The sequence below is a fragment of the Amycolatopsis sp. lyj-108 genome, assembly GCF_046549005.1.
In the GTDB taxonomy this organism is placed as follows: Bacteria; Actinomycetota; Actinomycetes; order Mycobacteriales; family Pseudonocardiaceae; genus Amycolatopsis.
Map to the genome: position 1 here is coordinate 446,814 of NZ_JAJPWQ010000004.1, position 57,671 is coordinate 504,484.

Below are 57,671 nucleotides of genomic sequence, written 5' to 3' on the forward strand. Positions count from 1 at the left end.
TCTTCGGCAGCTCGGCGAACTCCAGCCGCCGGATTCGCTTGTACGGGGCCAAATGTTCCCGGCAGAAGGCCAGGATGGACAGCGCGGTGCCGGCCGTGGGCTCGTGTCCGTTCGTGAGGACGACGTACGCCTTCGGCACCGCGAGCCGGATCGGGTCGGGCGCGGGGACGACGGCCGCTTCGGCGACCGCTTCGTGTTCCAGCAGGACACTTTCCAGTTCGAACGGGGAGATCCGGTAGTCCGAAGCCTTGAAGACGTCGTCCGTCCGGCCCACGTAGGTGATGTAGCCGCGATCGTCGATCGAGCCGACGTCTCCGGTGTGGTAGAAGCCGTTCGCGAAGGCCGCGGCGGAGCGCTCCTCGTCATCCGCGTAGCCGGCCATCAGCCCGACGGGCCGCTTCTCGAGGTCGAGGCAGATCTCGCCCTCCTGTGCCCGCTCGCCGGTGACGGGGTCCACGAGCGCCACGGTGAATCCCGGCAGCGGACGGCCCATCGAGCCCGGCACGACCTCCTGCCCCGGGGTGTTGGCGATCTGGACGCTGCTCTCCGTCTGCCCGAAACCGTCGCGAATCGTGACGCCCCAAGCTTTTTCGATTTGGTCGATCACTTCGGGATTGAGCGGTTCGCCCGCGCCGACCACCTTGCTCGGCGGCGTCTTCAGCACACTCAGATCAGCTTGGATGAGCATCCGCCACACCGTCGGCGGGGCGCAGAAACTGGTGATACCGCACCGTTCCATCTGCGCCATCAGGGAAACCGCGTCGAACCGCGCGTAATTGTAGAGAAACACCGTCGCTTCGGCGTTCCAAGGCGCGAAAACGTTGCTCCACGCGTGTTTCGCCCAGCCAGGCGAGGAGATGTTGAGGTGGACGTCGCCCGGTTCGAGGCCGATCCAGTACATTGTGGACAGATGACCGACCGGATACGAGACCTGCGTGTGCTGCACCAGTTTCGGCTTCGCGGTGGTTCCCGAGGTGAAGTACAGCAGGAGCGGGTCTTCCGCCGCCGTCGGGCCGTCGGGCGTGAAGGTGTCCGCTTCCTCGTAGGCGTCCACGAAGGACTGCCAGCCCTCGACCGGTTCCCCGACGGCGATGCGGGTGTAGTCGCCCTCGACGTTCTCGAACTTGTGCGCGTCGACGGAACGGATCACCACGTGTTTCGCGGCGCCCCGCTCGACCCGGTCGGTGAGATCCGCCGGGCCGAGCAGGGTCGAAGCCGGGATGATGACCGCGCCCAGTTTGATCGCGGCGAGGATCGTCTGCCACAGCTCACCCTGGTTGCCGAGCATCAGGATCAGCCGGTCGCCCCTGGCCACGCCGAGCGAACGCAGCCAGTTCGCGACCTGGTCGGACCGCCGCGCCATCTCCGGATAGGTCCAGCGGTTCTCGATGCCGTCCTCTTCGACGATCCACAGCGCGTAGCGGTCTTGATTGGCCGGGTCGGCCGCGACGACGTCGAACCAGTCCAGCGCCCAGTTGAACTCGGCGGGCCTGGGCCAGGTGAAGTCTCGATAGGCGGTTTCGTAGTCCTCGCGATGGGCCTGCAGATAGTCCCGTGCCTCGCGGAACGTGCGGTATGCCTCCGAAGCGCTCACGATCGTCCTCCTGGTACTGGGTGGCCGCCGGTTCTTTCTACTCTCCCTTGAACTCGGGCGCGCGGCGCTCGAGGAAGGCCTGCACGGCCTCGCCGAGGTCCTTGCTGGGCAGGAACGCCGCGTTCCAGGCCGAGACGTAGCGCAGGCCGTCCGCGACCTGGCGTTCGGTGTTGGCCGACAGGACGTTCTTGGTGCCCTGCACGACCAGCGGCGGGTTCGCGGCGATCTCCCGCGCCAGCTTGCGAGCCTCGGCGAGCAGGGTGTCCTGGTCGGCGTAGACGTCGTTGACCAGGCCGATCTTCTCCGCACGGGCGGCGTCGACGTCCTTGCCGGTGAGGGCCAGTTCGCGCAGGTGCCCCTCGCCGATGATCGGCGCGAGCCGCTGCAGGCTGCCGAGGTCGGCCACGATCGCGACCTTGACCTCGCGCACGCTGAACTTCGCGTCCGCGCTCGCCAGGCGGATGTCCGCGGCCGCGATCACGTCGACACCACCGCCGATGCACCAGCCGGAAATGGCCGCGATGACCGGTTTGCGACATTCGGCGATGGAGGAAACGCTCGCCTGAAGGGTCTTGACCTCGTCGAGGAACTTCGTCCGCGGGCCCGCGAGCGCGTCGCCGCCGAGCATTTCGCCCCAGCTGGGCATCATCGCGGGAAGGTCGAGCCCGTAGGAGAAATGCTTGCCACTGCCGGTCAGCACGACCGCCCTGACCTGCGGGTCGGCGTCCAGCGCGCGGAAGACGATCGGCAGCTCGCGCCAGAAATCGGGGCCCATCGCGTTGCCCTTGGACGGACCGAGCAGCGTCACTTCGGCGACGTGCCCGTCGATCTCCACCTTGAGCGAAACGAGATCGGGAAGACTGTCAGCTGTAGCGGTCATGAGGTCATCTTGACTCATGTGATTGACAGGGTGCCAACGGCCACTGTGCCCGGCCGCCCCTGAGATGCTTTCCTGGTACTACCGGTGAGTACCGACAATCGACGAAGGACGGTGGGACATGAGCCCGGCCAGCAGCGCCACCGCGGTCGCCGACCTGCCCGCGCCCAGCACCGCGCGCGGACGCGAACGCTCCTCCCGGCCGATCGAACTGTCGGGATCCTTCACCCATGAGGGTCACCGGCTCGCCTACACCGAGTTCGGCTCCGGCGACCGGGTCGTCGTGCTCACCCACGGCATCATGCTGACGAGGCGGATGCACGCGCCGCTCGCCCGCAAGCTGGCGCGAGCCGGGTTCCGGGCGGTGACGCTCGATCTGCTCGGTCACGGCGACTCGGACCGGCCCACCGACTCGTGGCTGTACTCGATGCCCGCGTTCGCGGAGCAGACCGTCGCGCTGCTCGACCACCTGGAGATCGACGCCGCCGTCATCGGCGGGACGTCGCTGGGCGCCAACGTCGCGCTCGAAGTGGGCGTCGCCGCGCCGGACCGCGCGCTCGGGCTGATCGTCGAGATGCCCGTGCTGGACAACGCGATCGTCGCGGGACTGATCACGTTCGCGCCGCTGCTCATGGCGGCCCGGTTCCTGCCGGTGACCGTGCAGGGGGTGGCGCTGGCGGCGAAACTCGTGCCGCACGGCAACCAGTGGGTCGACGTCGTCACCGACACGCTGTCCCAGGAGCCCGCGTCGATGGCCGCGCTCCTGCACGGCGTGTTGTTCGGCCGGATCGCGCCGCCCAAGTCCATCCGGCGGAAGATCGAGACCCCGGCCCTGGTCATCGGGCACGAACGCGATCCGATCCACCCGTTCGGCGACGCCGACACGCTGGCCGCGGACATGCCGGCGGCCGAGTTCGTCCAGGCCCGCAGCCCGGTCGAACTGCGCTTCGACCCGACCCGCCTGACCGAGGCCATCGCCGGCTTCTCGGCGCGCTGCCATGACCGCTGATCCGGCGCCGACCCGGGACACGGGCGTGGAGGAGCTGCGAACCGCACGTCTGCTCCTGAGCCGTCCCACCCCCGAAGACCTGGACGCGATCTTCGCCCTCCACACCGATCCGGAGGCTTGCGCGCACAACCCCTCGGACATGCTGGAGACGCGTAAAGACGCGGAACTGCTGCTACTCCGCTGGTCGCACCAGTGGAACCGGTACGGCTTCGGGTACTGGACGGTCCGGTCGCACGGGTCACCGGAGGCGCTGGGGTTCTGCGGGGTGAAGATCGTCGGCTTCCGGCGCCAGGCGGTCCTGAACCTCTTCTACCGGTTCTTCCCCTCCTCCTGGGGTGCCGGATACGCCAGTGAGGCCGCCGCCGCGGCGGTGGACTGGGTCCGCGTCCACCGGCCGGACGACCTCGTGATCGCCCGTGTCCGGCCGGAGAACGTCGCGTCGCAACGGGTGGCGCAGCGGGCCGGTCTGGTCCGGGCGGCCCACCTCGACTCGTCCGGCGACGACGGGACCGACTGGTTCTACGTCTCGAAGGATGATCACGAGGGTTGAGCCAGCCCCGCCACCGGGCCGAACACGATCACCGCGGGCGGCCGCACCCCGCTCGTGGCGGCGTCGCCGACCACCTTGTCCAAAGTGGAGCGAAGTACCCGCTGCGTGCGCATGGTGCCGTCCTCGACGATCGCCACCGGCGTGTCGCCCGGCCGCCCCGCCAGTAGCGCCTTGGCGAACAGCGGAAGCCGCTCGACGCCCATCATCAGCACGATCGTGCCGCGCATCCGCGCGAGCAGATCCCAGTCCACCAGCGACTTCTCGTCGTCCGGCGCGACGTGACCGGACACCACCACGACCTCGTGCGCGACACCGCGGTGGGTCACCGGGACATCCGCCGCGGCGGGGACGGAGAACGCGCTCGTGATGCCGGGGACCATCGTCACCGGGATACCCGCTTCGGCGCAGGCGAGGACCTCTTCGAAGCCGCGGCCGAAGAGGTAAGGGTCGCCGCCCTTGAGCCGCACGACGAACTTGCCCGCCTTGGCCCGGTCGATCAGCGTGGAGTTGATCACGTCCTGGCTGGCGGCGCGGCCGTACGGGATCTTCGCGGCGTCGACGATCTCGACGTGGGGCGCGAGTTCGTCGAGCAGTTCGCGCGGCGCCAGCCGGTCGGCGACGACGACGTCGGCCCTGGCGAGGAGACGGCGGCCGCGGACGGTGATCAGCTCCGGGTCGCCGGGGCCACCGCCCACGAGGGCGACGCCGGGCAGCTCGTCGTGGGCGTCCGGCACGCGGCCATCGGCGACGGCGCCGGCGCGGAGGCCGTCGAGGATGCTGTCCCGCACGGTGGCCGACCGCAGCGGCTCACCACCGGAAAGAACGCCGACCAGCAGGCCGCCGTGCCTGCCCGAAGCCGGGGTGACCGCGCTGCCGAGGTCTCCGTCGTCGGCGCGGACGCAGAACACCCGCGCGCGTTCGGCCTCGGCGCAGACGGCGGCGTTGACCTCGGGGTCGTTCGTGCACGCCAGCGCGTACCAGGCGTCGGCGAGGTCGCCCTCGGTGTAGCGGCGTTCATGCCAGACGATCTCCCCGGCGTCGGCCATGGCGCTCACCGACGGCGTGGTGTGCGGGGAGACCAGTTCGACCCGCGCGCCGGCGCCGATCAACCGCGGCAGGCGGCGCTGGGCGACCGTCCCGCCACCGATCATCACGACACGACGGCCGGCCAGGTCGAGGCCGGAGAGGTAATGCGGGTCATCCATGCGGGGCAGTGTAAGGATTCAGTGGCCCGGACCGCGATCCGAGTGAGAACCGCCTCAGCCCTGGAGCAGCTCGAGCAGCTCGGCGTTGCCGAACATCCTGGCCGCGTCGATCGCCGACGGCTCCCCCGCCGTCGCGTCCGCGCCACCCTTGAGGAGGGCCTTCACGACCTCGGGTTCGTTCTTGAAGACCGCGCCCGCCAGCGGGCTCTGGCCGCGGTCGTTCTCGCGGTTCGGATCGGCGCCGCGGTCGATCAGGGCGGCGACGGTGTCCGCGTGACCGTGGTAGGCGGCGAGCATGATCAGCGTGTCGCCCCGGTCGTTGGTCAGGTTCGCCGAGACGCCCGCGTCGATGTACGCGGCGAGCTCCGCGGTCGCGCCCGAACGGGCGAAGCCGAAGACCTTCGCCCACAGCTCCAGCAGTTCGGGATCGAATTCCTCGGCCTGTCCGGGGTTCTCCGTCATGGGCCCGATTCTCCCACAGCGGCCGCGGTCCGGGCGGTGTGTCGCACCGCCCGGACCGGCGGTGTCAGCGCCCCGCGTGGGGGTAGGGCAGCAACGCCATCTCGCGGGCGTTCTTGATCGCCGTGGCGACCTGCTTCTGCTGCTGCGGGGTCAGCCCGGTGACGCGGCGGGCGCGGATCTTGCCGCGGTCGGAGATGAACTTCCGCAGCAGATCGACGTCCTTCCAGTCGACCTCGGTGATCTTGTTGGCGCGCAACAGGTTCGTCTTGCGTTTGAAGGGACGCTCGCGGCTCGGCTTGCCCATCGCGCTCACCAGCTCGACTTCGTGACGCCGGGCAGTTCGCCGTTGTGCGCCATCTGCCGCATCCGGACCCGCGAGAGCCCGAATTTCCGCAGGTAGCCACGCGGGCGGCCGTCGGCGGTGTCACGATTGCGGATCCGGGTCGCGCTGGCGTCGCGCGGCATCGCCTGCAGGGCCGACACGGCCGCCGCCTTCTGCTCGGGCGAGGCGGAGGGCGAGGCGATGATGGCCTTCAGCTCGCGACGGCGTTCGACGTAGCGCGCGGCGATCACCTTGCGCTGGTCGTTCTTGGCGATCTTCGACTTCTTGGCCATCAGCGCTCCTCCTTGAACTCGACGTGCTTGCGCGCGACCGGGTCGTATTTGCGCAGCACCATGCGGTCCGGGTCGTTCCGGCGGTTCTTCTTGGTGACGTAGGTGTAGCCGGTGCCGGCGGTCGAGCGGAGCTTGATGATCGGCCGGATGTCGGTGCTCTTGGCCATCAGAGCTTCACCCCTTTCGCGCGGAGCTCGGCGACGACGGCCTCGATCCCCCGCTTGTCGATGGTCTTCATGCCCTTCACCGAGACCCGCAGCCGGACCCAGCGCCCTTCGCTCGGCACGAAGTACCGCTTGGCCTGCAGGTTCGGCTCCCAGCGCCGGGACGTGCGCCGATGCGAATGCGACACCTGCTTCCCGTAACCCGGTTTGCGGCCGGTGACCTGGCACACGGCGGACATATACCCTCCCAAGTTGATATCGGTTGTCGTTTTCATTTACTCTACACAGCCGAACCAGAACGCCCTCGACGCCCCGGAGCTTCAGTGACCGACAACCCCCGCGTGCCCCTCGTCCTGATCAGTGGCCTCGCACCGGGACCGAACGCCGACCTCGCCGAGCGGCTGCGCCTCGCCGAACCCGGCACCGCCGTCGTGCACCACGACCTGAGGCAGATTCACTCCGGAGTGGTCAAGCGGCGGATCCGGCTCGGCGACCGCGACCAGCTGACCGTCCTCGAACTCGCACACGGCTGCGTCTCGTGCACGTTGCGCGAAGACCTGCTGCCGCTGCTGCGCAAGCTGTCGCAGATGCCGCAGGTGCGGCGGATCGTGGTCCGGCTCGACGAGGCCATGGAGCCCGAGCCGGTCAGCTGGGCGCTGCACCACGTCCTCGTCGGCGAACGGCCGGTGATCGAGGACGTCGATCTCCGAGCCGTGCTGACCGTCGTCGACTGCACGGGCTGGCTGGCCGACAGCACCGGCGACGACACGCTGGCCGAACGGAACCTGCGGGCCAGCCCCGAGGACGAGCGCACCGTCGCCCAGGTCGCGCTCTCCCAGGTCGAGTTCGCCGACCTGCTGATTCTCGCCGGAGCGGCGACGGACGCCTGGTCCGCGGCGAAGGCCTCGGCCGTGCTCGACCGGGTCGCGCCGTCGATCCCGCGCGTCGAGCTGTCCACTGTGGACGGGAAGACCGTGCTCGACGCCGTCCCCTCCGGCGCCCGGCGCGGCGAGGTCACCGACATGCACGGACCGCTGCTGCGCGGCGAGCCGCCGTTGCACACCGACTGCGGGATCGGGCTGCTCACCTTCACCTCGCAGCGCCCGTTCCACCCGGAGCGCCTCCACGACGCGATCGACGTCCTGCTCGACGGCGTCGTCCGCACCCGGGGACGGCTCTGGGTGGCGAGCCAGCCGGACATGGCGCTGTGGATCGAGTCCGCGGGCGGCGGTCTCGGTGTCGGGCACGCCGGGGCGTGGCTCGCCGCCCCCGGCGGACCGGACTGGGCGGACGTCTCCCCCGAGCGGCGCACCCTCGCCTCCCTGCGCTGGGACCCGCTGTTCGGCGACCGCGCGCAGGAACTGGTCGTCGTCACCGATCAGGCCACCCCCGAGGAGATCGAGTCCGCCCTGAACGGGGCGTTGCTGACCGAAGAGGAACTCGCCGCCGGGGAGCAGGAATGGCTCCGCTACCCCGATCCGTTCGGTGAGTGGCACGAAGAACCGTGTGAGGACACGGAGACCGACCCTGAGAAACACGACGTGAACGTGTCGAACCGAAAGGACGAAACGCAGTGAAACCGGGAATCCACCCCGACTACCACCCTGTGGTGTTCAAGGACCTCTCGACCGGGGACGCCTTCCTGACGCGGTCCACCGCCACCTCGGAGCAGACCATCGAGTGGAGCGACGGCAACACCTATCCGGTGGTGAACGTCGAGATCAGCTCGTGGTCGCATCCGTTCTGGACCGGCAACCAGCGGATCATGGACAGCGCGGGCCAGGTGGAGAAGTTCCACCGCCGCTACGGACGGCGCGGAGGGTCGAAGTAATGGCCGTCCCGAAGCGGAAGATGTCGCGCAGCAACACCCGGTCCCGGCGTTCGCAGTGGAAGGCGGCCGTGCCCGATCTGGTGCCGATCAAGGTGAACGGCGAGACGAAACTCGTGCCCCGCAAGCTGATGAAACACTTCCATCAAGGTGGGGAATGACGACGCCGGTCACGGTGCTGTCCGGATTCCTCGGTGCGGGCAAGACGACCGTGCTCAACCACGTCCTCGCCAACCGCGACGGGCTGCGGGTGGCGGTGATCGTCAACGACATGAGCGAGGTCAACATCGACGCCGCGCTGGTGCGGGACGGGAACAGCCTGTCCCGCACCGAGGAACGGCTCGTCGAGATGACCAACGGGTGCATCTGCTGCACCCTGCGCGACGACCTGCTGGAAGAGGTCTCGCGGCTGTGTGAGGACGGCCGGTTCGACTACCTGCTCATCGAATCGAGCGGGATCTCCGAGCCGATGCCGGTGGCGGCGACGTTCTCGTTCGCGCGTGAGGACGGCGCCACCCTGCTGGACTCCGCGCGGCTCGACACGATGGTGACCGTGGTCGACGCGGTGAACTTCGAGCGGGAGCTGGCAACGGGCGACGCGCTGACCGAACGCGGGCTGGACCAGTACGACGGGGACGAGCGGACGGTCAGCGACCTGCTGATGGACCAGATCGAATTCGCGGACGTCCTCCTGTTGAACAAGGCGGATCTGGTCCCGGCAGGCTCCCTCGACCGGCTGACGGCGGTGCTGCGGCGGCTCAACCCGGCCGCCGAGGTCGTCGTCTCGACACACGGCCGGGTCCCCCTCGACCGGCTGCTCGGCACCGGGCGCTACGACGTCGAGCGGGCGCAGGAAGCACCCGGCTGGGTGGCCGAACTCAACGGCGATCACGTTCCGGAGACGGAGGAGTACGGGATCTCGAGCGTGGTCTTCCGTGCCGAGGTCGCTTTCGATCCGGAACGGCTGTGGGACTTCGTCGGCAGGCTCGATTCCGGGGAGTTCGGGACGGTCCTGCGGTCGAAGGGGTTCTTCTCGCTGGCGTCACGACCAGGGGTGACCGGACTGTGGTCGCAGGCCGGGTCGGTCGCCCGGTTCGAACCGCAGGGTGTCGAGGACGCGCCGCGGCAGGAGCTCGTGTTCATCGGGGTGGGGCTGGAGGAGGACGCCCTGCTGGACTCGCTCCGGTCCTGCCTGTCCGTCGGTGCGGCCGGAGCGGATCCGTTTCCGGAGTGGGAAGCGGTGCACGTCCACTGAGATAGCCGGTTCAAGTGTCCACTCGGGATATTTCGCGGCACGCGAGTCACGCCTTACCGAAGTACATGAAGGCCCCCTTCCTTGCGCTAGACGCAAGGAAGGGGGCCTTCATGTACTTCGCGACCGGCCGCCGAGATCACAACCGTCCCACTGTCACCAGAGATCACAGCTGGGGGTAGCGAAAGCCTCCTTCACTACCGTCAGAGTAGGCAAGGAGGCCCTCGCTACCAGGAGAACGCGTACGCAGGAGCGATACCGGCCCCACGCCACGACACGGTCGGGGATGGACAACACGCGTGTGCGCGTGGACGACTCGCGACAGAGGCGGGCACGGCCCACCCGCGGACGGCACGCTCAGTGGTCGTCGTAGTGGTCCCCGTGCGCGGCGTGCCGGTGGCCGTCGTGCAGGTAGTCGACGTGGTCGCCGTGGGGCACCGCGACGTGGCCACAGCCCTCACCGTGAGCGTGGTCGTGACCCTGGTGCGGGATGTGGTCGCCGGTCTCGCACTCGTCGAAATGCCCGTCGTGAGCACGGTGCAGGTGACCGTCGTGCACGTAGTCGACGTGGTCGCCGTGCGGTACGGCGACGTGGCCACAACCCTCACCGTGTGCGTGCGTATGGCCGGCGTGTTCGGTGTGGGCGGCGGTCATGATCGGGTCCTTCCTGATCGAAAATGCCTGGTCAGGCGGACCGTAGCACCGGTCTACCGGCCCAGCAGCGCTCTCACCCGACCGAGTGTCCGCACCTGGTCGGCCCAGCGCGGGCCCGCCAGTCCGACGACGACGTGGGCCACTCCCGCCTCACGGTATGCCGACAGCCGTTCGGCGACGGCCTCGGCGGAACCGGTCAGCGGCAGGGAGATCGCCTGGTCGAGCGGCATCCCGTAGGCGTCGCCGATCCCCTTCGCCAGGTCCTCCACCGGCGGCAGGTCGGCGCCACCGCCCAGCGCGCCGGTGGCGCCGACCGCGATCACCGGATCCGCGACGCCGAGATCGATCGGCCGTCGCCGTCCGGCGGCGACGGCTTCCGGCGACAGGAGGGAGGGGAACCACCCGGTGCCGTGTTCGGCGACCCGCTGGAGCACGAGCCTGCCCCGGTTGCCGACCCAGATCGGCGGGACCGCCGCCGGCGGCGCCAATTCGACGACGGCGTCGCCGATCCGCACCTCTTTGCCTGCCAGCAGCTCCGGCAGCAGGCGGAGTGCCTGGTCGGTGCGCGGGCCGCGGTCGGCGAACGGCATCCCGGCCGCCGCGAACTGGGCCTCTCCCCCGCCAGAGCCGATGCCGAGGATGAGCCGTTCACCCGACACCTGCTGCAGCGAGGCGATCTGTTTGGCCGCCCACGCCAACGGCCGCATCGCCGGGACGAACACACTCAGCCCGATCCGGATCCGGGTCGTGACCGCGGCGGCGACCGCCAGCCCGACCGTGCCGTCCAGCGAAGGACGTCCGGTCATCAGGTGATCGCCGAGGAACACACTGTCGAGGCCCGCGTCCTCGGCCTGCCGGGCGGAGACACGGAGATCGTCGGCCGGGAGGATCACACCCAGTTTCATGAGCCCATCGTGCGACCTCCACTTGACTGGAGGTCAAGTGCTCTTCACGGTCAGGCGATGTGGCGGCGGTGCCCGGCCCAGAACGGCTCGCGGAGCGCCCGCTTGTCGACCTTGCCGATCGCCGTCAGCGGCAGCGCGTCGGTGAAGTCCACATCGGACGGTACGAAATGCTCCCGCCCGAAGAACTCCCTGGCGTGTGCCCGGACTTCTTCGGCCGACAGCGCTTCTGAAGCGACCGGCACCACCACGGCGTGGACCCGCTCGCCCTCGCCTCCGTCGCCCGGCACACCGAACACGGCCACGGAACGGATCAGTGGATGCCGCGCGAGCACGTTCTCGACCACGGTCGAGTACACCTTGGTGCCGTGCTCGCCGGTGATGATGACGTCGTTCGCCCGGTCCAGCAGGTAGAGGTATCCCTCGTCGTCGAACCGCCCGAGGTCACCGGTCCGCAGCCAGCCGTCCCCGATCGGCGCCGACCCGTGGTAGCCGACCATCATGGACAGTCCACGCACCAGGACCTCGCCGTCGTCGATCCTGGCCTCCATACCCGGCACGATCCGGCCCACGGACTCGAGCCGCTCCGGCCGCCCGCCGAGTTCCGCCGCGGAGATGCTCGCGATCATCGGCGCCTCGGTGAGCCCGTATCCCTGTCCGACGACGGGCCCGAACACCTCGAGAGCCTGAGCCAGCCGTCTCGGCGGAAGAGGGGCGGCACCCAGCGAAAGCTGCCGCACACTGCTGACGTCGGTCGACGTCATGGCCGGATGGTCGAGCACCGCGGCCAGGCGCGCGGGTGTGAGGGACAACGTGGTGATCCGGTGTTCCGCGATCGCGTCCAGCACCGTGCCCGCGTCGAAACCTCGCAGCAGCACGACACTTTCCCGCCGCAGGATCGCGCAGAGCACGGTGGCGTTGCCGGTCATATGCGTCATCGGCGCGATCAGCAGCGTACGTCCCGGCCCCGCCGGATCCGGCGCGAAGATATGGGCCATCCCGTCGTAGATCCCGCTGTGCCGGATGAGTTTCGGCGCCCCGGTGGTACCTCCGGTGGGAAAGATGGCGGTGACCGACTCCGGCAGCTCCGCCGGATCGGTACCGTCGCGGTCCACCAGGTCGTCGAGCGTGGTCACCCGCGCGTCACCGGCGGGCCAGTCCGACGGCTGCTCGGTCACCAGGGTCGTGACCCCGGCCGCCTCGACCGCGGCGAGGCGATCCGGCGAACTCGCCGACGCCGCGACGAGTAGCACCGTCGAACCCCGCAGCTGTGCGGCGATCTGCAGGAGGACGGTCTCCGGCCGGTTGCCGGCGTCGATGGCGACGACCCCGCGCTCCGGAAGGCCCGCGTACATCCGGCGTAGCAGGTCGAGCGCCTGCCCGTAGCCGGTCTCCACGCCGTCCTGGACGAACAGCACCTCATCGCCCCCGGAACGCAGCGCGTCCAGCACCCGGGTCAAGAACAGACTCTCCACCGGCCGGACCCTAACCCAGGGTCAAGACCCCGAGCAGCAGCCACCGGCGGGAGCGGCACCCTCGTAAGCGTCGTGCCAGTTCCACCACTCGTACGGCGGCGTCTGCGGATAGCCCTCCGGCGAGTCCTCCCACTCCTCCTGCCGCCCCAGCGCAGTGAGGTCGAGGTAGCTCCACGTGCCACCCATCGCTTCGTCGCCGCGGGCGTCGACGAAGTACGTGCGGAACACCTGGTCACCTTCGCGGATGAAGGCGTTCGTGCCGTGCCATTCGCCGACCCCGAAGTCGACGTCGAAGTCGCTGGTGATCGTGTACCACGGCATCGTCCAGCCCATCCGCGCCTTCAGCCGCGTGATGTCCGGCTGCGTGCCCCGCGAGGCGAAGGCCAAGGTGGTGTCGCGGGCGTTCAGATGCGCGACGTGCGCGACCTGATCGGCGATCAGTGAGCAGCCTTTGCAGGCGTGGTCGGGAAAACCCTCCACCCCGGGATCGAAGAAGGCCCGGTAGACGATCAGCTGGCGACGTCCTTCGAACAGGTCGAGCAGGTTCACCGTCCCTGACGGACCGTCGAACTCGTACGGCTTCTCGATCGCGACCCACGGCATGCGCCGCCGCTCGGCCGCCAGTGCGTCACGGGCGCGGGTCAGCTCCTTTTCCTTCACCAGCAGGCGAAGCCGCGCCTCTTCCCATTCCGCCTGCGAGACGATGTTCATCCCGCCAGCTCCGCGGGCAGGACGCTTCGCCGGTTCGGCTGCCCCTCGCCGGTCGTGATCAGCTCACGCAGGCTGGTGCCGACGTAGAAGGTCCATGCCTTGTGGCAGACGTCGAAGCATTCGTAGTCCGGGACCAGCCCGTGGTGGGTGAAGCGCGCTTCGGTCTTGCCGTCCTTCTCGGCGATCTCGAACGTGATCGTGGTGCCGACCCACTCCGTCTCGTCGCGGGTGAAGTCGAAGTGGTTCTCGAGGACCAGCCAGGACACCTTGCGGCCCGGTACGGACTCCGTGATCCGCATCCGGCAGCGGTGGAGCTCCTCGTAGTGGTACTCGAACTCGTCGCCGGCGTGCACGACCTCCTCCGACCACCACCCGCGGACGTCGTTGAAGGCGTCGAAGACCTGGTGCGGCGTCTGGTCCACGGTGAAACTCGTCGTAAAGCTCATGATGTTCCCTCCAATTGGTCTTTGAGTGCCGCGAGCGGCCCGTCCCAATCGCGGGCGAGCGCGGCGAGGAATTGCTGGGCGACCTGCATCGGCGCCGAATGCAGCCGATAGCGGACGCGGCGCCGCTCCCCCTGCTCCGGGATCACCAGCCCGGCATCGGTGAGCAGTGCGAGGTGCTTGGCGATGGCCTGCCGCGTGATCGGCAGCCGGTCGGCGAGGTCGGTCGCCGTGGCCGGGCCGCCCGAGGCGAGGACGGCGAGAATGCTCCGCCTGCTCGGGTCGGCCAGTGCGACGAAGACCTGTTCGGCGATCGCTTCGGTGTCAGGCGGCATCGAGGTATTCGATCAGTTCACCCAGTTCGGCCGCCCACCCCTTCGTGTTCCCTTCGAACGCGACACGGTGAGCGTCGTCCGGCAGCTGGGAAAAGCCGGACTCGACGACGGTGAGCCGCGTACCGGCACCGGCCGGTTCGAGGGTGAACTCGACGTAGGTGCGGCGAGGGTCGTCGTCGGGGAGACCGTAGATGTTCCAGGTGAAGCCGAAGACCTCCGGCTCTTCGACGCGCTCGACGCGCATCTCCGCTTTGTGCCCCTCGTCCCATTTCATCTCGGCCTCACCACCGGGCCGCAGATCGATGCTCGCCTGGTTCCCGAACCAGGTGCCCAGCCCCTCGGCCGTGGTCAGCGCGGCCCAGACCTTCGCGGGCGGATGGGCGATTTCGACGGTGCGTTCGATCCGGTCGGGGAATCCCACGACGGCCTCCTCAAGTAGCAATCAATCGGTTGCTATAACTTTGTATAGCAACCGACCGATTGCGTCAAGGGCGGATCAGGAAGCCGTGTACAGCGCGCCGAGGAACTCCAGCAGCAGCCGCGCGCGTAACGGCCCGGGCGCGGTGGCCAGCAAGGCGTTGATCTCCGCCATCCGGGTGGGCAGGCCCGCGTCGCCGCCGAGACCCGCGGCCGCCAGCAGCCCGGCGAACTGTTCCGGCGTCAACGTCGCGGGGTCCAGCGCGGCGACGAACTCGGCCACCCGCGGGTCGACGACGACCGGCCCGGCCTCGCGGGCGGCCACGACCGCGGCGCCCAGGTCGGCCAGGAAGTCCTTCTCGCTCCCCCGGTTCGCGGCCGTCACGGTCAGGTGCAGGTTCGCGGGCGACGACTCGTGGGCGAACTGCGGCTGGACGTACCAGCCGCGCTCCCGCATCTCGTCCGCGACGGTGAACAGGTCGAATCCGGCGCCGTCCGCCATGGTGAACGCGAGCAGGGTCGACACCGGATCTCCGAGGACACGCAATCCATCGAGCGCCTCGATCCCGGTGCGGATCTCCACGGCCGCGTCGCGTGCCGCCGAAGCCAGCTTCGCGTAACCCTCGTCGCCGACGTGGCGCACGACCGCCCACGCCGCGGCCAGCGGACCACCGGACCGTGTGCTCTGCAGCGTGGTGTTCAGCATCGTGTAGCCGGGCCAGTCGGCGCTGGCGAAGTACTGCGTCCGGCGAAGTCCGGCGTTGGCGTGCAAGAGAACCGACACGCCTTTCGGGCAGTAGGCGTATTTGTGCAGGTCCACCGAGACACTGGTGACGCCGGGGACGTCGAAGCCGAACGGGCCGAGCTCCAGGTACGGCAGCACCCAGCCGCCGATGCAGGCGTCGACATGGAACCGGACGCCGTCGAGCAGTGCGGCGATCTCCGGGATCGGGTCCAGGACGCCGTGGGCGTACGACGGAGCGCTCGCGACGACGAGGACTGTGCTGTCGTCGGCGGCGGCGGCCATCGCTTCGGGAACGGCGCGGAAGGTCACCGGGTCGACCGGCACCGAAAGCACGCGGACACCGAAGAAATGCGCCGCCTTGTGAAACGCGGCATGCGCGGTCGTGGGCAGCACGATGCTCGGCGAAGACACGTCCGGACGCGCGTCGCGGGCGGCCAGGACCGCGAGCATGCACGACTCCGTGCCGCCCGAGGTCACCGAGCCGACCGTCTCCGCCGTACCGCCCAGCAGACGCGCGGCGGAGCCGACGAGATCGTTCTCCATCCGCAGCAGGCTGGGGAAAGCGGTCGGGTCCAGCCCGTTGGCCGACGAGGCCAGCGCGTGCGCCGCCGCGCCGAGTTCGTCCACTTCGGACAGACCGCTGTCGTAGACATACGCGAGCGTCCGGCCTCCGTGCGTCGGCAGGTCGCCCGCGCGCAGTTCCCGAAGCTCCTTCAGGACGTCTTCGGCGGTCACGACCGGCGCTCCAGCACCGACCTGCGCAGCAGCGGGATGCCCAGCACGATCAGCACGGCCGGGAGGATCGACGCGCCGAGCAGGATCGCCGTGAGCGCGCTGTCCGGCTGCGCGGCCTTGGCGTCGAGGCTGGACTGGTATCCGCCGAACTGCAGCACGAGCCCCCACAGGCCCGGTCCGAGCGCGAGCCCCAGCGTCTCCGACGCCGTCCAGACTCCGGCCGCGACCCCGGCTCTGGTCTCGCCGGTCCGCTCCTCCTCGTCGCTGATCAGATCCGGCAGGATCGCCAGCGGGAACACCGAAATCCCCGCGTAGCCGACACCGCAGAAGGCGACGAACACCATCGTGACGGCGAACGGGAACACCTCGGCGCCGAGGAGCCCGAGCAGGCCGATGCCGAACGCGGCGGTGGCGATCCGGAACCCGGCCAGCTTCCCGAGGCTCGCCCCGAGCCGCGGCCACAGCGGCATGGTGAGCAGCGCCGGGCCGACGAAACCGACGAACAGGACCGTCGCATAGCCCGAGCTGCCGAGGATCCGCTCCGCGAAGTACGGGATCGCGGCCAGTACCGTGCCGATGCCGAGCGCCTGGATGAAGTACACCCCGAGCAGCCAGCGGAACGGCCGCCACTGCGCGAGCGTCCGGAGCAGTTCACGGGGGCTCACCGTGTTCGGCCGCAGCGCGCCGACGGGGGCGCCCTTCAGCCCGAAGTACACGCCGAGTGTCGCGAGCAGGATGACCACGGCGATGAACAAGCCCATCACGCGGTAGCCGGCGACACCGCCGATGAGCTCGGTGATCGCGGGCGCGCCACCGCCGGAGACCAGGATGGCGACCGCGAGGAAGCCGATCCGGACGCTGGTCAGCTTCGTGCGCTCTTCGGCCGAGTCCGTCAGCTCGGCGGGCAGCGCGTTGAACGGCACCTGGAAGAACGCGTACGCGGTGGCGCACAACAGGAACACGACGATCACGTAGATCGCGTCGGGTACCGGGCCACCGAGGCCCGGGTGCGCGAACAGGGCCGCGAAGAGAATCGAGACGCCGATGCCGCCGTAGAGCAGGAACCGGCGCCGGCTGCCGGTGCGGACCATGTCCGCGTCCGACAGCCTTCCCGCGATCGGGTTGAAGAGAACGTCCCACGCCTTGGGAACGAACACGATCAGACCGGCCACGCCCGCCGCGACGCCCATCGTGTCGGTGAGGTACTTCAGGAGGAGCAGGCCGGGAACCGTGCCGAAGGCGCCGGTGACGAACGAGCCGAGCGAGTAGCGGTACCTCGTCCGTGCTGGCAGGGCTGCCATGATCCTCCTCGAGGCGATTCTCCCGATGAAGGCCTCAGTATTGGATCTTGGCCACCACCGGGTAGTGGTCGGAGGGAATCGTGCCACCGTCGTAATGCACGAGCTGTACCGGGCCGACAGCGGCGAGTGGACGGCCGCCCGCGCGCACAGCGCCGACGTAGTCCAGCGAGTCGCGGTAGGTCGCCGGAACGGACTTCGCCGCGTTCGGGTTCGTGGCCGCGTCGAAGGTGTACGAGCCTTCGCCCGTTGTGCGGAGGATGCCGCCGAGGAAGGCTTCGCCCTGCTGGACCTGCGTCCGGCCGAGCGAATCCTTGCGCGTCTGCCCGGCCCAGTACTCGATGTTCAGGTCGCCGGCGACGACGACCGGCTCGGCCGCGGGCGCGTATTTCGTGACCAGATCCCGGATCTCGCCGAGCTGTGCCATCCGGATGTCGTGCGCCTTCGGCAGCGTCTCCGGCCCTTCGTCGGCCTGCATGTGGGTGCCCGCGATCCAGAGCGGCTTCCCGTTGACGACCAGCCGGGCGAGCGCGGCGCCCTTGTTGGACAGGTAATCGGCGGTGCCGGAGTACGAATTGCGGAAGACCAGCTGGTGCTGTTCGGTCACCGGCGCCTTGCTGAGCACGGTGACCCCGCCGTTGACCACGACGGGGGAATTCGAGCAGTTCCCGTTCACCGTGGTCCAGCCCGGCGAGGTGCCGCAGTACTGGCCGACAAGAGGGGTCTGGTGCGGCCAGACGTCCTTCAGCCGGTTCCGCAGTTCCTCCGCCTGGGCGCTGAAAGCCTCGTCCAGGACGACGACGTCGGCGTCGTTCGCGCGGATGACGTCCTCCGCCGCGCGAGCCCTGGCCTGTTTGTCCGAAGTGTTCGGGCTGGCGATCCAGGGCAGTTGCCAGATGTTGAACGCCATGACCTTCACCGAGACCGCGGCCTGCGCGGGTACGGCGGTTCCGGCGAACATCGCGGCGGCGATGGCGAGTACGGCGAGCTTCCGCACGAAAGATCCTTCCGGGGTCAGGAGACGACGAACGTCCGCGAGGTTCCGCTGAACGCGGAGATCGCCCCGTTCCAGCCGTTCTTCCAGTTGCCGAAGTGGACCACGCGATATTTGCCGATCGGGGCGTGCGCGGGGATCTTCCAGTGGACGACGGCTTTCGATTCGGCGACGAACGTCCGCGCCCAGTGGTATTTCGTGTCCCAGTCGCCGTCGTCGGCGTGCCTGATCCACTTGCCGTCGACCAGCCGCTGGATCTCCAGGAACGTGCCACCGCGCCGCAGGTCGTTCTTCGGATGCCCGGTGACGAACTCGACCGCGACCTGTTCGCCGCGCGCGTAGGTGCTCTTCGCGTCGGCCAGGACGTCGCCGAAGCCCTTGAACGCGGGCGCGCTGTCGAACACGACCCCGGGCTGGAAGTTGATCAGCTTGCCGCGCAGATCCCGCGGCGTCGGCCCGTGCGCAACCGTCGTCCCGGTCTTCATCGCGGCCGCGAGCTTGGCGAATTCCTGCTGGTATGCCGGAAGCGTGTAGCGGCCGTACAGGGTCGACGCGCCTTCGTACTGCTGCGAGTCGTACTCCTCGGGCGTGGTGACGTACTGGCTGTACGCGTTCGCGTAACCCTGGACGAGCACGTTCTCCAGCGGGACACCGAGTTCGGCGGCGACGGTCCGGCGCAGGCGCAGCCCGGCGACGATGGTCAGCTCGGCGGGCACGGCGACGAGGTGCAGCTGTCCGATCCGGACGATCTGCAGCGGCAGGACCTCCGGCGTCCACGGATACGGCTTCATCGCGCCGAACGGCACCGCGATCACCTTCGGCGCGTGCGCGTCGGCGAGCGCCTGCGGGATCGGCGCGTCGATACCGCCGAGCCAGTCGATGAACGGGTTCTTCACGCCTTCCGGCAGGGGCAGGCCGGGGCCGTCCTCACGGCTTCCCGCCAGCATCGACACGCCGATCGCGGCCGTGCAGGTGCGCTGGGGCCGCCCGTTCGGCGTGTACTTCGCATCGACGGCGACGTCGGACATGTCCACGTAGCACATCCGGTGGTCGACACCCCCGGTCACGGCTTCGGCGGCCGCGTCGAAGGCGCTCTTGGCCGCGCGGAACTGGAGGTCGCCGATGGTGCGGGTGTTCTCGAACTCGGTTTCGGGCGTGCCGGGTTCGAGGTTCAGGTTCGGGCTCATGTCGCCGGTGTTGGTCTGCGGGAACGCGGCGACGAACCGTGGGTTCCCGTCGAGATAGCGCACGCCGGCGTGGTCGTGCTCCCATTCGTAGGCGGCGTAACCCTTGTTGTCGCCGCTGATCAGGTGGTTGCCGTTGCTCATCGACGTACCGTGCGTGGCGAACCAGCTGATCGCGCCGACGTCGACCCCGTTCTGGCTGAACCGCAGCACCGTGACGGCCGGGTCGATCGCCTGCGGGAAGTGGTCCTTGTCCGCCTTCGGGTTCAGGTCGAAGGCCTTGCGCGAGCGGTTGACGCTCGCCTTGGTGAGCTCGGCGCGTCCGAGCCGGATCGTCCCGGGCGCGAGGTTCGCGTGCGCCCGGCTGATCGCCTCGAAGATCCCGTCGACGTGCGCGTCGTACACCTGCTGTTGGAAGCCGAGGATCGCCAAATCGTAAGCGGCGTAATGGGAATCCCCGCCGCACGCGGAATGGGTGTGCGTGGCGTTGAGGAGCACGTTCTGCTCGGTGTACAGGTCGCCGTACGCGGCCTGGAGCTTGCGCAGCACGCCCTGGTGGACGGACTGGAACAGCGCGCCGAGGTCGGCGGTGACGAAGGCGATCCGCTTGGCGCCGTCGTCGACGACGAAAGCCCGCGCCCGGGTGCGGAGGTGGATGCCCGCGGTCTGCTGCTGCGGCATCGAGTAGCCCATCATGCCGTTCTCGGCCGCCGGGCCGGTGACGTCGGAGAGACCGACTCCGACACGGAAACCCTGCCGCGGCGCGGCTTCGGCGCTCCGTGTGCCGAGCACACTCGCCGCGACCGGCAACGCCGCCGCGCCCGCCAGAATCCGCCTCCGGCTCACCGTCATGAGTCGCACCTCCCGGCCACGAACATGAACCGACTTCACGTTCGTGGCGGGGACGCTACGTGATGGGCCTCACTGTCGCAACCCACGAACGGCCGGGGCTGAAGGGGCCTATCCCCGCATCACACGCGCCGTCCACGCAGTCACGCGAAAGTGCCGGCTCGACCCAGCTGGTCGTCGGTGGTGAGAGGACGGTTAGGGCCCAACCCGGTCTTAGGTATCTACGTGGGTTCCGGCTGCGGTTGATCCTCAGCCCAGTACATGAAGGACCCCTTCACAGCGCCAGGCGCAAGGAAGGGGTCCTTCATGTACCTCGGGCGGGCAACGACACTGGCGCCGAGCCGGTCAAGCCTCGTGAGACCGAAAGCCGCTACCTACGAAAGGGACTCCGCGACCTTCGTGAGCGTGGCGGCATCACCCCGCAGCAGCAGCGTGGTCACCACGGTCTCCTCCCAGGCGGCGAGTTCGTCGCGGATCTTCTCCGCCGGCCCGATCAGCGAGGTGTCCTCGACGAGCGACGTCGGGATCGCGGCGGTCGCCTCGTCCTTGCGGCCTGCCAGGTACAGCTCCTGGACCTTGTCCGCGACGTCCTCGTACCCCATCCTGGCGAAGACGTCGTGGTGGAAGTTGACCGATTTCGCGCCCATGCCACCGATGTACAGCGCGAGCGACGGTTTGATCCAGCTCGCGGCCTCCTCGACGTCGTCGTGGACGAGCACCGGGACGGACGCGGCGACCTCGAAATCGTCGAAACCGTGCCGGGCACCGGGGCGCGAGAAGCCTTCCTGCAGCGCCGCCCGGTAGAAGCCGTCGCTCTTGGGTGAGAAGAACAGCGGGAGCCAGCCGTCACAGATCTCCGCCGACAGCGCCACGTTCTTCGGCCCCTCGGCCGCGAGGAAGATCGGGATCTCCTTGCGGAACGGGTGCACTGTGGACTTGAGCGGTTTACCGAGCCCGGTCCCGCCTTGCAGCGGCAACTGGAAGTGCTGCCCGTCGTGGGTCACCGGCGCCTCGCGCGCGACGACCTTCCGCACGATGTCGACGTACTCGCGGGTGCGGGCCAGCGGCTTCGGATACGGCTGCCCGTACCAGCCTTCGACCACCTGCGGCCCGGACGCGCCGAGCCCGAGCACGAACCGGCCGCCGGACAGGTGGTCCAGGGTCAGCGCGTGCATGGCCGTCGCGGTCGGGGTGCGCGCCGACATCTGGACGATGTTGGTGCCGAGCTTGATCCGGCTGGTCGACGCGCCCCACCAGGCGAGCGGGGTGAACGCGTCGGAGCCGTAGCCCTCGGCGGTCCACACGGAATCGAAGCCGAGCTCTTCGGCCCGCAAGACCGCGTCCAGCGCGCCCTCTGGCGGGCCGGAGGACCAGTAACCGAGGTGGTAACCCAGCTTCATCGAGGCTCCTAGTCAGTGTCCGTACTTGCGGGAAGTCCTGTCGTGAGTGGCGATTCGGGTTCTACCCCGAAGCGCCACTCACGACCACCTAAACGTTCGGTGAGTAGTGCTCGGGTTTGCCCCGCTCCGAAAGCGGCGGAAGGTTCCTCGCGGGAGTCTCGACCAACGGCGCGTCCGGGGCCAGTTCGCCACGCTCCCGGCGCCAGCCCGCCCTGGCACGCGGGTGGTAGCGGCGGTCTCGCGGGACCAGTTTGAACGCCGCGTTGATCAGCTTCCCGACCCGGCGATGCCGCCGCTCGTCGCGTTCGGTCCAGGTGTAGCCGAGCCGTTCGCGGATCGGCGGGTCGTACAGCCCGACCGTCAGCCAGACGAAGTTCCGCGCCACCTGCCCGCGGACGAGGTTCCAGGCGAAGTCCGGCAGCCAGGGCAGGAAATGCGGTTTGGCGATGTCCTGGATCTCGAGGACGTCGCGCGTCGCCTTGTTGTCCTCCAGGACGTCTTCGCACATGCGCTTCCAGTACAGCTGGAAGTCCTCCCACGACTCCGGCACCGGGCGCATGCTCATGCCGTACATCTCGTACCACTGGACGTGCTCGTCGAACAGCTTCCGCTTCTCGGCCTCGCCGATCCCGCCGCAGAAGTTGTCGGCGATGAGGATCGCGCTCACGAAGAACGTCGAATGCGCCCAGTAGAAGGTGTCCGGGTCGAGCGCGTGATAGCGCCGCCCGTGTTTGTCGACGCCCTTGATCCGATCGTGGTAGCCGCGCACCTCCAGCGCGGTCTGCTGGGCGCGCGGGCCGTCGTAGATCACTCCCCCGATCGGGTACAGCGAGCGGAACAGCCGTTGCCAGCGCTCCTCGAAGAACCGCGAATGCTCCTCGACGCCCGCGCCCAGCTCGGGATGCATGTTCTGCATGGATCCGGCCCAGAGCGCGATGAGCAGCCCACGCCAGTCGCCGAAGTACTTCCAGGTCAGCGAATCCGGTCCGAGCGGCCGCGGTGGTGTCATCCCCGGTCTCCTCACTGAGCTGGTTATATTGACCACAACTGTTGTCAGGTTAAAGTTGACAACGGCCGTAGTCAACAAGAGGAGCCGATCATGGCCGGCCGGAGCTGGGCAGGCACGACCCTGGACGACCGCAAGGCCACGCGACGGGAGCAACTCGTCGACGCGGGCCTCGACCTGCTCGGCACCCAAGGCAGCGCCGGGGTGAGCGTCCGCGCGGTGTGCCGCCACGCCAAGCTGACGGAGCGGTACTTCTACGAGAGCTTCACCGACCGCGAAGAACTGGTCGTCACGGTGTACGAGCACATCGGCGAGCAGGCACGGCAGGCGCTCGTCGACGCCGTCAGCGACACGGCCGAACCCGCCGAACGGGCGAAAGCCGCCGTCCGCGCCTTCGTCGAATTGATGCTCGACGATCCGCGCAAAGGCCGCGTGCTCCTGCTCGCGCCGATCACCGATCCCGCGCTGACCACACGCGGGATCGCGCTCCTCCCCTCCTTCGCCGAACTGGTCAGCGGGCAGCTGTCCCACGGTGACGCGGCCGACCGGCAGATGACGTCGATCGGGCTGGTCGGCGCGCTGAGCAACGTGTTCATCGCCTACCTCGACGGTTCGCTCAAGGTGAGCCGTGAGCGCCTGATCGACCACTGCGTCCGCCTCGTGCTCGGCGCCGACCGTCAGCCCTGACCGCGTTCGGCGACCAGCTGCAGGGCGATGTCGATGATCATGTCCTCCTGACCGCCCACGTATTTCGCGGCGCCGACGCGGTAGAGGATTTCGTGCGCCGGGACGTCGTAGCGCTCGGCGGCGCGCTCCGCGTGCAGGAGGAAACTCGAGTACACCCCGGCGAATCCCTGCACGATCGACGAGCGGTCCATCACCGGGAGCCGCGTGATGTAGGGCCTCACGACGTTTTCGGCCGCGTCCATCAGCACGTCCTTGTCGACGCCCGTGCGGATCCCGAGCCGCTCGAAGGTCGCCGCGAGGACCTCGGTCGGCGAGTTGCCCGCGCCCGCGCCGAGCGCCACGAGCGAACCGTCGATCTGCCGCGCACCCGCCCGGTAGGCGAGGACCGAGTTCGCGACGCCGAAGCTCAGGTTCTGGTGTCCGTGATAGCCGACCTGGGCCTCGTCCCCGAATTCCGCCACCAGCGCGGCGACGCGTTCACCCGCGTCCTCCAGGATCAGCGCACCGGCGGAGTCGACGACATAGACACACTGGCACCCGGCGTCGACCATGATCCGGCCCTGTTTCGCCAGCGCCTCGGGGGTGGACATATGGGACAGCATCAGGAAACCGACCGTCTCCAGCCCGAGGTCGCGCGCCGCGCCGAAATGCTGGACGGACACGTCGGCCTCGGTGCAATGGGTCGCGATCCGGACCGCGCCCGCGCCGAGGTCTGCGGCCACCCGCAGATCGCCGACCGTGCCGAGGCCGGGCAGCAGCAGCACCGCGATCTTCGCGTGCCGTGCCTCGTTGACCGCCGCGGCGATCAGCTTCCGTTCGTCCACAAGGGAAAAGCCGTAGTTGAACGTCGAGCCGCCGAGGCCGTCGCCGTGGCTGACCTCGATCAGCGAGACCCCGGCGTCGTCCAAGGCCCGGACGGTGTCGCGCACGTTCTTCTCGGTGAACTGATGCGCCATCGCGTGGCTGCCGTCGCGCAGACTCGTGTCGACCAGCCGGACCTCTCGGCTCACGTCGTCCCAGCTCATGCCGCCACCTCCTGAGTGGCCAGAAGGTCGCCGACACGGGCGGCCGCGGCCGTCATGATGTCGAGGTTCCCGGCGTACTTCGGCAGGAAGTCCCCGTTCCCCGCGACTTCGAGGAACACCGCGACCCGCGCCTGCCCGCTCCAGCCCGGCCGCGGAGGGTCGTATTGGGGATCCGCCTTGAGCGTGTAACCCGGCACGTAACCCTGGACGGTCTCGACCATGCGGTGGATGGATTCGCTCACCGCGTCGAAGTCCGCGTCCGGGTCGATCGCGCAGAACACCGTGTCACGCATGATCATCGGTGGTTCGACCGGATTGATGATGATGATCGCCTTGCCGCGGCTCGCTCCCCCGACGAGTTCGATCCCGCGCGCCGTCGTCGCGGTGAACTCGTCGATGTTCGCCCGGGTGCCCGGCCCGGCCGAACGCGACGAGACGGACGCGACGATCTCGGCGTAGGGCACCGGCGTCACCCGCGACACCGCCTGCACGATCGGGATCGTGGCCTGGCCGCCGCAGGTGATGAGGTTGACGTTCGGCACGTCCAGCCGTTCGGGCAGGCCCACGGCCGGGCAGGTGAACGGACCGACCGCGGCCGGGGTGAGGTCGATCGCGCGGATCCCGGCGGTGGCGTAGCGCGGCGCGTTGGCCAGATGCGCCTTCGCCGAAGTCGCTTCGAAGACCAGGTCCGGCAGTTCGTCGCGCGACAGCAGCCAGTCGACGCCGCCGGCGGAGGTCTCCAGCCCCAGCTCGGCGGCCTTGGCCAGCCCGTCCGAGTCCGGGTCCACGCCGACCATGTACCGCACCTCGACGTGTTCGCTGCGCCTGAGCTTCGCGAGCAGGTCGGTGCCGATGTTCCCGGGACCGACGATCGCGGCCACCGCTTTCCGTTGCGCCATGTCGGGTGACGCTCCCCGAGCGGATAGGGCACACTCAACCCATGCGTGCCGCTGGGCGGAACGACGACCCGGAACGAACCGGAGCGGACGGCCTCGTCGCCGCCCGGATCTCCGCGCTGCTGTCGGCCTTCCGTCCCGGCGACGACGCGCTCGGCGTTTCCGAACTGGCGCGGCGGACCGGACTGGCGAAGTCGACCGTCCACCGGCTCACCGGCCATCTGGTCGCGACCGGTCTGCTCGAACGCGAGGAAGCGACACTGCGACTCGGGCTGAAACTGTTCGAGATAGGCCAGCTCGCGGTGCGGCGCCGTGGACTGGTCGAGGCGGCGCGGCCGTATCTGGCCGATCTCCGCGAGGCGACCAGGAACACCGTGCACCTGGCGGTCTTGGAAGGCACCGAGGTCGTCTATCTCGACATCCTGCGGGGGCCCGACGCGCCGTCACTGCCGTCCCGGATCGGCGGCCGGTTTCCCGCGCACGCCACCGGCGTCGGCAAGGCGATCCTCGCGTTCTCCCCGGAATCCGTGGTGACACAGGTGATCGACGCCGGGTTGCCGCGCGTCAGCGTGCGGACGATCACCGCCGCCGGCCTGCTTCGCCGTCAGCTCGCCAAGATCCATGGCGAAGGAATCGCGTTCGAACGCGAGGAGTCCGGGGTCGGTGTCGTCTGCGCGGCGAGCCCGTTGCTCGACGCGCAAGGGGTGGCGGTGGCGGCGTTGTCGATCTCCGGCTGGGCGAATCGCATGCACACCAACCGGGTCGCGCCCGCGGTGCGGACCGCCGCTTTGGCGTTGTCGCGCACGCTCTGACGTCTACGCGACAAGGCCTCGCCGGACCAGTTCCGGCCGCACGCCTTCACCGAACCAGTACGCCTCCTCCAGATGCGGGTAACCGGAGAGGACGAACTCCTCGATGCCGTGCGCGTGGTACTCCTCGATGAGGTCGGCGACCTCCCTGTGACTGCCGACGAGGGCGGTGCCCGCGCCGCCGCGCACCAGACCGATCCCGGCCCACAGGTTCGGGTGGATCTCCAGACCGCGGACGCCGCCGCCGGTCTTCCCGCCGTGCAGTGCCGCCATCCGCTGCTGGCCGACTGATTCGCTGGCGGACAACTGTTTCTGCGTGTGGGCGATCCGTTCGGGATCGATCGCCTCCAGCAGTTTTCCCGCCTCCGCCCAGGCTTCCGCCGCCGTGTCACGGGAAAGGGTGTGCAGCCGGATGCCGAACCGGAGCTTCCGTCCCTGTTCCTCGGCGAGTTCACGGACCTTGGCGATCTTTTCGGCGACCTGCGCGGGCGGCTCACCCCACGTCAGGTAGACGTCGGCGTGCTTCGCCGCGACCGGAAGCGCGGCCGCGGAGGAGCCGCCGAAGTAGATCGGCGGCACCGGATCGGGTGCCGCCCGGGTGGTCGCGCCTTCGACCTTGAGATGCTCGCCCACGTAGTCGAACGGCTTGCCGCTCCACACGCCGCGCACGATCTCGAGGAACTCGCCGGTGCGCGCGTACCGCTGGTCGTGATCGTGCCAGTCACCGAAACGGCGCTGTTCGACCGCGTCGCCGCCGGTGACGACGTTGAGCAGCACGCGTCCGCGCGAGATCCGCTGGAACGTTCCGGCCATCTGCGCGGCCAGCGTCGGCGAGACCGTCCCTGGCCGGAACGCGACGAGGAACTTGAGGGTGCTCGTCTCGCGGATGAGCGCGGCCGTGGTCAGCCACGCGTCCTCGCACCAGGTCCCGGTCGGCGTCAGCACGCCTTCGAAACCGTTGGCCTCGGCGGCGCGGGCCACCTGGGCGAGGTAGTCGAGGCTCGGCTCGCGGGCGGCGGACGCCCCGGCGGCGCGGCTGGCGTGGAAGTGCTCCACGATCGTCCGGCCGTCACCGGTGGTGGGCAGGAACCAATGCAGCTTGAGCGTCACGGTTCCGAGCTTCGGCTCCCCGCACCGGACTGGTCAAACACCGAGCCCCGCGTCCCGCGATCTGGACGCCCTCCCCCGCAATTCGTCACCTACTTGCGGAGACGGGATGCGGTCAGCCGCCGAACATCAGCCGCCATTCCTCCAGCGACTTCGGTCGGTACACGAAGTTCGTGTCCTTCACCCGCGACAGGTTCGCCGACGGCTCCACCGAGTACTGATGTCCCGGATAGACGACCGGATCGCCGTCCAGCCCGGCCAGCCATTGCAGGCTCCGGTAGATCGCCTCCGCGTCACCGCCGGGGAAATCGGTCCGGCCACAGCCTTCGAGGAACAGCGTGTCGCCGGAGACGAGCCGCCCGTCGACCAGGAAGCACTGGCTGCCGGGCGTGTGTCCCGGCGTGTGCAGCAGCCGGATCGGCACCGCGCCGACCTCCAGCACGTCGTCGTGTTCGTGCGAGCGCAGATCGGTTTCCGAGACGCCGGTGATCCGGCGGACCCACTCGGCTTCGGCGGTGTTGACGTGGATCGGTACCTGGACGCGCTCCAGCAGCTCCGCGATCCCCGGTAGCGAGAAGCCCATCATCTCGCCGCCGACGTGGTCGGGGTGGTGATGCGTCGCGAGCACGCCGGTCAGCCGCATGCCGTCGGCTTCCAGCAGGTCGAGCAGATCGCCGACCGCGTACGCCGGGTCGACGATGACGGCCTCGTTCGTCTCCCGGTCACCGATCAGATAGGCGAAGTTGACCATCTGCGTCGCGACCGGGTCCCCCACCGCGAAGTCGCGGCCCGCGAGCAATTGCCGGAAGTACAGCCTGTCAGCCATGCGGACACCTTACGGCGCTACTCCCCCGTGGTTCCGTCGGCCAGCTCCCGCAGGATGTCCAGATGCCCGACGTGCCGCGCCGTTTCCTGGACGACGTGGGCGAGCACCCAGCGGACGGTGAACTCCCCCGACCGGCGCGCCCGGTCGTCCGGCGAAGCCCCGGCCAGCGACGACTCCGAAAGCGCCCACTCGGCGCGGTACGCCTCGACGACCGAACGCGGGTCGTCGTCCTCGGTCAGGTCCCAGCTCGGATCCGGTGAGCCTTCCCACAACGAAGGCAGCTCGGCGCCGCCCGCTTCGATCGAGAGCCACCAGCGCTCCACGGCGGTCAGATGTTTGAGCAGTCCCAGCGCGCTCATCCGCGGGGACGCCGTCAGCGGGGTCGCGGCCGCCTGCTCCCTGGTCAGCCCGGCGACCTTGTTCACCGCGGTGGCGCGGAGGAAGCGCAGGAAGTCCCACTGGATCCCGGCTTCGTCCTCGGCGATCCCCGCCGGCCAGGCGCGCTCCACCGGCTCGGCCGCACTCGAACCCGTGTTCGACATGCGGTCACTGTACACAAACGGCGAACTCGCGTGCTTGAAGGCGTAACTCATGAGTTACGCCTTCAAGCACGCGAGATCGCCCTTTGATCACGTGAGTTACGCGCCTGATCACGTGAGATCTCCGGGTGGACACCGCAGGACTAGGCTCGGGTTGCATGTGGTGGGGTTTGATTTGCGCGTTCTTCGCGGCCTGTGCGTACGGCGTCGCTTCGGTGATGCAGGCGATCGCCGCGAAAGCGACCTCGGGCACCGAGGACCGCGTCGATCCCCGGCTGCTCGTGCGGGTGTTGCGGCAGTGGAAGTTCGTCGCGGGTCTGGCGCTGGACGTGATCGGGTTCGTCGCCCAGCTCGCCGCCCTGCGCGTGCTGCCCTTGTTCGTGGTCCAGGCGGCGCTGGCGGGAAGCCTCGCCGTGACCGCGGTCGCGGCGAGGACGCTCGGTGTCCGATTGGGACGTCGCGAGTGGACGGCGGTCGCGGTCGTCTGCGCGGGGCTCGCGTTGCTCGGGATGTCGGCGGAGAGCGAAGGCTCGTCGGCGACCGGGCTGGGTTTCCGGCTCGTGCTGATCGGCGCGGTGGTCGTACTCGGCACGGCCGGGATGCTCGCGGGCCGCGCGCCGCGGCGGATCCGGACGCCGGCGCTGGGCCTGATCGCGGGCCTGTGCTTCGGCGTGGTCGCCCTGTCCGGCCGCGTGCTCACCAGCCTCGCCCCGCTGGATCTGCTGACCGACCCCGCCGTCTACACCTTGGCCGTGGCTGGCGCGCTGGCGATGTTGTTCTACGCCACCGCGTTGCAACGCGGCAGTGTCACCACTTCGACCGCGATGATGGTGATCGGCGAGACCGTTTTCCCTTCCCTGATCGGGGTTCTCGTCCTCGGCGACACCACGCGACCGGGGTTCGCGGCCGTGGCGGCGGTCGGGTTCGTGCTCGCGGTGTCTGCGGCGCTGGCGCTGGCCCGCTTCGGCGAGCCCGCGCCGATCGAGCCGGTCAGCGCGCAGCTCGGCTGACCCCGCGCCGGGAAACCAGGAGCCAGGCGAGGTACAGCCCGCCGATCGCCCCGGTCACCAGACCGACGGGCAGGCCGGCGAGGAACTGCTGGGTGATCAGATCGCTCGAAACCAGCAGGAGCATGCCCATCAGCGCGGCCGCGGCGAGCCCGGGTCCCGAAGACCGCGTCAGCCGCTTCGCCAGCTGAGGCGCGGCGAGCGCCAGGAACGCGATCGGACCGGCGGCGGCCGTGGCGATCGAACACAGCCCCACACTGACCGCGAGGAGCACGACCCGGCTCCGCTGCACCGGCACGCCCAGCCCCTTGGCCGAGTCGTCACCCATCTCCAGCAGGGAAAGCCTTCTGCCGTAGACCAAGGCGGGCGGGAGCAGGACGGCGATGGCGATCGCGACCGGGACGACGTGCTCCCAGCCGCGTCCGTTGAGCCCACCGACCAGCCATGCCTGGGCAGCCAGGCCGTCCTGCCAAGCGGCCCTGGTGATCAGGTACGAGTTGAACGCGATGAGCATCGCGTTCACGCCGATGCCGACGAGGATCAGCCGGAAGGTGTGCACGCCGCCTTTCAGGGCGAGCAACGCGATCAAGGCCGCGGTGACGACGCCGCCGACCAGCGCGCCCAGCGACACCTGGAGCATGCCGCCGTGCACGACGATGATCGTCAGCAACGCGCCCGCGGCGGCGCCTTCGGTGAAGCCGATGAAATCGGGGCTGCCCAAGGGGTTCCCGGACAGGCTCTGCAGGATCGCGCCACTGACCGCGAGTGCGCCGCCGACCAGCAACGCGGTCAGCAGCCGCGGCAGCCTCAGGGTGGTCACGATGAACTCGGTGCTCCGGTCGCCGAAGCCGAACAGCGTCTGGATGACCTCGCCGACGGACAGCGGGTAGTCGCCGGTGGTCATGCTGACCGCGCCGACGAAGAACACGGCGACGGCCAGCAGGGTGACGACGATCGCCGCCCGCGGGGTGACGCGCAGGGACAGTCCGCCGCCCGGGGTGCGCAGGACGCGGGTGCTCATCGGTGGGCGCTCCTTGATCGCGGTCACAGGCGGGCCAGCTTCCTGCGGCGGCAGAGCGCGATGAACACCGGCGCGCCGAGGAACGCGACGACGATGCCCGCCTGCAGTTCCTCCGGCGGATTCAGCACGCGGCCGACCACGTCGGCGCCGATCAGCGCGATCGGCGCCAGCAGCATCGAGTACGGCAGGACCCAGCGCTGGTCCGGGCCGACCAGCATGCGCGCGGCGTGCGGCACGGCGAGCCCGAGGAACAGGACCGGCCCGACGGCCGCGGTTCCCGCGCCGCAGAGCAGGGTCACCACGATCGCGCCCAGCACGCGGGTGCGGCCGATGTGGGCGCCGAGCGCCTTCCCGGTCTGGTCGCCGAGCGCGAGGATGTTGAGCGGCCGGGCGAGCAGCAGCGCGATGACCGCACCGACCGCCACGAACGGCGAGATCTGCCAGAACACGTCCCATTTGCGGCCGCTGAGCGAACCGACGTTCCAGAAGCGGAACTGGTTGAACGTCTCGGGCATCAGCAGCAGGATCCCGACGATGTAGGCCTGGAGCACCGCCATGACGGCGGACCCGGCGAGCACGAGCCGGTCCGGGGTGGCGCTGCGGCCCGCCGAGCCGAGGACGTACACCACGACCGACGCGATCGCCGCCCCGGCGAAGGCGAACCAGATGTAGCCGAGCACGCCGGTGACCCCGACGAACGCGATCCCCGACACGACCGCGGCCGACGCGCCGGTGTTGACGCCGAGCAGGCCGGGGTCGGCGAGCGGATTCCGGGTGAGCGCCTGCATCACCGCGCCCGCCAGGCCGAGCGCCACGCCGACGACCACGCCCAGCAGGGTCCGCGGGATGCGGAGGTCGTGGATGATCACCGCTTCGGTCGAGCCGTCGTTATGCCACAGCACCGACCAGGTGGAGGTGAACGGGATGCTCTTCGACCCCACCCAGATACTGAGCAGGAACACGAGCGCCAGCAAGGCGAGCCCGACCACCAGACCGCCCGCGCGGAACGTCCGTGCCGCCGCGCTGGGCGGGGACGCCGCGGCGGGCGCGCGTTCGGTGACGACCACGGAGCCTCCCTTCGAGTGAGGCGAGGCTAACCGAACGCCGGAGTTCACCTCAACGAGCTACCTACTTAGACTAGCCTTACCTACCCCCGACCCACGGAGGCGCCGGTGTCCGCAACGGCCACCACCAGCCGGAGCGTCCTGCGCCAGGCCATCTCCGGGCAGCGACGTCGAGTCACGCTCGCTTCCGTGCTCGCCGCCGGACATCAGGGCGGTGAAGCACTCGTCCCGGTGATCATCGGGGTGGTGATCGACCAGGCGGTCGCCGGCGGTTCCGTGGGCACGCTCGTGTTCTGGCTCGCCGTGCTCGGCGTGGTCTTCGCGGGACTGTCCTACAGCTACCGGTTCGCCGCGAGAGCGGCCGAAGGCGCCTCGCTGCGGGCGGCGCACGATCTCCGCATCGCGATCAGCCGCCGCGTCCTGCATCCCGGTGGTGGCGCCGAAAACGGCAAGCTGGCGGGTGAACTGGTCAACATCGGCACCAGCGACGCGCAGCGGGTCGGCGTGGTGAACGCGGCGCTGCCGTTCGGGATCGCCGCGCTCGCCGGGGTGCTGGTCAGCGCCGTCGCCCTGCTGCGCATCTCGCTTCCGCTGGGTCTCCTCGTGCTACTGGGCACGCCGCCGCTGCTGTACCTCGCGCATCTCATCGGCAAGCCGCTGGAACGCCGCAGCGAGGCCGAACAGGAGCGGTCCGCGCACGCTTCGGGGGTCGCCACGGATCTGGTCTCCGGTCTGCGGGTGCTCAAGGGCATCGGCGCCGAACCCGCCGCCGTCGCGCGTTATCGGGACACCAGCCAGAACTCGCTCAAGGCCACCTTGCGCGCCGCGAGGGCGAAGGCCTGGCACGACGGCGCGGTGCTGGCGCTGACCGGCGTCTTCATCGCGGTCGTCGCGCTCGTCGGCGGGCATCTCGCCTCGTCGGGATCGATCAGCGTCGGCGACCTCGTCGCCGCGGTGGGGCTGGCCCAGTTCCTGCTCACCCCGTTCCTGATCTTCTCGTGGGTCAACGGCGAACTGGCGCAGGGCCGCGCGTCGGCGTCCCGGGTCGCCGACCTGCTGACCACGCCGGTGGCGGTCGAACCGGGTGACGGCGAACTCCCCGCCCCCGCCGGCGGGAACGTCAAGTTCACCCAGGTGTCGTACCGCAGCCTTCGCGGGGTCGACCTCGACATCCCGGCCGGGCAGCTGATCGGCGTCGTCGCCGCCGATCCGGCCGCCGCGACCGATCTTCTCGACTGCCTCGGCCGCGCGGGCGATCCCGCCGAGGGCCAGGTCCACGTCGACGGCGTCGATCTGTCCACTGTGGACCCTTACCGGGTGCGGGAGATCGTCCTGGTCGCCGCGCACGACGCGGACCTGTTCGAAGGAACCCTGGCGGAGAACGTGCACGCCGGTGGCCGCGACTCCGGCGACGCGCTGGCCGCGTCGGCCGCGGACGAGGTCGCGGCGGCGCTGCCGGACGGCACCGCGACCGCGGTCACCGAACGCGGGCGTTCCCTCTCCGGCGGGCAGCGGCAACGGGTCGCGCTCGCCCGCGCACTCGCCGCGGACGCGCCGGTGCTCGTCGTCCACGACCCGACGACGGCGGTGGACACGGTGACCGAGGCGAAGATCGCCACCGGGCTCGCCCGGCTACGACAAGGACGGACCACGATCCTGGTGACCACGAGCCCCGCCCTGCTCGCCGTGACGGACCGCGTCGTCGTCCTCGACGGCGGCCGGATCACCGGCGAGGGTGGCCACGCCGAACTCGCCCGCGACCGCGCCGACTACCGCGCGGCGGTGCTGTCATGACGCGCGAACTGCTCCCCACCGCCGACGGCAAGCGGATCCGCGCGGTCCTCGGCGAACTGCTCCGCACCTCGAAGGCCCGTGCCGCCGGCGCGCTGGCGATGCTCGTCTGCGCGACCGCGATCGGACTGCTCACCGCACGCCTGCTCGGCCACATCGTCGACCTGGTCATCGAGAAACGGCCCGCGACCGAACTGACCACCCCCGTGGTGGCACTGGTGCTGGTCGCCGTCGGGCAGGCGATCGCGACGGCGCTGGGTGTCTCGCTGACCGCGAAGCTCGGCGAAACACTGCTGGCGGAACTGCGCGAACGGTTCGTCGACCGGGCGCTCGGTCTCCCGCTGGAGCAGGTCGAACGCGCGGGCTCCGGCGACCTGACCGCCCGCGTCACCAACGACGTCACGGTGGTCGCGAGGGCGGTCCGTGAGGCCCTGCCCGAACTGGGCCGCTCGGTGCTCACCATCGTGCTGACCCTCGGCGCGCTCGCCGTCCTCGACTGGCGGTTCCTGCTGGCCGCGTTGCTGGCGACGCCGATCCAGCTGCACACCGTGCGCTGGTACGTCCGCAACGCCGTGCCGTTGTACGCGAAGCAGCGGATCGCGACCGGTTCGCAGCAACAGCAACTGCTCGACACGATCGGCGGCGCGAAGACCGTCCGCGCGTTCCGGCTCGCCGACGCCCACGTGGAGCGGGTCCGGCAGCGGTCCGAGGGCGCGATGGACCTGATGCTGCGCGGTGTCCGGCTGATGACGAAGTTCTTCGCCCGGCTCAACCTGGCCGAGTTCGTCGGCCTCTCGGCCGTGCTCGCGGCCGGTTTCCTGCTGGTGGGCGCCGACGCGGTGACCGTCGGCGCGGCGACGGCGGCGGCGTTGTACTTCCACAGCCTGTTCGGTCCGATCAACAGCGCGCTGGCGCTGGTGGACGACGCGCAAGCGGCCGCCGCGAGCCTCGCCCGGCTGGTCGGTGTCGCCGACCTGCCAGCCCCGCGCGAACCCGAGCTGCCCGCGAAACCCGTTGACGCGTCGGTGAAGGCGGCCGGGCTCTGTCATTCCTATGTGGACGGACACCCGGTGCTGCGGGACGTCGACCTCAGCCTCTCCCCCGGTGAACGGGTCGCGCTGGTCGGCGCGAGCGGAGCCGGGAAGACGACGCTGGCCAAGCTGATCGCCGGGATCCACACCCCGGACTCCGGGAAGATCGCCGTCGGCGGGGTTCCGCTCGACGAGCTCGGGCCGTCCGCCACCCGGCAGGCCGTCGCGCTGATCAGCCAGGAGGTGCACGTCTTCGCCGGTTCGCTGGCGGACGACCTCCGGCTCGCCCGTCCCGGCGCGACCGACGCGGAGTTGCTGGCCGCCTTGGAAAAAGTCGGCGCGCGCGGCTGGGCGGAGGCACTGGACGAAGGTCTCGCGACCGTCGTCGGCGAAGGCGGGCACCAGCTGACCGTCACCCAATCCCAGCAGCTGGCGCTGGCCAGGCTGGTCCTCGCGGACCCGCCGATCGCGATCCTCGACGAGGCCACCGCCGAAGCCGGGAGCGCGGGCGCGAAAACCCTCGAAGCCGCCGCGGCCGCCGCGCTGGAGGGCCGGACCGGTCTCGTCGTCGCGCACCGGCTGACGCAGGCCGCTGCGTCGGACCGCGTCGTCGTGCTCGAAGCGGGCGTGATCGTCGAAAGCGGGACACACGACGAACTCGTGGCATCCGGCGGTCAGTACGCAACGCTTTGGGCGGCATGGTCGGACAACCGTTCACGGACGTGACCCGGGACGCACCGTCACCGGTTGCAATCGAGCGGTCCGCGTCTTAGGTTAGCCAAACCTGATTCTCGATTAATCCGGCATTGCGCCGGACCGCCGATCACGAAGGACGGATGATGGCCCGAATCCCCACCCTCTCCGCCGTGCGCGGGCGCCTGAAGACCGCCGGCCTGCTGGCGTCCACCCTGGTGCTGGCCGCCTCGCTCACCGCGTGCGGAGGAGGCGGCGAGTCGGCCACCCCGGCCGCGCAGAACTCCGCCGGCTCCGCGGTGGACGCGAACGCGTTCCCGACGACGATCGAGCACAAGTACGGCAGCACCACCATCACGCAGGAGCCCAAGCGTGTCGTCACGGTCGGCCTGACCGAGCAGGACGCGCTGCTCGCCCTCGGCGTGGTCCCGGTCGGTGTCACCGACTGGCTCGGCAAGTTCCCCGGCACCATCGGCCCGTGGGCGACCGACAAGCTCGGCGGCGCCGCGCTGCCCGAGGTCCTCAAGGACGTGGACGGGCCGCAGTACGAGAAGATCGCCGCGCTGAAGCCGGATCTGATCATCGCGCTGTACTCCGGGCTCACCAAGGAGCAGTACGACAAGCTGAGCCAGATCGGCGTCCCGGTCGTCGCGCAGCCCAAGGAGTACAACGACTACGGCATCCCCTGGAACGAGGCGACAAAGAAGGTCGGCCAGGCCGTCGGGCGCGCCACCAAGGCGAACGAACTGGTCAAGGGCGTCGAAGACAAGTTCGCCCAGGTCCGCAAGGAACACCCGGAGTTCGCGGGCAAGTCGGCCCTGATGGCGTCGACCTACGAGGGCTACTTCGTCTACGGCAGCCAGGACGGTCGCTCGCACATCCTCGAATCGCTCGGTTTCAAGCTGCCCGCCGACCTCGACGCCGCCATCGGCGACAAGTTCGGCAAGAGCCTCAGCGCCGAGCGGACCGACCTGCTCGACCGCGACGCGCTCGTGTGGCTCATCGACACCCCGGCCAAGGCGCAGGAGATCCTCGGCAAGGACGCGCTCTACAGTGGTCTGAAGGTGTCGAAGGAAAAGCGTGAGGTCTTCATCGAGAATGAAGGCACCTATGGCAGCGCGGTCTCCTTCGTGACCGTGCTGAGCCTGCCGTACGTGATCGACCGGATCGTCCCGCAGCTCGCCGCCGCGGTCGACGGCGACCCGAAGACCGAGGTCAAACCGGCCAACTGAGCCGTTTCCTCTTGAGTACATGAAGGCCCCCTTCCTTGCGCCTGGCGCAAGGAAGGGGGCCTTCATGTACTTCCGGGGTCCTTCTGGGCGCGTCCTGTAAGTCTGTTCGATGGGGACGTTGAGTGTCCCTATATCCACACACCCCTCACTCGCTGTCAGGGCGATCGCTGACCGTGTGGATTTTGGTGCGTTGGATGACCGGAAATCCCCTCCGGACCAGTCCACCCGGCCCCAGTCCACAGCATCGGAGGTAGGCCTTCGTCGGCTGGAATCGCCCGTGCCGCCAGGGACCGCCTGGGCGCCGTGCCTGGCAGGAGGTGTTGCGAAAGTGGCTTTCGCAACCCAGCCGGTTACGCGTGAAGGCACCCGCCGCACCGACGCCCGATCAGTGCGGGAATCCCCAGGAGTTGTGCAGCGGAACGGTGATCTGCTTCAGCCAGGTCTTCGTGGTGAAGTCCCTGGCCTTGATGACCACCGAGCCAGGTGAGACCTCGACCTGCAGCCCTTGGTTGAACGCGCCGCCAAGGGATACTTCCCCGCCCTTGCCGTCGTCCGTCCAGCCGGTCTGCACGGCGGCTGTGTTGACGACGGTGAACCCTTCGAGATTCCCGGTGCCCGGCACCACCCGGCGGACCACCCAGTCCGACAGGTTCAGATCCCAGTGCGTGTGCCCGGAGAAGAGGAACACGTCCCGGTGGCGGCCGAGGATCGAAAGCAGCCTGTCGGGCTGGAGGTAGTCGGACCGGTAGAGCTTGTTGTGCGTACCGGAAACGGTGTTGGGCAGCGGATGATGGGTCAGCACCATCACCGGGCTGCGCCGGTTCGACCAGTACCGGAGGCGCTGTTCGAGCCAGGTGAACTGCCGGTCGCTCATCCAGACCTCGTCCCACAGTTTGGGGTCGTGGTACTTCGCGTACTGCTCGGTTCCGAGGCAGAGCACCGGAACGCCGCCGAACGACGTCTCGGAGTAGACGGTGTTGCGGCCCGCGAACCGGTAGAAGCTGCGGAAAAGCGAGTCCTCGGTCGTCCCGTTGGGCCAGGTCTCCTGCGCGAGGGTGTCGGGATCCCGCCACTTCGGGACGTAGAACTCGTGGTTGCCGATGGCCCACGCGACCTCGCGCGGATGCGGGTGCTTGTCGAAGGTCGAGCGAAGCTGGGCGTACTCGAAGTCGTAGCCGCGCGGGGTGAGGTCCCCCGCGATACCGAGTCCCGCGCTGCCGGGGTTGATCGCGTGCAGGTCGTCGAGTGCCTTGCCGAAGTCGGCGAGATCCCCCTGGATGTCGCTGAGGATGTTGAAGCGGACGACCGGCCAGTGCGGTCCCCACTTCGCTTGTCCCTGGGGTTGCGCCTCCGCCTCACCCGGCAGCATCGCTGCCCCTGCCGCCGCACCACCGGCCGCCACCATGAACGCTCTTCGATCCATAACCCGAACGTTACTCACGTTTTATGGACGAATTCGGTCGCGATTCTGAACAACGCAAGTCCGTGAAGGCCTCCTTGAGGGACTCTGGATCCCTCAAGGAGGCCTTCACGGAACGAAGCGGGTCAGGACTCCATGGCCTTGACGAGCGAAGCGGGACGGAGGTCGGTCCAGTTGGTCTCGACGTACTCGAGGCACTCCGGACGCGAGGCCGGGCCGAACTTCGTGGTCCAGCCCGCCGGGACCTCGACGAACTCGGGCCACAGGCTGTGCTGGCCCTCGTCGTTGACCAGCACGAGGTACGTGCCGTCGGGGTTCTCGAACGGGTTCGTCATTCCTTGTTCTCCTTCTGTACAGCCGGTGAATCAGCCCGGCGGGTGAGCGCGTCGAGCGCGAGGAACCAGCCCTCCGCCAGTTCCCGCACCGACTCTTCGGTCAGCACGGCCTCCGGCCATGACCAGTGTGCGGCCAGTTCGGGGCCGCCGGGGCGGTCCTCGGTCAGGACGTTGATCGTCAGCGCGTGCGAGACGGGCATCCCGTCGTCCGCGCCGAGTTCGGCGGCTTCGGCCTCCGCCGCGTACGACCAGTCGGTCGCCTCGGGGACGCCGATCCGGCCCAGGTAGTTGAACTCGATCTGCGGCTTCGCGAACTTGGCGAGTTCAGGACCGGTGCGCGGGTCGAGGTACCGGAGCAGGCCGTGCCCGATGCCGCCGTCCGGCAGCCCGTCGAGGTGCGCCCGGACCCGCTCGAGTGCGATACCGGCGGCGGCTCCGCCCGCGAACGCGTCGTCCAGGTCGAGGTCGCCGAGATCGAGGCATACCGGGACGACGGTGGTGAACCAGCCAACCGTCCGCGAAAGATCCGCACCACTGGCGAGTTCCTCCTCGCGGCCGTGTCCCTCGACGTCGACCAGCACCGCCTGCCCCCCGTCGCCGCGCCACCGGGTGACGGCCATGGCGAGGCCGGTGAGCAGGACGTCGTTGATGGTCGCACGGGACAGGAGCGGGGCCGTCCGCTCGGCGGGCAGGGTCAGCGACACCTTCTTCACGGTTCCCTGCACGTCCCGCGCGGGGTCGAGCGGCCGGTCCAGCGGGAGCGGATCCCCGCCGCCCAGCACGGACTTCCACCGGCCCAGTTCGCCCTCACGGTCCTGTGTGGACAGTACTTGCGACCACCGCCGGAACGACGTGTCCACTGGAGCCAGTTCGGTCGCCTGCCCGAGAGCGACCGCGTCCCACGCGGAAGCGAGATCCGGCAACAGGATCCGCCATGAGACACCGTCGACCGCCAGGTGATGGATCATCAGCAGCAACCGGCCAGGTCCCGACGATCCCGCGTCGAACCACGTCGCGCTCACCATCACGCCGGCGTCGGGGTCGAGCCTCGCGCGAGTCGGCTCCGCGTGCCGCCCGATGAGTGCGAATAGATCACCTTCGACCTCGACGCGTTCGACGCGGACGTCGACGGATTCGGTCACGCGGAGCGCCCAGCCGTCCACCGACCGGTCGAGCCGCGCGCGCAGCATGTCGTGCCGTGCGACGACGGCGCCGAGCACGGCCTTCAGCTGCTCACCGGTCATTCCGGACGGCGTCTGGAGCAACGCCGCCTGGTGATAACCGTCGATCGGCCCGCCCAGTTCGCGCAGCGCGTGCATGATCGGCGTCGGCACGATGACGTCGTCGGCCGTCAGGCTCTCGGCGACCTCGGCCAGCGCCGCGACGGTCCGGCGCGCGAACACCTCGTGCGGCGTGATCTTCAACCCGGCCGCCCGAGCCCGGCTGACCAGCCGCATCGCGACGATGCTGTCCCCGCCGAGAGCGAAGAAGTCGTCGTCGGCGCCGAGTTCCGGCACGTCGAGCACTTCCGCGAAGAGCCCGCACAACGTCTTCTCCAGCGGGGTCTCCGGCGCCCGGCCACCGGCCAGCTCCGAGTAGTCCGGCGCCGGAAGCGCCTTGCGGTCCAGTTTCCCGTTGGACAACACGGGAAGCGCGTCGAGCGCGACGAACGCCGCCGGGACCATGTACTCCGGCAACGTCTCGGCCGCGAACCGCCGCAGGTCCGCGAGATCCACAGTGGACACCACGTAGGCCACCAGCTGCTTGACCCGCGGGCGATCCTCACGCACGAGGACGACGGCCTGTGCGACGTCGTCGTGCCGTTCGAGCACGGCTTCGATTTCGCCGGGTTCCACCCGGAAGCCGCGGATCTTCGCCTGGTCGTCGGCGCGGCCGCCGAAGTCCAGCCGCCCGTCCGCGGTCCACCGGGCGAGGTCGCCGGTGCGGTACATCCGGGCGCCCGCCGGACCGAACGGATCCGCCACGAACCGCTCCGAAGTCAGCGCCGCCCGCCCGAGATAGCCCCGGGCCAGACCGGAGCCGGCGAGGTACAGCTCGCCGGTGACCCCGGGCGGCACCGGCCGCAGCGCCGCGTCCAGCACGTAGGCGCGGGTGTTCGCGACCGGACGGCCGACCAGCGGCTTCTCGCTGTCACCGATCCGCGCGACCAACGCGTCCACTGTGGACTCTGTCGGTCCGTAGAGGTTGAAGGCCTCGGTGCCGTCCAAAGTGGCCAGACGGCGCCACAGGCTCTCGGGCACCGCCTCGCCGCCGACACCGATCACGGCCAGCGGGCACCGATCGCCGTCGAGCAGTCCGGCTTCCGCCATCTGCGCGAAGAACGACGGCGTGACCTCGATGAAGTCGAAGCCGTCCCGGGTGATCATCGCGGCCAGGAGTTCCGGGTCGCGCCGGGTCTCCTCGTCGACGATGTGCACGGCGTGCCCGTCGAGCAGCCACAGCTGCGGTTGCCAGGAGGCGTCGAAGGAGAACGACCACGCGTGCCCGACCCGCAGGTGCGGTTTGCCGGTGGCCTCGACCGCGGGCCGGTGCAGCGTCGCGCGATGGCTGTGGAACAGGTTCACCACACCGCGATGCGGGACGACGACCCCCTTGGGCGTCCCCGTCGAACCCGACGTGTAGATCACGTACGCCGGATGCTCCGGACTGAGCGGCCGGACCCGATCCCGATCGGTCAGGTCGTGCTCCTGCCGGTCCTCGGTGACGAGCGCGCACAGCGCCAGCGTCTCGATCTCGGTCCGGGGCAACGACTCCAGCAGCTCGGGTTCGGTCAGGATCACCTTGGGCCGCGCGTCGGCGAGCATCGCGGCCAGCCGTTCGACGGGGTAGTCCGGGTCGAGCGGCAAGTACGCCGCTCCCGCCTTGTGGACCGCGAGGATCGCCAGCAGCACGTCCGCCGAGCGCGGCAGCGCCAAGGCGACGAAATCCTCCGGGCCGACGCCGTGGGCGACCAGTGCCCTGGCGAGCCGGTTGGCGCGTTCGTTCAACTCGCTGAAGGTCACGGCGACTTCACCGGACACCACCGCCGTCGCGCCGGGCGAACGCCGGACCTGCGCTTCGAACAGACCGGCCACAGTGGACGGTTCGACGGCGAGCGCCGTCCCGTTCCACTCGCGGACGATCAGGTCGAGGTCGGCCTCGGTCAGGATGTCGACCCTGCCGACCGGGGCGTCCACATCGGACACCATGGCGGCGAGCACCCGCTCCATCGCGGCCGGAAGTCGTTCCGGCAGGCCCGCGTCGAACAGGTCGGAGCGGTACTCGGCCGTGAGCTTCAGCCGCACGCCGGGCTCCACCGCCCAGGTGAGCGGATAGTGCGTCGAGTCCTCGTGGCGCACGATCTCCCCGCGCAGCCCGGCACCGGTTTCATCCTCGTCCGCGCCCGGGTAGCTCTCGAACACCATCAGCGTGTCGAACAGCTCCCCCAGCCCGGCGCCGCGCTGGATGTCGGCGAGCCCGAAGTGCTGGTGCGCCAGCAATGCGGACTGTTCGTCCTGGACCCGGTCGAGGAGTACGCCCAGCTTCTCGGCCGGGTCGAGCACGATCCGCACCGGGATCGTGTTGATGAACAGGCCGAGCATCCGCTCGACCCCGGCCAGTTCCGGCGGGCGCCCGGCGACCGTCGCCCCGAACACGACGTCCGATCGACCGGTCAGCCTGCCGAGCACGATGCTCCACGCCGTCTGGACCAGCGTGTTCAGCGTCAGACCGCGCGAGCGGGCCAGGCCGGCCAGCGCCTCGGTCGCCTGCTCCGGCAGTTCCAGCGACAACCGCTCCGGCGGGGCCGGGATCCGCTGCGGGTCGTGCGGGACGAGGTGCGTCGGCTCGGTGAGCCCGTCGAGGGCCTGCCGCCAAGCGGCTTCCGCCGCCTCCCGGTCCTGCTCCGCGAGCCAGCCGAGATGGTCGCGGTACTGTCGTGACGGCGCCGCGTCGGCACCGGCGTAGAGCTGGGACAGCTCGGCGAACAGTTGCGGGACCGACCAGCCGTCGAGCAGGACGTGCTGGTGGGTGAACACCAGCCGGTGCCGACCGTCCGGCAAGGCCAGGAGCAGGAACCGCAGCAGCGGCGCGGCCGCCGGATCGAAGCGGCGGCGATCATGTGCCATCTCCGCTTCGAAATCGCCCGCCGAGTCCACGAAACGCCAAGGAACGGTGACCGAACGCGCCACCAACGCGACCGGACGACCGGAGGCGAGGTAGCGGTAGCCGGTGCGCAAGACGGCGTGCCGGTCCACGAGGGACTGAGTGGCCTCGCGCAGCCGCACCGGATCGAGCGGGCCGTTGAGATCGAAGGACACCTGGACGGTGTAGACGTCGGGTCCGTCGCCGTCCATCGTCGCGTGGAAGAGCAACCCGGCCTGCAACGGCGTCAGCGGCCACACCTCGGCCGTGTCCGGCGCGACGTCGAGGATCTCGGCGCGTTCGCCCGCTTCGAGCTCCACCAAGTGCTTGCGGTTCGCCGGCGCGGGCGCGTCGAGCCGCACCGAACTGACCTCGGCCAGCGCCGCGACGGTCCGGTGCCGGAAGACGTCACGCGGGCTGAGCAGCAGCCCGGCGCTCCGCACCCGGCCGACCAGCTGCATCGCGACGATACTGTCACCGCCGAGGCGGAAGAAGTCGTCGTGGACGCCGACCTTCTCCAGCCCGAGCACACCGGCGACGAGCGACGCCAGCAGTTCTTCGCGCGGAGTGCGCGGGGCGTCGCCGGTGACCGCGACGGCGAAGTCCGGCGCGGGCAGCGCCTTGCGGTCGAGCTTCCCGTTGGGGGTCAACGGGAACTCGTCCAGCACCACGAACGCCGACGGCACCATGTACTCCGGCAGCGCGGCCTCGGCCAGCCGCCGGGTCTCTTCGACGTCAACCGTGCCGGTCAGGTAGGCGACGAGCCTGCCCTCCCGGAGGACCACTCGCGCTGAGAGCACGGACTCGATCTCGCCCAGCTCGATCCGGAACCCGCGCAGCTTGACCTGGTCGTCGGCGCGGCCGAGGTACTCGAGCGCGCCGTCGGCACGCCATCGCGCGAGGTCGCCCGTGCGGTACATACGCTCCCCCGCGGCGAACGGGTTCGCCACGAACCGCTCGGCGGTCAGCCCGGCCCGGCCGAGGTACCCGCGCGCGAGCTGCGCACCCGCGAGGTACAGCTCGCCCGCCACGCCCGGCGGAACCGGCCGGAGCCGGGCGTCCAGCACGTGGACGCGGGTGTTCCACACCGGACGTCCGATGGGGACGGTGTCGTCGACGACCTCCCACGAGGTCACGTCCACCGAAGCCTCGGTCGGCCCGTAGAGGTTGTGCAGCGGCACGCCGACTCGGGCGGCCAGTTCCGGCGGCAGCGCCTCGCCACTGCACAGGACCCGGCGAACGCCGTGCCATCCCGGTTCTTCGGCGAGGAACGCTTCCAGCATCGACGGGACGAAATGCAGGGTCGTGATCCGCTGGTCCCGGATCAGCGCTTCGAGATACGCCGGATCGCGATGACCGTCCGGTTTGGCGACCACCAACGTCGCACCGGTGATGAGCGGCCAGAAGAACTCCCACACCGACACATCGAAACTCGACGGCGTCTTCTGCAACACCCGATCATCCGCAGAGAGACCGTACTCGTCCTGCATCCACAGCAGACGGTTCACGATCCCGGAATGCGGCACCACCACACCCTTGGGACGACCCGTCGAACCCGACGTGTAGATCACGTACGCCGGAGACGACGGAACCGCCACCCGGCCCAAGTTCTCTCCGGAGTAGCCATCGAGATCAGGCAAAGTATCGAGAACCACGGCGGGTGACGCGTCTTCGAGCATGAACGCCAGCCGGTCCGCCGGATAGTCCGTGTCGAGCGGTAGATACGCCGCTCCTGCCTTGTGCACGGCGTACAGCGCGACGACCAGATCAATCGACCTCGGAAGCGACACCGCCACCACCGACTCCACACCCACACCCCGCTCGGCCAACCATCGCGCCAGCCGATTCACCCGCGCGTTGAACTCGGCGTACGAAAGCTCGGCGCCTTCGAACACCACGGCAGGAGCGTCCGGAGTCCGCGCCACCTGCGCCTCGAACAACTCCGGCAACGTCACCGGCGGAACGTCGTGCGCGGTGTCGTTCCAACGCTTGAGCAGCGTGCGTTCGTCCTCACCGAGGACGTCGAGTTCGCCGACCGGGATCGCCGGGTCGGCGGCCACCTGCTCCAGAACGGCGACCAGCCGCCGCGCGAACGACTCGGCCGTGGCGTGGTCGAACAGATCGGCGCTGTATTCGATCGCGCCCGAGATCCCGTCGCTGTTCTCCAGGAACCCGAATTCGAGGTCGAACTTCGCGACGCCCTGTGCGAAATCCTCCTGGACCGCACGAAGACCGGGCAGTTCCAGCTCCTCGCCCGATTCGGGCAGGTAGACCACCATCACCTGGAACAACGGGTGCCTGGCCAGTGAGCGTTCCGGGTTGACCGCGTCAACGAGGCGCTCGAACGGCAGGTCCTGGTGTTCGAAGGCGGCGAGGTCCGTCGCGCGCACCCGGGCGAGCAAGTCGCCGAACGCCGGGTCGCCCGACAGGTCGGTGCGCAGCACGAGCGAGTTCACGAAGAAGCCGATCAGCGGCTCCAGCCGTTCGTCGACGCGGCCGGAACTCGGCGCGCCGAGGGGGATGTCACCCCCGGCGCCGAGCCGGTGCAGCAGTGCCGCGACCGAGGCCTGTGCCAGCATGAACATGCTGACGTCGTGCCGCCGGGCGACCGCACGCAGGCGCTCGGTGAGCCCGCCGTCGATCGGGAAGGTGACGAGACCGCCGCGATGGCTCGACTCGGCCGGCCGTGGCCGGTCCGAGGGCAGAGCCAGTTCGTCGGGCAGGCCGGCCAGTGCTTCCTGCCAGAACTCAAGGTGCCCGGAAGCCGTCGAGGCGAGCAGTTCGCGCTGCCACAGCGCGTAGTCCGCGTACTGAACCGGAAGTTCCGTCCACTGTGGAGCGACTCCGGCCAGACGCGCCTCGTAGGCCGTGGCCAGGTCTGCCATCAGCGGTCCCTGTGACCACTCGTCCGTCGCCACGTGATGGATCACCAGCAGCAGGACGTGTTCCCGAGCGGACACGGTGAAGACCGTGGCCCGGATCGGGAGTTCCGCGTCGAGGACGAATCCGCGGCCGGCTTCGGCGGACAACTGCGCAGAGAGGTCACCCGCGTCCTCGAAGCGGACCTCCGGACGCGCGTCGGCCAGGATCCGCTGCGCCGCGACGCCTCCCTCCTCGGCGAACACGGTCCGCAGCGGTTCGTGCCGCTCGACGAGGTCGCCGATCGCCGCGTGCAGCGCCTCCGAGTCCAGCTCGCCGTGCAGACGCCAGGCGAGCGGGATGTTGTAGGTGGGCGTGACCCCTTCGAGCTGGTACAGGAACCACAACCGTTGCTGCGCGGGTGAAAGCGGCAAGAGTTCCGGCCGGTCCCCGGCATTCAAGGCCGGCCGGTCCGAGGGGTCGGCGAGCCGGTCCGCCAGCGCCGCGACGGTGGGGGCGTCGAAAACGTCCCGGACCGACACGGTGGCGTCAAGGGCGGCCGAGATCCGGCTGACCAGGCGCATCACCAGCAGCGAATGCCCGCCGAGTGCGAAGAACCCGTCATCGATCCCGACCCGTTCCACACCGAGCACATCGGCGAACAACGCGCACAGGGCTTCTTCCCTGGCATTCCGCGGTTCACGGCCTTCGGTGGCCGCGAACTCGGGAGCTGGGAGTGCTTTGCGGTCGAGTTTGCCGTTCGGGGTCAGCGGGATCTCGTCGAGGACGACGAACGCCGACGGCACCATGTGCTCCGGCAGCTTCGTCGCCACTGCCTCACGAAGCCCGTCCACGGAACCGACGACGTAGGCCACCAGCCGGTCTTCCCTGGCGACGACCACGGCACGCGTGACGGACCCGGACGCGGTCAGCGCCGCCTCGACCTCACCGAGTTCGACCCGGAAGCCGCGGATCTTGACCTGGTCGTCGACCCGGCCCAGGAATTCGAGGACGCCGTCGGCGGACCAGCGCGCGAGGTCCCCGGTGCGGTACATGCGCTCCCCCGGGCCACCGAACGGGTCGGCGACGAACCGGTCGGCGGTCAGCCCCGGCCTGGCCAGGTACCCGCGAGCGAGCTGCACGCCGGCGAGGTAGAGCTCACCGGGGACACCCGGCGGGACCGGGTTCAGCCGTGCGTCCAGCACATACGTCCGCGTGTTCCACACCGGACGTCCGATCGGGACGGACGGCGTCGTCTCGGCACCGGCCCGCCACGCAGTCACGTCGACGGACGCTTCGGTCGGGCCATAGAGGTTGTACAGCGGGACGTCCACGCGGGCGGCCAGTTCGGACGGCAGCGCCTCGCCACTGCAGATCACCCGGCGCAATCCCGCGCACTCCGCGGTTTCCAGGAACAGCGCGAGCATCGACGGGACGAAGTGGACGGTGGTGATCCCGGCGGTGCGGATCAGCTCCGCGAGGTACGCCGGGTCTTTGTGCCCCTCGGGTTTGGCGACCACCAGCGTGGCACCGGTGATGAGCGGCCAGAAGAACTCCCACACCGACACATCGAAACTCGACGGCGTCTTCTGCAACACCCGATCATCAGCCGCCAGACCGTACTCGTCCTGCATCCACAACAGACGGTTCACAATCCCGGAATGCGGCACCACCACACCCTTGGGGCGCCCCGTCGAACCGGACGTGTAGATCAAATACGCCGGAGACGACGGATCCACTACCCGGCCCAAGTTCTCAACGGAGTAGCCGTCCACAACGGGCAGTTCGTCGAGGACGACAGCGGGGGCCGCGTCTTCGAGCATGAACGCGACGCGGTCCGCCGGATAGTCGCGGTCGACCGGCAGGTAAGCACCACCGGCCTTGTGCACCGCGTACAAGGCGACGACCAGATCGATCGACCTCGGCAGCGAGACCGCCACCACCGACTCCGCACCCACGCCCTGCTCGACCAGCCACCAGGCCAGCCGATTCGCGCGCGCGTTGAACTCGGCGTACGAAAGCTCAGCGCCCTCGAACACCACGGCAGGAGCGTCCGGAGTCCGCACCACCTGCGCCTCGAACAACTCCGGCAGGCTCGCGACCGGGACCTCATGAGCCGTGCGGTTCCACTCGGTCACCTGCGCGAGCTCATCGCCGACGAGGACGTCGAGCGCCGCGACGGGCCGGTCCGGTTCGGCCGTGACCTGCTCCAGCAGCGACGTGAGGCGGGTGAGCAGCCGCTCGGCCGTCGACTCGTCCGCGAGGTCCTCGGCGTATTCCAGCATCAGCGTGGCGGTGCCCCCGCCGTCGACCATCGTGAAGTGCAGGTCGAACTTCGCCATGCCGGTGTCCATCTCGAACCACTCGGCGGGCAGCCCGAGCACGTCGTGCGCGTCGCTCTGCCGGTGGTAGCCCACCATCACCTGGAACAGCGGGTTGCGGCCCGGCACCCGGGGCGGGTTCAGCTCCTCGACGACGCGCTCGAACGGCAGGTCGCCGTGCGAGAACGCGGCGAGATCAGCCTCGCGCACCCTGTCGAGCAGCGCGGCGAACGTCGGCTCGCCGGACAGGTCGGTCCGCAGCACCAGCGTGTTCACGAAGAATCCGACGAGCTGCTCCAGCCGTTCGTCAGTTCGTCCCGCGATCGGGGCGCCGAGCGGGATGTTGTCCCCGGCGCCGCTCCGGTGCAGCAGCGCGGCCACCGCCGCTTGGAGCACCATGAACGGGCTCGCCCCGGCTTTCGCCGCCAGGTCTCGCACGGCGGCCGACAGCTCGCCGGACAGCCGGGACTTGACCTTCCCGCCCCGTCCGGTCGGCCGGAGCGGACGCGGGCGGTCCAGCGGCAGCGTCAGCTCGTCCGGCGCACCACCCAAGGAGTCGGCCCAGAACGCGACCTGGTCGGCGCCGCGCTGTTCGAGGAAGTCCTTCTGCCACAACGCGAAGTCGGCGTACTGCACTGGAAGGTCTGTCCACACGGGACTCTCGCCGCCGAGCCGGGCTTCATACGCCGAGCTCAGATCACTTAGGAACGGGCGGTCGGACCATTCGTCGGTCGCGCTGTGGTGCAGGACCAGCGAGATCACGTGGTCGCCTTCGCCGAGGCGCAGCACCCGCAGCCGGACCGGGATCTCCGTCGCCAGGTCGAACGGTGTCCGCGAGAGCTCGGCGATGCGGGCCGCCAACCCGGCCTCGCCGCACTCCTCCACGGCGAACGGGATCTCAGGCGCGTCAAGAACGCGCTGGTAGGGCTCCCCGTCGTGCTCGATGAACACGGTCCGCAGGACTTCGTGCCTGCCGAGGACGTCGCCCAACGCCAGCCGGAGTGAGTCGAGATCAAGGTCGCCCCGCAACCGGAAGGTCAGCGGGAAGTTGTACGCGACCGCGTTCGCTTCCATCCGGTCGACCAGCCAAAGGCTGCGCTGGGCCGCCGAAAGCGGGACGCGTTCGGGACGCTCGGCACGGACCACCGACGGCCGCGCCGGTTCACCGGCACCCGCGCGAGCGGCCAGCTCGGCCACCGTCGGCGCCTCGAACAGGTCACGGATGGCCAGTTCCGCGCCGAGTTCGGTCCTGGCGCGGCTGATCAGCCGGGTGGCGAGGAGTGAATGGCCGCCGAGGTCGAAGAAGTTGTCCTCGACGCCGACCCCGTCCAGTCCGAGGACCTCGGCGAAGAGCGCGCACAGCGTCTCTTCTTCGGCGGTCTCGGCCGGGCGGCTTTCGGCGAGCCGCACCGTCTGGTCGGCGTCCGGGAGCGCCCGCGTGTTGAGCTTGCCGTTGTCGGTCAGCGGCAGCGCGCCCAGCGTGACGAACGCGGCCGGGACCATGTAGTCCGGCAGTTCCGTCTTGAGCCGATCGCGCAGGCGTTGCACCAGTTCGCCGCCGCCACGGGCCGCGGTCGGGCTCGTGGCGTACTTGGCCAGGTTCGTGCCGACCGAGACGGGCTGATGCACACCGGTCACCAACGAGTCCGGCTGTCCCTTGTGGACGAACACCGCCTCGAAAGCTCCGTCGGCGGACCAGGTGCAGTACACCCGGAACCCGAGCCGTTCACCGAGTTCGTGCACGTCCTCCGGTTCGACACCGTCGTCGCCACGGAACAATGCGAGGACGTCGATGAGCGGAGCACCGGCGTCCAGGGCGCGTGTCGCCTCGACCTCCGAAGCCTGCCGGGCGTCCGGGATCCGGCTCACGCGCAGCGTTTCCGCACCGGCGATCCGGGCTTCCAGGGCCGAGAGGGAGCCCACCTCGTCCCAGAACAGACGTGGCGCTTGGGCGACCGAAAGGGTCGTGGCGGGTGCCTTGACCAGGACCGCGTCATAGCGGTACCGGCTCAGCTCGTTGTGCAGCCGGGCCCGTTTGATCCGGACCTGCGCGGCGACGTCCGGAAGCCGCCGCGCGAGCGCGGTGAAGTAGTCCGGGTCGATCAGCAGTTCCTTCTCCAGCGCGGCACCGCGTTCGATCGCGCGCCGCACCTGGGCGACATCGGAGGTCGCGTCAGCGCGGGTGAGCTGGATGGCGGTGTGGAAGGCGCGGGCGAGGCGCAGGTTCCGGACGTCGCCGACGAACAGCGCGCCGCCGGGCGCGAGCAGGCCGATCGCCTTCATGATGACGTCGGTCAGGTAGTCGACGCTCGGGAAGTACTGGATGACGGAGTTGATCACGATGGTGTCGAACCGGCCGCCGGGCAGGCCGTCGAACACGTGCGCCGGCTGGGCGCGCAGATTCACCTTGGCCGCCAGCTCCGGCTCCCGTTCCAGCTCGCGGTTCAGCTTCGCGATCACCGGCGCGGCGAGGTCGGTGCCCCAGTACTCCCGCGCCATCGGGGCGATCTGCCCCATCAGCAGACCGGTGCCGACACCGATCTCCAGCACCCGTTCCGGCTTCAGTTCGGCGATCCGGTCGACGGTCGCCTGCCGCCATTCCCGCATGTGCTCCAGCGGGATCGGATCGCCGTCGTAGCTGGAATCCCAGCCCGCGAAGTCCTCGGTGAACAGGGCCGTCGGGATCTCGGTGTACTCGTCCGAGTAGATCTGCTGCCATTCGCCGACCTGGTCGGCCTCCGCCTCGGCCCGCGCGTCGCCGCTCAGTTCGGCCGGGACGACGTAGCCGATGAGCCGCTGCAGGCCGGGCGCCGACGGGTCGGGCCGCGCGAGGACGGCGGCCTGCGCGACCTCGGGGTACCGGCTGAGCGCGGTCTCGATCTCGCCGAGTTCGACGCGATAGCCGCGGATCTTGACCTGGTCGTCGGTGCGGCCGAGGAAGTCGATGTTCCCGTCCGGACGGCGGCGCACCAGGTCACCGGTGCGGTACATGCGCCCGCCCCCTGGCACGAACGGGTCGGCGACGAACCGCTCGGCGGTCAGGCCGGGGCGGCCGAGATAGCCGCGGGCCAGTCCCTCACCAGCGATGTAGAGCTCGCCCGCGACCCCGTCGCGGACCGGCCGGAGCCAGGCGTCGACGATGTAGGCGCGGGTGTTCCAGATCGGTTTGCCGACGGTCGGGGCGTCGCTGTCGGTCGTGCCGCCGCCGAGCGTGTTGATCGTGTATTCGGTGGGGCCGTACAGGTTGTAGCCGTAGGTCCCGTCGGTGTCCCGCAGCCGGTTCCACACCGACTCCGACACCGCCTCGCCGCCGAGCAGCACGAGGGCGGGCCGGTGTCCTTCCAGCAGCCCTTCCTCGATCAGCAGATGGGCGTACGTCGGTGTCACGTTGACGACGTCGACCTCGTGCTCGTCGCAGTACGCCACGAGCGCCCGCGCGTCCCGCCGCAGTTCCTCGTCGCAGACGTGGACTTCGTGCCCTTCGACGAGCCACAGCAGCTCTTCCCAGGACATGTCGAAGGCGAACGAGACGGTGTGCGCGATCCGCAGCCGCCGTCCGCCCGCCGACGCGATGGCCGGGGCGAAGATGGCGCCCTGGTGGTTGAGCTGCATGTTCGTCAGGCCGCGGTACGGCGTGACGACGCCCTTGGGTTTGCCTGTGGAGCCCGACGTGTAGATGACGTACGCCGGATGCTCCATGCGGTCCGCGCGGCCTCGCGCGAACAGCGGACGTTCGGCGTCGGAGATCGGGCCGCCGCCGAACGCCCTGTCTTCGTGGTCGTCGACGAGGACCCGCGGCGTGGCGCCGGGGAGTGTCGCCGAGACGTCCTTTGTGGACACCAGGCACAGCGGCCTCGCGTCCTCCAGCATCATCGCGAGCCGGTCGGCCGGGTAGTCGAGTTCCAGCGGCAGGTACGCCGCGCCGGTGCGCAGCACGGCGAACAGCGCGACGACCATGTCGATCGACCGGGGCAGGCCGAGCGCGATCACCTGCTCCGGCGCGGCCCCCTTCGCCAGCAGCAGCCGAGCCATCCGGTTGATACGCGCGTCGAGTTCGGCGTACGTCAGTTGTTCTTCGCCGAACACCAAGGCGGTCGCGTCCGGCGTTCGTTCCGCTTGAACCGCCAGCAGGTCGGCGATCGTGTCCTCGATGACCGGGTGCTCGGCCTCGGCCCAGCTTGCTTCCAGCGCGGCACGGTCCTCAGTGGACACCGTGGCCAGCGCACCGACCGGTTTCGCCGGGTCGTCGACGATCTGCGCGACCAGCGACGTGAACCGACCCAGCACCGAGGCGGCCTCGTCCGAGTCGATGACGTCGTCCCGATAGGACAGCGTGATCCGGATTTCCTCGCCCGGCGTGACCACCAGTGTCAGCGGGTAGTGCGTGGCGTCGATGTTGAGCAGACCGGTGATGCCGTGCCGGTGGCGGAGTCCGTCGCGCCGTTCGTCACCGTCGGCGTTGCGCAGCACGAAGAGCGTGTCGAACAGGACGCGGTGCCCGGCCTCCCGCTGCAGGACACCGAGGCTCATGAACTCGTACGGGGTCAGGTCCATCCGCTCGGACTGCAAGCGCCGCACCAGGTCCAGAACCGACTCGTCCGCGTCGAGCCGCACCCGGGTCGGCACGGTGTTGAGGAACAGGCCGATGGTGTTCTCGATCTCGGGCACCGCCGCGGGCCTGCCCGCGACCGCGGCGCCGAACACGACGTCGTGCCGCCCGGTCATCGTCGAGAGGACCAGGCCCCAGGCCGCGTTGAGCACGGAGTTGACGGTCAGGCCGTACCTCCTGGCCTGCTCACGCAATCCGCGGCCCAGGTCGGCCGGGAGCACGGTGTCCAGGTTGACCGGCGTGGCCGGCACAAGGTCCCGGCCCTCCGGACCGATGACGGTCGGCTCCGCCAGCTCTGACAGCGCCTCGCGCCACGCTTCCGTGGCGGCCTCGATGTCCTGCCGGTCGAGCCAGCGCAAGAAGTCCACATAGGACCCCGCTGCCGGGAGCGTGCGATCGTCCCCGCCGAGGTCGTACAGCGCGAACAGCTGCTCGATGAAGAGCCAGGCGGACCAGCCGTCCCAGAGCAGCAGATGCCGGTTCAGCACCACCCGGTCGCGACCGTCCCCGAGCCGGACCAGTTTCAGGCGGAACAAGGGCGGGGTGCCGAGGTCGAACCGCGTCGCACGGTCCTCGGCCATCAGTTCGTCGAGCCGTTGCTGCCGCTCGTCTTCGGGCAGCGCCGACAGGTCCACTTCGGACACGGGCGGCTCGACGTCTGCCGCGACGAACTGGACGGGCCCTCGTAGTCCCTCGCTGGTGAAACCGGCGCCGAGACTCGGGATCCGGCGGAGCAGCGCGGACACCGCCGAGCGCAACCTGCCGGCGTCCAGGCGGTGATCGAAGTCGATCGCCTCCTGGATCGTGTAGATGTCGACGCGGCCGGAGTTGTAGCTGGAGTGGAAGAACAGGCCTTCCTGGAGCGGGGACAGCGGCCAGACGTCGGCGACCGGCAGCGGGCTGAACCGCTCGACGCGCGCGATCTCCTCCTGGGTCAGCGACACCAGTTCGAGGTCGGACGGCGTGAGCCCCACCGGCACGTCCGTGTCCACCGCCGCGAGCTCGCGCAAGGCGGCCACCCAGCGGTCCGCGAGCGTTCCGGCCGGGCCGGCGAACGTCGCCGTCAGCCTCGGCCCGTCTTCGGTCTCCTCGCAGGCGACCCCGATCCGCAGGAGGTGGTCACCCGCCGGGGGTACCGCCGCGTGCCCGGCGACCTGCCACTCCCCCTGCCCGGCCGGAATCCGGCCGTCGTAGCGCAGGGCGATCCGCGGCCTCGCGAGCCCGGCGAGCAGCGGACCGGTCTGGGCGTTGAGGTAACGCAGCGGGCCGTAGCCTTCGGGCGTCTTCCGGACCGTCTCCTTGACGGCCTTGAGCATCGCGAGCGGTTCGCCGGTCGCGGTGATCCGCACCGGGCGGACCGACGTCAACGCGCCGACGGCGCCCGCCGGGTCCACACGTCCGTGAAGGTCCACGAGGAGATCATCGTCGACGGCGGCCTGCAGCGCCGTCAGGAGAACGTCGGTCACGTCTCCGTGCACAGTGGACGGCAGCGAGTCGACGAGCGTCCGGCTGTCCTCGATGGACAGCGTGATGCGGCGTTCGGCGACGTCACCGGAAATCTCGGCGGAGCCGGGCGCCAAGGTCTCGGCCCAGTGCTCGATTTCGCCGAGCAGCGCCGGATCCTGTGCGCTTCCGGTGATCCGGCGGGCGATGGTCCGCAGCGAACTCCTCACCGGCGTGAACACCGGCGGACGGCCGCCGGTCACGGCTTGCCAGGCGATCGCGAGATCGGCTGCCAGCGTTGTCCAGCTCCGTGCGTCCAGCAGTGCGGGGTGCGCCACCAGGAGCAACCTGCCCGGCTCGTCGAACCAGACGGCCTGCAACAAGTTGTCCGTCAGCCTGCCCACTGCGTCCCGGTACTCGTCTTCGAGCGACCCGGCCCCGTGACGAAGCAGATCGGTCGCCTGAACCGTCCCTTGTGGACGGATTTCAAGCGACCAAAGCACCGATGCGACCTTCGACAGATCGAGCCGCAGGCCGTCGTGATGGTCGAGGACGAGTTGCAGGGCCGCGGCGAGGGTCTCGACGTCGGCGCCGGTCGGCAGGGTCAACAGCACCGACTCCGGCTGGACCGCGTCGCCCAGCTCCCGCAACCGAAGCATTTCGGGCAGGAGAGGGAGCGCGCCGACACCGTCGGCGTCGGCCACCGGCTCGACCGGCGTCGCCGAAGCGGCGAGCGCGGCCGGGGTCCGGAGCTCGAAAACGTCCTTGGGGCTCAGTTCGAACCCGGCCCGCCGGGCGCGGCTCGACACGGCGATCGACGAGATGCTGTCGCCGCCCAGCAGGAAGAAGTCGCCGTGGGCACCGACGGTGTCCAGGCCGAGGACGTCCGCGAAGATCCGCGCCAGGGCGCGTTCCTTGTCGTTCTCGGGCGCGGCAGCGGGCACGCCGACGTCGGGCGCGGGCAAGGCGCGGACGTCGAGCTTTCCGCTGGGGGTCAACGGGAACTCGTCGAGGACGACGAACGCCTGCGGGACCATCGGGGCGGGCAAGGCCTCGCTGACGGCGGCCCGTAGCCGTTCCGGGTCCGCTCCGCCGGCGACGTAACCGACGAGCGCGCCGTCCTTCGCCACGACCGTGGCGGCCGTGACCTCCGGCTGCGCAGCGAGCACGGCTTCGATCTCGCCGAGTTCGATCCGGTTACCGCGGATCTTCACCTGACGGTCGGTGCGGCCGAGGTATTCGAGTTCGCCGTCGGCACGGCGGCGGACCAGGTCCCCCGTCCGGTACAGCCGCTGCCCCGGTTCGCCGAACGGGTCGGCCACGAAGCGCTCGGCAGTCAGGCCGGGCCGCCCGTGGTAGCCGCGGGCCAGCTGGACACCGGCAAGGTACAGCTCGCCGGCCACGCCGTCGGGCACCGGGCGGAGGCAGCCGTCGAGGACGTGCACCCGCGTGTTCCACACCGGACGTCCGATGGGGACGGACGCGCCTTCGAAACCCGTGGCGTCGAAGAAGGTCACGTCCACGGCGGCCTCGGTCGGGCCGTAAAGGTTGTGCAGCGGGACGCCGGTGAGCGAGCGCCAGCGCGCGGCGATCTCGCCGGTCAGCGCCTCGCCGCTGGAGAACGCCTGACGCAACGAGCCCAGGTCGCCGGCGACCTCGTCGCTGCCAAGGAACGCGGCGAGCATGGACGGGACGAAATGCAGGGTGGTGATCTCCCGTTCCCGGATCACCCTGGCGAGATACGCCGGGTCGCGGTGGCCGTCCGGTTCGGCCATCACCACCGTCGCGCCTTCGCACAGCGCCCAGAAGAATTCCCAGACGGACACGTCGAAACTCGACGGCGTCTTCTGCAGCACCCGGTCCGAGGCCGTGAGCCGGTACTCGTGCTGCATCCACGCGAGCCGGTTGACGATCGCGCGATGCGTGACGGCCACACCCTTCGGCCGCCCCGTCGACCCGGAGGTGTAAATCAGGTATGCGGTGTTGTCAGGTCCGGCGGCCACACCCGGGACATCGTCGGCGGCGGGTTCGCCGGTCACGGAAACCTGCGTCAGCCCGGCGACGGCAGGAATCCGCGCGGCCGTTCCTGGTTCGGAAAGCACCAGCCGCGCACCGGAATCCGCCAGCATGTACTCGAGCCGGTCGGCCGGGTAGTCCAGGTCGATCGGCAGGTACGCCGCCCCGGCCTTCAGGACACCCAGCAGGGCGACCATCAGCTCGGCCGACCTCGGCACGGCGACGGCGACGACCTCTTCGGGACCGGCGCCCAGGGAACGCAGCCTGCGGGCCAGGTTCTCCGCCTGGGCGTCGAGGTCCGCATAGGACAGTTCGGTGTCCTTGAACAGCACGGCCGTCGCGGACGGTGTCTTGGCCGTCTGCTCGACGATGGCCTCGGCCAGTGTGCGCTCGGGCACCGGATGCGAGGTCGCGTTGAGTTCGGCCAAACGTCCGCGTTCGGCGGGCGAAAGGAGATCGAGTGCGGCGACCGGCAGGCCCGGGTTCGCGGTCAGTGTCTCCAGCAGCCGGGCGAACCGTTCCGCGAGCTGCCCGGCGGCGACCGCGTCGATCCGGGCGGCGTCGAATTTGAGGCTGAACTCCAGGTCTTCGCCCGGTGTCGCGATCACCGCGACCGGGAAGTGCACCGCGTCGGTCACCTCGACGCCGGTGAGGCGCACGGGTCCGGACGCTCGCTCGTCGTCACGCGGGAAGTTCTCGACGACCACGAGGGTGTCGAACAGCTCTTCCTGCCCGGCACCGGCGATCCGCTGCAGTTCGCCGAGGCCGAGATGCCGGTGCTCCAGCAAGGCCGCTTGCTCGTCCTGCAGGCGCCGCAGCACGGCGGCGACGGTTTCGGACGCGGACCAGCGCAGCCGCACCGGCACCGTGTTGATGTACAGGCCGACCGCCGACTCGAGACCGGCGGCACCGCTGTCGCGGCCGGAGACCGTGCTGCCGAACAGCACGTCGTCCCGGCCGGTGAGCCCGCCGAGCAGGAGTCCCCAGGCGCCGTGCAGGACGGTGCCGAGGGTGAGCCCGTGCGCGCGTGCCATGGCGGACAGCTCCGCCGTCGCCCGCTCGCCGAGGCTCAGGTGCAGCCGCGACGGCCGTCGCCCGGCCGTGTCCCGGGCTTCGATCAGCCGGGTGGGTTCGTCCACTCCGGACAACGCCGTCCGCCAGGCTTCGCGCGAAGCCTCGTGATCGCGCGCCGCGAGCCGCCGCAGGTGGTCCGCGCGCGTGCCGGGTTCCGGGAGCGGAGCGCCCGCTTGTCCCGCCAGCAGTTCGCGGAGCAGCACCACGACCGACCAGCCGTCGGCGATGATGTGGTGGAAGGTGAGCGCCAGCTTGGCGCGATCTTCCCCGAGCCGCGTGAAGGTCGCCCGCAGCAAAGGTGGCCGGGCGAAGTCGAACCGGCGCGCGCGATCGGCCTCGAAGGCTTCCGCGGCGTCATCGGCGGCCACCTCGCGCCAGGGCAGTTCGGCGTGCCGGGTCACCGTCTGGACCACCTGACCGCCGTCGAGCTGCCGGAAACCCGACCGCAGCGACGAGTACCGGTCCAGCAGCGCCTGGGCCGATCGGCGCAGCGCGTCGGCGTCGACGTCCCCTTCGAGGTCGAGCACCTCCTGCACCGTGTAGATGTCGGCGGCCGTGCCGCCTTCGAACTCCGCGTGGAAGAAGAACCCTTCCTGCAACGGCGTGACCGGAAGGACGTCGGCGTACTCGGCGAGCGCCGCGCGTTCGGCGCCGGTCAGCTCCAGCAGCGGCCGCACGTCCACAGTGGACACAGCGGCCTCGGTGGACACGGCTTCCGCGCAGGCGGCGAGCGCCTCGGGAGTCCGGTGCTGGAACACCTGGCGCGGTGTGATGGCGAGGTCGTGTTCCGCCGCGCCCAGCACCAGCCGGATCGACAGGATGCTGTCGCCGCCGAGGGAGAAGAAGTCGTCATCCGCGCCTGCCGACTCCAGCCCGAGGACCCGCGCGACGACGTCGCACAGGATCCGTTCCCGCTCGGTGCGCGGCGCGCGGCCGGTGGCGGCGGCGCCGAAGTCGGGCAGTGGCAACGAGGTGCGGTCCAGTTTGCCGTTCGGCATGATCGGCAGCCGGTCGAGTTC

Annotated in this window: 43 protein-coding genes (2 of these 43 cut by a window edge); 12 read left to right on the forward strand and 31 right to left on the reverse strand. The window is 69.7% G+C overall.

Going from position 1 to position 57,671, the window contains the following annotated elements; genetic code table 11:
* Window positions 1–1,594 carry the 5' portion of an AMP-binding protein gene (locus ACLJO0_RS18180; RefSeq protein ID WP_410579660.1) on the reverse strand. 110 nt of this gene lie to the left of the window's left edge, so the window shows 1,594 of its 1,704 coding nt (coding positions 1–1,594); its start codon is at window positions 1,592–1,594; its stop codon lies off the left edge, out of view.
* Window positions 1,595–1,631: 37 nt separating this feature from the next.
* The gene (locus tag ACLJO0_RS18185) at window positions 1,632–2,474 is read right to left on the reverse strand and encodes a crotonase/enoyl-CoA hydratase family protein (RefSeq protein WP_410579661.1); all 843 of its coding nucleotides are present in this window, start codon (window positions 2,472–2,474) and stop codon (window positions 1,632–1,634) included.
* Window positions 2,475–2,592: 118 nt separating this feature from the next.
* On the opposite strand from ACLJO0_RS18185, the gene ACLJO0_RS18190 reads away from it, so the two are divergent.
* Both ACLJO0_RS18190 and ACLJO0_RS18195 read left to right on the forward strand, forming a co-directional pair.
* Window positions 2,593–3,480 carry an alpha/beta fold hydrolase gene (locus ACLJO0_RS18190; protein ID WP_410579662.1) on the forward strand — a complete coding sequence of 296 codons (888 nt, stop codon included), beginning with the start codon at window positions 2,593–2,595 and terminating at the stop codon, window positions 3,478–3,480.
* A 25-nt stretch (window positions 3,481–3,505) separates the two neighbouring features.
* Complete coding sequence (locus tag ACLJO0_RS18195) at window positions 3,506–4,030, forward strand: GNAT family N-acetyltransferase (RefSeq protein WP_410579663.1); 525 nt, start codon at window positions 3,506–3,508, stop codon at window positions 4,028–4,030.
* Here ACLJO0_RS18195 and cobA read toward each other — a convergent pair.
* The 6 genes from cobA to rpmB all read right to left on the reverse strand — a co-directional run bounded on the left by cobA (window position 4,018) and on the right by rpmB (window position 6,715).
* A complete protein-coding gene (gene cobA, locus ACLJO0_RS18200) occupies window positions 4,018–5,235 on the reverse strand; it encodes a uroporphyrinogen-III C-methyltransferase (RefSeq protein WP_410579664.1) in 1,218 nt (405 codons plus the stop codon). The genes ACLJO0_RS18195 and cobA overlap by 13 nt on opposite strands.
* Window positions 5,236–5,289: 54 nt before the next feature.
* Window positions 5,290–5,697, reverse strand: coding sequence for an ankyrin repeat domain-containing protein (locus tag ACLJO0_RS18205; protein WP_410579665.1), 408 nt, complete (start codon window positions 5,695–5,697; stop codon window positions 5,290–5,292).
* Window positions 5,698–5,761: 64 nt separating this feature from the next.
* Window positions 5,762–6,010, reverse strand: a complete 249-nt coding sequence (gene rpsR / locus ACLJO0_RS18210; RefSeq protein ID WP_410579666.1) for a 30S ribosomal protein S18 — start codon at window positions 6,008–6,010, stop codon at window positions 5,762–5,764.
* On the reverse strand, window positions 6,007–6,312 hold the full coding sequence (rpsN, locus tag ACLJO0_RS18215; protein WP_410579667.1) for a 30S ribosomal protein S14: 306 nt from the start codon (window positions 6,310–6,312) through the stop codon (window positions 6,007–6,009). The genes rpsR and rpsN overlap by 4 nt, the downstream gene beginning before the upstream one ends.
* Entirely contained in the window at window positions 6,312–6,479 is a 168-nt protein-coding gene (rpmG, locus tag ACLJO0_RS18220; RefSeq protein WP_005149953.1) for a 50S ribosomal protein L33, read from the reverse strand. The genes rpsN and rpmG overlap by 1 nt, the downstream gene beginning before the upstream one ends.
* The gene (gene rpmB, locus ACLJO0_RS18225) at window positions 6,479–6,715 is read right to left on the reverse strand and encodes a 50S ribosomal protein L28 (RefSeq protein ID WP_005149951.1); all 237 of its coding nucleotides are present in this window, start codon (window positions 6,713–6,715) and stop codon (window positions 6,479–6,481) included. Before rpmB ends, rpmG begins: the two co-directional genes overlap by 1 nt.
* An 84-nt stretch (window positions 6,716–6,799) precedes the next feature.
* Between rpmB and mrf the strand changes: the two genes are divergently transcribed.
* The 4 genes from mrf to ACLJO0_RS18245 are packed head-to-tail and all read left to right on the forward strand — an operon-like array spanning window position 6,800 to window position 9,559.
* Window positions 6,800–8,053 carry a ribosome hibernation factor-recruiting GTPase MRF gene (gene mrf, locus ACLJO0_RS18230; protein ID WP_410579668.1) on the forward strand — a complete coding sequence of 418 codons (1,254 nt, stop codon included), beginning with the start codon at window positions 6,800–6,802 and terminating at the stop codon, window positions 8,051–8,053.
* Window positions 8,050–8,307: a type B 50S ribosomal protein L31 gene (locus ACLJO0_RS18235; RefSeq protein ID WP_020635049.1), complete on the forward strand. Its 258-nt coding sequence runs from the start codon at window positions 8,050–8,052 to the stop codon at window positions 8,305–8,307. The genes mrf and ACLJO0_RS18235 overlap by 4 nt, the downstream gene beginning before the upstream one ends.
* Complete coding sequence (gene rpmF / locus ACLJO0_RS18240) at window positions 8,307–8,465, forward strand: 50S ribosomal protein L32 (protein WP_005149940.1); 159 nt, start codon at window positions 8,307–8,309, stop codon at window positions 8,463–8,465. Before ACLJO0_RS18235 ends, rpmF begins: the two co-directional genes overlap by 1 nt.
* Window positions 8,462–9,559, forward strand: a complete 1,098-nt coding sequence (locus ACLJO0_RS18245) for a GTP-binding protein (protein ID WP_410579669.1) — start codon at window positions 8,462–8,464, stop codon at window positions 9,557–9,559. The genes rpmF and ACLJO0_RS18245 overlap by 4 nt, the downstream gene beginning before the upstream one ends.
* Before the next feature lie 354 nt (window positions 9,560–9,913).
* Here the strand turns inward: ACLJO0_RS18245 and ACLJO0_RS18250 are convergent, their stop codons facing one another.
* The 13 genes from ACLJO0_RS18250 to ACLJO0_RS18310 all read right to left on the reverse strand — a co-directional run bounded on the left by ACLJO0_RS18250 (window position 9,914) and on the right by ACLJO0_RS18310 (window position 22,707).
* Entirely contained in the window at window positions 9,914–10,210 is a 297-nt protein-coding gene (locus ACLJO0_RS18250) for a hypothetical protein (RefSeq protein ID WP_125794207.1), read from the reverse strand.
* A gap of 53 nt (window positions 10,211–10,263) precedes the next feature.
* The gene (locus ACLJO0_RS18255) at window positions 10,264–11,115 is read right to left on the reverse strand and encodes an LLM class flavin-dependent oxidoreductase (protein ID WP_410579670.1); all 852 of its coding nucleotides are present in this window, start codon (window positions 11,113–11,115) and stop codon (window positions 10,264–10,266) included.
* A 50-nt stretch (window positions 11,116–11,165) separates the two neighbouring features.
* Window positions 11,166–12,587: a class I adenylate-forming enzyme family protein gene (locus ACLJO0_RS18260; protein WP_410579671.1), complete on the reverse strand. Its 1,422-nt coding sequence runs from the start codon at window positions 12,585–12,587 to the stop codon at window positions 11,166–11,168.
* Window positions 12,588–12,608: 21 nt separating this feature from the next.
* Window positions 12,609–13,298 (reverse strand): DUF899 domain-containing protein, encoded by a 690-nt coding sequence (locus ACLJO0_RS18265; RefSeq protein WP_410579672.1) that lies wholly within the window; start codon window positions 13,296–13,298, stop codon window positions 12,609–12,611.
* A complete protein-coding gene (locus tag ACLJO0_RS18270) occupies window positions 13,295–13,744 on the reverse strand; it encodes an SRPBCC family protein (RefSeq protein WP_410579673.1) in 450 nt (149 codons plus the stop codon). The genes ACLJO0_RS18265 and ACLJO0_RS18270 overlap by 4 nt, the downstream gene beginning before the upstream one ends.
* Window positions 13,741–14,076, reverse strand: coding sequence for an ArsR/SmtB family transcription factor (locus ACLJO0_RS18275; protein ID WP_410579674.1), 336 nt, complete (start codon window positions 14,074–14,076; stop codon window positions 13,741–13,743). Before ACLJO0_RS18275 ends, ACLJO0_RS18270 begins: the two co-directional genes overlap by 4 nt.
* Window positions 14,066–14,497 carry an SRPBCC domain-containing protein gene (locus ACLJO0_RS18280; protein ID WP_410579675.1) on the reverse strand — a complete coding sequence of 144 codons (432 nt, stop codon included), beginning with the start codon at window positions 14,495–14,497 and terminating at the stop codon, window positions 14,066–14,068. Before ACLJO0_RS18280 ends, ACLJO0_RS18275 begins: the two co-directional genes overlap by 11 nt.
* Before the next feature lie 75 nt (window positions 14,498–14,572).
* Window positions 14,573–15,973: a pyridoxal phosphate-dependent decarboxylase family protein gene (locus tag ACLJO0_RS18285; RefSeq protein WP_410579676.1), complete on the reverse strand. Its 1,401-nt coding sequence runs from the start codon at window positions 15,971–15,973 to the stop codon at window positions 14,573–14,575.
* Window positions 15,970–17,274: an MFS transporter gene (locus tag ACLJO0_RS18290; RefSeq protein ID WP_410579677.1), complete on the reverse strand. Its 1,305-nt coding sequence runs from the start codon at window positions 17,272–17,274 to the stop codon at window positions 15,970–15,972. Before ACLJO0_RS18290 ends, ACLJO0_RS18285 begins: the two co-directional genes overlap by 4 nt.
* Before the next feature lie 34 nt (window positions 17,275–17,308).
* On the reverse strand, window positions 17,309–18,268 hold the full coding sequence (locus tag ACLJO0_RS18295) for a sphingomyelin phosphodiesterase (protein WP_410579678.1): 960 nt from the start codon (window positions 18,266–18,268) through the stop codon (window positions 17,309–17,311).
* A 17-nt stretch (window positions 18,269–18,285) separates the two neighbouring features.
* Window positions 18,286–20,301, reverse strand: a complete 2,016-nt coding sequence (locus ACLJO0_RS18300; protein WP_410579679.1) for a neutral/alkaline ceramidase — start codon at window positions 20,299–20,301, stop codon at window positions 18,286–18,288.
* Between the two features lie 371 nt (window positions 20,302–20,672).
* Complete coding sequence (locus tag ACLJO0_RS18305) at window positions 20,673–21,698, reverse strand: LLM class F420-dependent oxidoreductase (RefSeq protein ID WP_410579680.1); 1,026 nt, start codon at window positions 21,696–21,698, stop codon at window positions 20,673–20,675.
* 88 nt (window positions 21,699–21,786) lie between these two features.
* Window positions 21,787–22,707, reverse strand: coding sequence for an oxygenase MpaB family protein (locus tag ACLJO0_RS18310; RefSeq protein ID WP_410579681.1), 921 nt, complete (start codon window positions 22,705–22,707; stop codon window positions 21,787–21,789).
* A gap of 90 nt (window positions 22,708–22,797) precedes the next feature.
* On the opposite strand from ACLJO0_RS18310, the gene ACLJO0_RS18315 reads away from it, so the two are divergent.
* A complete protein-coding gene (locus tag ACLJO0_RS18315) occupies window positions 22,798–23,391 on the forward strand; it encodes a TetR/AcrR family transcriptional regulator (RefSeq protein WP_410579682.1) in 594 nt (197 codons plus the stop codon).
* On the opposite strand, the gene dmpG is transcribed toward ACLJO0_RS18315, so the two are convergent.
* Together dmpG and ACLJO0_RS18325 are read right to left on the reverse strand one after the other, a co-directional pair.
* On the reverse strand, window positions 23,382–24,416 hold the full coding sequence (gene dmpG / locus ACLJO0_RS18320; RefSeq protein ID WP_410579683.1) for a 4-hydroxy-2-oxovalerate aldolase: 1,035 nt from the start codon (window positions 24,414–24,416) through the stop codon (window positions 23,382–23,384). The genes ACLJO0_RS18315 and dmpG overlap by 10 nt on opposite strands.
* The gene (locus tag ACLJO0_RS18325) at window positions 24,413–25,315 is read right to left on the reverse strand and encodes an acetaldehyde dehydrogenase (acetylating) (RefSeq protein ID WP_410579684.1); all 903 of its coding nucleotides are present in this window, start codon (window positions 25,313–25,315) and stop codon (window positions 24,413–24,415) included. Before ACLJO0_RS18325 ends, dmpG begins: the two co-directional genes overlap by 4 nt.
* A 41-nt stretch (window positions 25,316–25,356) precedes the next feature.
* Between ACLJO0_RS18325 and ACLJO0_RS18330 the strand changes: the two genes are divergently transcribed.
* On the forward strand, window positions 25,357–26,124 hold the full coding sequence (locus ACLJO0_RS18330) for an IclR family transcriptional regulator (protein WP_410579685.1): 768 nt from the start codon (window positions 25,357–25,359) through the stop codon (window positions 26,122–26,124).
* 3 nt (window positions 26,125–26,127) lie between these two features.
* On the opposite strand, the gene ACLJO0_RS18335 is transcribed toward ACLJO0_RS18330, so the two are convergent.
* The 3 genes from ACLJO0_RS18335 to ACLJO0_RS18345 all read right to left on the reverse strand — a co-directional run bounded on the left by ACLJO0_RS18335 (window position 26,128) and on the right by ACLJO0_RS18345 (window position 28,596).
* Window positions 26,128–27,231 (reverse strand): LLM class flavin-dependent oxidoreductase, encoded by a 1,104-nt coding sequence (locus ACLJO0_RS18335; RefSeq protein WP_410579686.1) that lies wholly within the window; start codon window positions 27,229–27,231, stop codon window positions 26,128–26,130.
* A gap of 112 nt (window positions 27,232–27,343) precedes the next feature.
* Complete coding sequence (locus ACLJO0_RS18340; protein WP_410579687.1) at window positions 27,344–28,054, reverse strand: MBL fold metallo-hydrolase; 711 nt, start codon at window positions 28,052–28,054, stop codon at window positions 27,344–27,346.
* A 17-nt stretch (window positions 28,055–28,071) separates the two neighbouring features.
* Window positions 28,072–28,596, reverse strand: coding sequence for a DinB family protein (locus ACLJO0_RS18345; protein WP_410579688.1), 525 nt, complete (start codon window positions 28,594–28,596; stop codon window positions 28,072–28,074).
* Window positions 28,597–28,751: 155 nt separating this feature from the next.
* On the opposite strand from ACLJO0_RS18345, the gene ACLJO0_RS18350 reads away from it, so the two are divergent.
* Window positions 28,752–29,603 carry a DMT family transporter gene (locus tag ACLJO0_RS18350; RefSeq protein ID WP_410579689.1) on the forward strand — a complete coding sequence of 284 codons (852 nt, stop codon included), beginning with the start codon at window positions 28,752–28,754 and terminating at the stop codon, window positions 29,601–29,603.
* On the opposite strand, the gene ACLJO0_RS18355 is transcribed toward ACLJO0_RS18350, so the two are convergent.
* Both ACLJO0_RS18355 and ACLJO0_RS18360 read right to left on the reverse strand, forming a co-directional pair.
* Window positions 29,584–30,621: a FecCD family ABC transporter permease gene (locus ACLJO0_RS18355; protein WP_396561780.1), complete on the reverse strand. Its 1,038-nt coding sequence runs from the start codon at window positions 30,619–30,621 to the stop codon at window positions 29,584–29,586. The two genes, ACLJO0_RS18350 and ACLJO0_RS18355, sit on opposite strands and share 20 nt — an antisense overlap.
* Before the next feature lie 23 nt (window positions 30,622–30,644).
* Window positions 30,645–31,688: a FecCD family ABC transporter permease gene (locus ACLJO0_RS18360; protein WP_410579690.1), complete on the reverse strand. Its 1,044-nt coding sequence runs from the start codon at window positions 31,686–31,688 to the stop codon at window positions 30,645–30,647.
* A gap of 105 nt (window positions 31,689–31,793) precedes the next feature.
* Between ACLJO0_RS18360 and ACLJO0_RS18365 the strand changes: the two genes are divergently transcribed.
* The 3 genes from ACLJO0_RS18365 (at window position 31,794) to ACLJO0_RS18375 (ending at window position 36,432) form a co-directional block, all read left to right on the forward strand.
* Window positions 31,794–33,479: an ABC transporter ATP-binding protein gene (locus tag ACLJO0_RS18365; protein ID WP_410579691.1), complete on the forward strand. Its 1,686-nt coding sequence runs from the start codon at window positions 31,794–31,796 to the stop codon at window positions 33,477–33,479.
* Window positions 33,476–35,233 carry an ABC transporter ATP-binding protein gene (locus ACLJO0_RS18370; RefSeq protein ID WP_410579692.1) on the forward strand — a complete coding sequence of 586 codons (1,758 nt, stop codon included), beginning with the start codon at window positions 33,476–33,478 and terminating at the stop codon, window positions 35,231–35,233. Before ACLJO0_RS18365 ends, ACLJO0_RS18370 begins: the two co-directional genes overlap by 4 nt.
* Window positions 35,234–35,346: 113 nt before the next feature.
* A complete protein-coding gene (locus tag ACLJO0_RS18375; RefSeq protein ID WP_410579693.1) occupies window positions 35,347–36,432 on the forward strand; it encodes an ABC transporter substrate-binding protein in 1,086 nt (361 codons plus the stop codon).
* Window positions 36,433–36,817: 385 nt separating this feature from the next.
* Here the strand turns inward: ACLJO0_RS18375 and ACLJO0_RS18380 are convergent, their stop codons facing one another.
* The 3 genes from ACLJO0_RS18380 to ACLJO0_RS18390 all read right to left on the reverse strand — a co-directional run.
* Window positions 36,818–37,855 carry a metallophosphoesterase family protein gene (locus tag ACLJO0_RS18380; protein WP_410579694.1) on the reverse strand — a complete coding sequence of 346 codons (1,038 nt, stop codon included), beginning with the start codon at window positions 37,853–37,855 and terminating at the stop codon, window positions 36,818–36,820.
* A gap of 122 nt (window positions 37,856–37,977) precedes the next feature.
* The gene (locus ACLJO0_RS18385; RefSeq protein ID WP_007029404.1) at window positions 37,978–38,187 is read right to left on the reverse strand and encodes an MbtH family protein; all 210 of its coding nucleotides are present in this window, start codon (window positions 38,185–38,187) and stop codon (window positions 37,978–37,980) included.
* Window positions 38,184–57,671: the 3' portion of a non-ribosomal peptide synthase/polyketide synthase gene (locus tag ACLJO0_RS18390; protein WP_410579695.1), read on the reverse strand. It continues 2,742 nt past the right edge of the window; 19,488 of the gene's 22,230 nt are visible here — the last part of the coding sequence; its start codon lies off the right edge, out of view; its stop codon occupies window positions 38,184–38,186. The genes ACLJO0_RS18385 and ACLJO0_RS18390 overlap by 4 nt, the downstream gene beginning before the upstream one ends.

Coding starts and splice junctions, on each gene's coding strand:
- ACLJO0_RS18275 (WP_410579674.1), bottom strand. CDS start 14,076: ATGCCGCCTGACACCGAAGCGATCGCCGAACAGGTCTTCGTCGCACTG.
- rpmG (WP_005149953.1), bottom strand. CDS start 6,479: ATGGCCAAGAGCACCGACATCCGGCCGATCATCAAGCTCCGCTCGACC.
- ACLJO0_RS18325 (WP_410579684.1), bottom strand. CDS start 25,315: ATGGCGCAACGGAAAGCGGTGGCCGCGATCGTCGGTCCCGGGAACATC.
- ACLJO0_RS18185 (WP_410579661.1), bottom strand. CDS start 2,474: ATGACCGCTACAGCTGACAGTCTTCCCGATCTCGTTTCGCTCAAGGTG.
- ACLJO0_RS18355 (WP_396561780.1), bottom strand. CDS start 30,621: ATGAGCACCCGCGTCCTGCGCACCCCGGGCGGCGGACTGTCCCTGCGC.
- dmpG (WP_410579683.1), bottom strand. CDS start 24,416: ATGAGCTGGGACGACGTGAGCCGAGAGGTCCGGCTGGTCGACACGAGT.
- ACLJO0_RS18205 (WP_410579665.1), bottom strand. CDS start 5,697: ATGACGGAGAACCCCGGACAGGCCGAGGAATTCGATCCCGAACTGCTG.
- ACLJO0_RS18350 (WP_410579689.1), top strand. CDS start 28,752: ATGTGGTGGGGTTTGATTTGCGCGTTCTTCGCGGCCTGTGCGTACGGC.
- ACLJO0_RS18340 (WP_410579687.1), bottom strand. CDS start 28,054: ATGGCTGACAGGCTGTACTTCCGGCAATTGCTCGCGGGCCGCGACTTC.
- rpmF (WP_005149940.1), top strand. CDS start 8,307: ATGGCCGTCCCGAAGCGGAAGATGTCGCGCAGCAACACCCGGTCCCGG.
- ACLJO0_RS18310 (WP_410579681.1), bottom strand. CDS start 22,707: ATGACACCACCGCGGCCGCTCGGACCGGATTCGCTGACCTGGAAGTAC.
- rpsN (WP_410579667.1), bottom strand. CDS start 6,312: ATGGCCAAGAAGTCGAAGATCGCCAAGAACGACCAGCGCAAGGTGATC.
- ACLJO0_RS18385 (WP_007029404.1), bottom strand. CDS start 38,187: ATGACGAACCCGTTCGAGAACCCCGACGGCACGTACCTCGTGCTGGTC.
- ACLJO0_RS18375 (WP_410579693.1), top strand. CDS start 35,347: ATGGCCCGAATCCCCACCCTCTCCGCCGTGCGCGGGCGCCTGAAGACC.
- ACLJO0_RS18290 (WP_410579677.1), bottom strand. CDS start 17,274: ATGGCAGCCCTGCCAGCACGGACGAGGTACCGCTACTCGCTCGGCTCG.
- ACLJO0_RS18250 (WP_125794207.1), bottom strand. CDS start 10,210: ATGACCGCCGCCCACACCGAACACGCCGGCCATACGCACGCACACGGT.
- ACLJO0_RS18330 (WP_410579685.1), top strand. CDS start 25,357: ATGCGTGCCGCTGGGCGGAACGACGACCCGGAACGAACCGGAGCGGAC.
- ACLJO0_RS18300 (WP_410579679.1), bottom strand. CDS start 20,301: ATGACGGTGAGCCGGAGGCGGATTCTGGCGGGCGCGGCGGCGTTGCCG.
- ACLJO0_RS18270 (WP_410579673.1), bottom strand. CDS start 13,744: ATGAGCTTTACGACGAGTTTCACCGTGGACCAGACGCCGCACCAGGTC.
- ACLJO0_RS18190 (WP_410579662.1), top strand. CDS start 2,593: ATGAGCCCGGCCAGCAGCGCCACCGCGGTCGCCGACCTGCCCGCGCCC.
- ACLJO0_RS18345 (WP_410579688.1), bottom strand. CDS start 28,596: ATGTCGAACACGGGTTCGAGTGCGGCCGAGCCGGTGGAGCGCGCCTGG.
- ACLJO0_RS18305 (WP_410579680.1), bottom strand. CDS start 21,698: ATGAAGCTGGGTTACCACCTCGGTTACTGGTCCTCCGGCCCGCCAGAG.
- cobA (WP_410579664.1), bottom strand. CDS start 5,235: ATGGATGACCCGCATTACCTCTCCGGCCTCGACCTGGCCGGCCGTCGT.
- ACLJO0_RS18265 (WP_410579672.1), bottom strand. CDS start 13,298: ATGAACATCGTCTCGCAGGCGGAATGGGAAGAGGCGCGGCTTCGCCTG.
- rpmB (WP_005149951.1), bottom strand. CDS start 6,715: ATGTCCGCCGTGTGCCAGGTCACCGGCCGCAAACCGGGTTACGGGAAG.
- ACLJO0_RS18380 (WP_410579694.1), bottom strand. CDS start 37,855: ATGGATCGAAGAGCGTTCATGGTGGCGGCCGGTGGTGCGGCGGCAGGG.
- ACLJO0_RS18245 (WP_410579669.1), top strand. CDS start 8,462: ATGACGACGCCGGTCACGGTGCTGTCCGGATTCCTCGGTGCGGGCAAG.
- ACLJO0_RS18315 (WP_410579682.1), top strand. CDS start 22,798: ATGGCCGGCCGGAGCTGGGCAGGCACGACCCTGGACGACCGCAAGGCC.
- ACLJO0_RS18370 (WP_410579692.1), top strand. CDS start 33,476: ATGACGCGCGAACTGCTCCCCACCGCCGACGGCAAGCGGATCCGCGCG.
- ACLJO0_RS18255 (WP_410579670.1), bottom strand. CDS start 11,115: ATGAAACTGGGTGTGATCCTCCCGGCCGACGATCTCCGTGTCTCCGCC.